The 57,671-nt window shown below is 61.8% G+C and carries 39 protein-coding genes and 3 pseudogenes (1 of these 42 running past the window's edge); 13 read left to right on the forward strand and 29 right to left on the reverse strand.

Features of this window, described 5'->3' with window-relative positions; translation table 11 throughout:
- Window positions 1–383: IS256 family transposase (locus tag F788_RS0104455; RefSeq protein WP_019589373.1), on the forward strand; the 383-nt coding region annotated here is incomplete at its 5' end.
- Between the two features lie 24 nt (window positions 384–407).
- A pseudogene (locus F788_RS14260) lies at window positions 408–602 on the forward strand (IS3 family transposase); the annotation flags it as partial.
- 46 nt (window positions 603–648) lie between these two features.
- Here F788_RS14260 and F788_RS0104460 read toward each other — a convergent pair.
- On the reverse strand, window positions 649–1,200 hold the full coding sequence (locus F788_RS0104460) for a sugar transferase (protein ID WP_026332703.1): 552 nt from the start codon (window positions 1,198–1,200) through the stop codon (window positions 649–651).
- Window positions 1,201–1,408: 208 nt separating this feature from the next.
- Window positions 1,409–1,651 (reverse strand): annotated as a pseudogene (locus F788_RS0104465) (integrase core domain-containing protein); the annotation flags it as partial.
- A 48-nt stretch (window positions 1,652–1,699) separates the two neighbouring features.
- On the opposite strand from F788_RS0104465, the gene F788_RS0104475 reads away from it, so the two are divergent.
- Window positions 1,700–3,258 (forward strand): IS3 family transposase gene (locus tag F788_RS0104475; RefSeq protein WP_369772467.1). Its coding sequence is split into 2 segments (ribosomal slippage): window positions 1,700–2,192 and window positions 2,192–3,258, totalling 1,560 coding nucleotides; the frame shifts between segments, so codons are not numbered across the junction.
- A gap of 71 nt (window positions 3,259–3,329) precedes the next feature.
- Here the strand turns inward: F788_RS0104475 and F788_RS14265 are convergent.
- Both F788_RS14265 and F788_RS13580 read right to left on the reverse strand, forming a co-directional pair.
- Complete coding sequence (locus F788_RS14265) at window positions 3,330–4,136, reverse strand: methyltransferase domain-containing protein (RefSeq protein WP_081622819.1); 807 nt, start codon at window positions 4,134–4,136, stop codon at window positions 3,330–3,332.
- A 76-nt stretch (window positions 4,137–4,212) separates the two neighbouring features.
- Window positions 4,213–5,118 (reverse strand): glycosyltransferase family 2 protein, encoded by a 906-nt coding sequence (locus tag F788_RS13580; protein ID WP_231372031.1) that lies wholly within the window; start codon window positions 5,116–5,118, stop codon window positions 4,213–4,215.
- 1,057 nt (window positions 5,119–6,175) lie between these two features.
- Here F788_RS13580 and F788_RS0104485 point away from each other — a divergent pair.
- From F788_RS0104485 to F788_RS0104495, 4 genes and pseudogenes are all read left to right on the forward strand, one after another.
- The gene (locus tag F788_RS0104485) at window positions 6,176–8,551 is read left to right on the forward strand and encodes a hypothetical protein (protein WP_231372017.1); all 2,376 of its coding nucleotides are present in this window, start codon (window positions 6,176–6,178) and stop codon (window positions 8,549–8,551) included.
- Window positions 8,548–11,757 (forward strand): site-specific integrase, encoded by a 3,210-nt coding sequence (locus tag F788_RS0104490; protein WP_019589383.1) that lies wholly within the window; start codon window positions 8,548–8,550, stop codon window positions 11,755–11,757. Before F788_RS0104485 ends, F788_RS0104490 begins: the two co-directional genes overlap by 4 nt.
- A 1,043-nt stretch (window positions 11,758–12,800) precedes the next feature.
- Window positions 12,801–13,991, forward strand: coding sequence for a hypothetical protein (locus tag F788_RS13895; RefSeq protein ID WP_155984427.1), 1,191 nt, complete (start codon window positions 12,801–12,803; stop codon window positions 13,989–13,991).
- Between the two features lie 301 nt (window positions 13,992–14,292).
- A pseudogene (locus tag F788_RS0104495) lies at window positions 14,293–14,710 on the forward strand (transposase); the annotation flags it as partial.
- 92 nt (window positions 14,711–14,802) lie between these two features.
- Here the strand turns inward: F788_RS0104495 and F788_RS0104500 are convergent.
- The 21 genes from F788_RS0104500 to F788_RS0104600 all read right to left on the reverse strand — a co-directional run bounded on the left by F788_RS0104500 (window position 14,803) and on the right by F788_RS0104600 (window position 47,190).
- On the reverse strand, window positions 14,803–20,274 hold the full coding sequence (locus F788_RS0104500) for a DUF4011 domain-containing protein (RefSeq protein WP_231372018.1): 5,472 nt from the start codon (window positions 20,272–20,274) through the stop codon (window positions 14,803–14,805).
- Window positions 20,275–20,604: 330 nt separating this feature from the next.
- A complete protein-coding gene (locus F788_RS13335) occupies window positions 20,605–21,012 on the reverse strand; it encodes an integrase core domain-containing protein (RefSeq protein WP_051080612.1) in 408 nt (135 codons plus the stop codon).
- Between the two features lie 171 nt (window positions 21,013–21,183).
- A complete protein-coding gene (locus F788_RS0104510) occupies window positions 21,184–21,528 on the reverse strand; it encodes a helix-turn-helix domain-containing protein (protein WP_019589386.1) in 345 nt (114 codons plus the stop codon).
- Window positions 21,529–21,998: 470 nt separating this feature from the next.
- Window positions 21,999–25,139, reverse strand: a complete 3,141-nt coding sequence (locus F788_RS0104515; RefSeq protein WP_019589388.1) for a helicase-related protein — start codon at window positions 25,137–25,139, stop codon at window positions 21,999–22,001.
- Complete coding sequence (locus tag F788_RS0104520) at window positions 25,132–26,925, reverse strand: phospholipase D family protein (RefSeq protein WP_019589389.1); 1,794 nt, start codon at window positions 26,923–26,925, stop codon at window positions 25,132–25,134. Before F788_RS0104520 ends, F788_RS0104515 begins: the two co-directional genes overlap by 8 nt.
- On the reverse strand, window positions 26,925–28,157 hold the full coding sequence (locus tag F788_RS0104525) for a DUF6361 family protein (RefSeq protein ID WP_019589390.1): 1,233 nt from the start codon (window positions 28,155–28,157) through the stop codon (window positions 26,925–26,927). The genes F788_RS0104520 and F788_RS0104525 overlap by 1 nt, the downstream gene beginning before the upstream one ends.
- A 101-nt stretch (window positions 28,158–28,258) precedes the next feature.
- Complete coding sequence (locus F788_RS13585; protein WP_081622820.1) at window positions 28,259–29,806, reverse strand: DUF726 domain-containing protein; 1,548 nt, start codon at window positions 29,804–29,806, stop codon at window positions 28,259–28,261.
- Between the two features lie 1,720 nt (window positions 29,807–31,526).
- A complete protein-coding gene (locus tag F788_RS0104530) occupies window positions 31,527–32,324 on the reverse strand; it encodes an HTH domain-containing protein (RefSeq protein WP_019589391.1) in 798 nt (265 codons plus the stop codon).
- Between the two features lie 108 nt (window positions 32,325–32,432).
- Window positions 32,433–33,161 carry a M48 family metallopeptidase gene (locus F788_RS0104535; protein WP_019589392.1) on the reverse strand — a complete coding sequence of 243 codons (729 nt, stop codon included), beginning with the start codon at window positions 33,159–33,161 and terminating at the stop codon, window positions 32,433–32,435.
- Window positions 33,151–36,231, reverse strand: a complete 3,081-nt coding sequence (locus tag F788_RS0104540; RefSeq protein ID WP_019589393.1) for a type I restriction endonuclease subunit R — start codon at window positions 36,229–36,231, stop codon at window positions 33,151–33,153. Before F788_RS0104540 ends, F788_RS0104535 begins: the two co-directional genes overlap by 11 nt.
- Window positions 36,228–36,461, reverse strand: coding sequence for a hypothetical protein (locus tag F788_RS0104545; RefSeq protein ID WP_019589394.1), 234 nt, complete (start codon window positions 36,459–36,461; stop codon window positions 36,228–36,230). The genes F788_RS0104540 and F788_RS0104545 overlap by 4 nt, the downstream gene beginning before the upstream one ends.
- Entirely contained in the window at window positions 36,458–37,048 is a 591-nt protein-coding gene (locus tag F788_RS0104550) for an AAA family ATPase (protein WP_019589395.1), read from the reverse strand. Before F788_RS0104550 ends, F788_RS0104545 begins: the two co-directional genes overlap by 4 nt.
- Window positions 37,045–37,923, reverse strand: a complete 879-nt coding sequence (locus F788_RS0104555; protein ID WP_019589396.1) for a GIY-YIG nuclease family protein — start codon at window positions 37,921–37,923, stop codon at window positions 37,045–37,047. The genes F788_RS0104550 and F788_RS0104555 overlap by 4 nt, the downstream gene beginning before the upstream one ends.
- Window positions 37,920–39,266 (reverse strand): restriction endonuclease subunit S, encoded by a 1,347-nt coding sequence (locus tag F788_RS13590; RefSeq protein WP_081622821.1) that lies wholly within the window; start codon window positions 39,264–39,266, stop codon window positions 37,920–37,922. Before F788_RS13590 ends, F788_RS0104555 begins: the two co-directional genes overlap by 4 nt.
- Entirely contained in the window at window positions 39,259–41,706 is a 2,448-nt protein-coding gene (locus F788_RS0104565) for a type I restriction-modification system subunit M (protein WP_019589398.1), read from the reverse strand. Before F788_RS0104565 ends, F788_RS13590 begins: the two co-directional genes overlap by 8 nt.
- An 86-nt stretch (window positions 41,707–41,792) precedes the next feature.
- On the reverse strand, window positions 41,793–42,719 hold the full coding sequence (locus F788_RS0104570; RefSeq protein ID WP_019589399.1) for an HNH endonuclease: 927 nt from the start codon (window positions 42,717–42,719) through the stop codon (window positions 41,793–41,795).
- Between the two features lie 72 nt (window positions 42,720–42,791).
- Window positions 42,792–43,478 carry a YajG family lipoprotein gene (locus F788_RS0104575; RefSeq protein WP_019589400.1) on the reverse strand — a complete coding sequence of 229 codons (687 nt, stop codon included), beginning with the start codon at window positions 43,476–43,478 and terminating at the stop codon, window positions 42,792–42,794.
- A gap of 16 nt (window positions 43,479–43,494) precedes the next feature.
- Window positions 43,495–44,535 (reverse strand): YafY family protein, encoded by a 1,041-nt coding sequence (locus F788_RS0104580; protein WP_026332706.1) that lies wholly within the window; start codon window positions 44,533–44,535, stop codon window positions 43,495–43,497.
- 111 nt (window positions 44,536–44,646) lie between these two features.
- Window positions 44,647–44,934, reverse strand: a complete 288-nt coding sequence (locus tag F788_RS0104585) for a hypothetical protein (protein ID WP_019589402.1) — start codon at window positions 44,932–44,934, stop codon at window positions 44,647–44,649.
- A 240-nt stretch (window positions 44,935–45,174) separates the two neighbouring features.
- Window positions 45,175–46,404 (reverse strand): hypothetical protein, encoded by a 1,230-nt coding sequence (locus F788_RS0104595; RefSeq protein WP_019589404.1) that lies wholly within the window; start codon window positions 46,402–46,404, stop codon window positions 45,175–45,177.
- A 3-nt stretch (window positions 46,405–46,407) separates the two neighbouring features.
- Window positions 46,408–47,190 carry a hypothetical protein gene (locus F788_RS0104600; RefSeq protein WP_019589405.1) on the reverse strand — a complete coding sequence of 261 codons (783 nt, stop codon included), beginning with the start codon at window positions 47,188–47,190 and terminating at the stop codon, window positions 46,408–46,410.
- Window positions 47,191–47,385: 195 nt separating this feature from the next.
- On the opposite strand from F788_RS0104600, the gene F788_RS0104605 reads away from it, so the two are divergent.
- The 4 genes from F788_RS0104605 (at window position 47,386) to F788_RS0104620 (ending at window position 52,171) form a co-directional block, all read left to right on the forward strand.
- The gene (locus F788_RS0104605) at window positions 47,386–49,536 is read left to right on the forward strand and encodes an ATP-binding protein (RefSeq protein ID WP_019589406.1); all 2,151 of its coding nucleotides are present in this window, start codon (window positions 47,386–47,388) and stop codon (window positions 49,534–49,536) included.
- 57 nt (window positions 49,537–49,593) lie between these two features.
- Entirely contained in the window at window positions 49,594–50,598 is a 1,005-nt protein-coding gene (locus F788_RS0104610) for a sensor domain-containing diguanylate cyclase (protein ID WP_019589407.1), read from the forward strand.
- 10 nt (window positions 50,599–50,608) lie between these two features.
- On the forward strand, window positions 50,609–50,815 hold the full coding sequence (locus F788_RS0104615; protein WP_019589408.1) for a hypothetical protein: 207 nt from the start codon (window positions 50,609–50,611) through the stop codon (window positions 50,813–50,815).
- A 594-nt stretch (window positions 50,816–51,409) separates the two neighbouring features.
- The gene (locus F788_RS0104620; protein ID WP_019589409.1) at window positions 51,410–52,171 is read left to right on the forward strand and encodes a SprT-like domain-containing protein; all 762 of its coding nucleotides are present in this window, start codon (window positions 51,410–51,412) and stop codon (window positions 52,169–52,171) included.
- Between the two features lie 80 nt (window positions 52,172–52,251).
- On the opposite strand, the gene F788_RS0104625 is transcribed toward F788_RS0104620, so the two are convergent.
- Window positions 52,252–52,848 (reverse strand): cyclin-dependent kinase inhibitor 3 family protein, encoded by a 597-nt coding sequence (locus F788_RS0104625; RefSeq protein ID WP_019589410.1) that lies wholly within the window; start codon window positions 52,846–52,848, stop codon window positions 52,252–52,254.
- A 373-nt stretch (window positions 52,849–53,221) separates the two neighbouring features.
- On the opposite strand from F788_RS0104625, the gene F788_RS14030 reads away from it, so the two are divergent.
- Both F788_RS14030 and F788_RS0104635 read left to right on the forward strand, forming a co-directional pair.
- Window positions 53,222–53,401, forward strand: a complete 180-nt coding sequence (locus F788_RS14030) for a hypothetical protein (RefSeq protein ID WP_196800559.1) — start codon at window positions 53,222–53,224, stop codon at window positions 53,399–53,401.
- 35 nt (window positions 53,402–53,436) lie between these two features.
- Entirely contained in the window at window positions 53,437–54,417 is a 981-nt protein-coding gene (locus tag F788_RS0104635; protein ID WP_019589411.1) for a sensor domain-containing diguanylate cyclase, read from the forward strand.
- Between the two features lie 201 nt (window positions 54,418–54,618).
- Here F788_RS0104635 and F788_RS0104640 read toward each other — a convergent pair whose 3' ends face one another.
- The 3 genes from F788_RS0104640 to F788_RS13900 form a co-directional block, all read right to left on the reverse strand.
- On the reverse strand, window positions 54,619–55,653 hold the full coding sequence (locus F788_RS0104640; protein ID WP_019592854.1) for an ADP-ribosylglycohydrolase family protein: 1,035 nt from the start codon (window positions 55,651–55,653) through the stop codon (window positions 54,619–54,621).
- Between the two features lie 214 nt (window positions 55,654–55,867).
- Window positions 55,868–56,509 carry a HEPN domain-containing protein gene (locus tag F788_RS0104645; RefSeq protein WP_019592855.1) on the reverse strand — a complete coding sequence of 214 codons (642 nt, stop codon included), beginning with the start codon at window positions 56,507–56,509 and terminating at the stop codon, window positions 55,868–55,870.
- Between the two features lie 116 nt (window positions 56,510–56,625).
- Window positions 56,626–57,671, reverse strand: partial view of a DEAD/DEAH box helicase gene (locus F788_RS13900; RefSeq protein ID WP_155984428.1) — the final stretch only. 1,780 nt of this gene lie beyond the right edge of the window; the window shows 1,046 of its 2,826 coding nt (coding positions 1,781–2,826); its start codon lies beyond the right edge, outside the window; the stop codon is at window positions 56,626–56,628.

A 57,671-nucleotide genomic window follows, 5' to 3' on the forward strand; every position in this document is an offset into this window, starting at 1 on the left:
AGGCCTTCGACGCCTTCCTGACCGCCTACGGCGACAAGTACCCGAAAGCCGCCGAGACGCTGCGCAAGGATCGGGAGGACCTGCTGGCGTTCTACGACTTCCCGGCCCCGCACTGGCAGTCGATCCGGACCACCAATCCGATCGAATCGACCTTCGCCACCGTGCGGCTGCGCACCGCCAAGACCCGGGGCTGCGTGACCCGCAATACCGTCCTGAGCCTGACGTTCAAGCTCGGCCAGAGCGCGCAGAAGCGCTGGCGCCGACTCCGGGGTTACGAATGGCTCGACAAGCTCGAACGCGGGATCACGTTCATCGACGGCATCGAGCAGACCGATCCGACCAACGACGAGGCATCATCCATCACCGACCGGAGCGCCGCCTGAACCAGCAACTGCTCATACACCAGACTTGACCATAACTCGGAACGCGTCTGGCAACACCGTTACGCGAACCATAGCGAAGCGCGACGGGATATTGCCGACTACATCGTTGGGTTCTATAACTCCGTCCGCATCCACTCGACGCTGGGCTATCTGCCTCCCAGCGGCTACGAGCAATCAACGGCAGTCAATTCACCCAACGCGGTGTCCGAAATTACTTGACCACCACACCCGCCAAAGCCCGAAAACCACCAAAGCGCCACTGAACTTAACCCCGTACCCGATCCCCGGAACCCTTCCCCGTCAACGTCAGCACCAGATACCGGAAATAACCCCCAAGCGTCAGCGACCCAATCATCTTCGCATCCACCTCGGCCAGCCTCTCGGGGTCCGACATATCAATTCCGTTCACCTGCGCCAGCCCGGTAATGCCCGGGCGCACCGCAAACACCCCTCGAGCCTCGCGCGCCGCGATCAACTCCACCTGACTCACCAGGCAGGGCCGCGGCCCCACCAGGCTCATCTCCCCCTTCAACACGTTCCACAGCTGCGGCAGCTCATCCAGCTTGGTCTTGCGCAGAAAGCCCCCCAGCCGCGTCACCGAGGAAGACTCCGCCAGATGCGTCGCCACCGACGCCGTATCAGGCCGCATCGTCCGAAACTTCACCAGCACAAACGGCCGATGATACCGCCCCACCCGCTCCTGCCGGAACAGCGGCGAACGCGACTCCATCCAGCCCAGCATCCACAACACCGCCATCACCGGCGCCGCCACCACCAGCCCCACCACCGCCAGCACCACATCCAAAATCCGAATCAAAACGCCTCCCCTCTCTCCTCTACGACAACCCACCGAGAGCTCGGTGAATACGCCCCGCTGCACGGCACGCTCGAGGCGTTACACCCCCCTTAACCCCAGCTGCCAGGCCTCTCTCCACCCGGTAGGAGCGGCCTGGGCCACGACGCTCCTGCCGAATGAACCAAACAGTCGGCCCTTGGGGGAAGCGACAAAGCCATCGCTAATAGGCCTAACTGTCAGGTCTCGCCTCGTCATATACACGTTTTCGAAACAAATCGGGGCGTTCATGCTGCCAGGCCTTGAGGGTTTCCACCGGGGTCCGATGCCCCAGCGCCTTCTGGCCGATGTGATGGTTGTACAGCCGCTGGTAGTGCCGCAGCGCCTCATTGAGGTGTTGGCCGGAGTCGAAATGGCGGGTGTGCAGCAGGTCGGCGATGCGCCCGTTGAAGCGTTCGACCATGCCGTTGGTCTGGGCCCCCACTGTCAGGCTAGTTGGAACCTCACCCGATGTTAGGGTGTTATCAACGACCGGGGGCGAAGAGAGGTTCCTGTGAAGTACTCGGATGAACGCAAGGAGGCGGTGCTGAAGAAGCTGCTGCCGCCGCATAACCGGACCGTGGCTCAGCTGGCCGATGAAGAAGGGATCTCGGCCGCCACGCTGTATAACTGGCGCCGGAAGGCCCGCGAGCAGGGTCGGCTGTTGCCGGACAGCAGCCCGGAGCCCGAGGGCTGGAGCTCCCGGGACAAGTTCAATGCCGTGCTGGAGACGGCGCCCTTGTCCGAGGCCGAGGTGGCGGAGTACTGCCGCCGACGGGGTCTGTATCCCGAACAGCTCCAGCGCTGGCGCGCGAGCTGTGAGCAGGCCAACGATGCCGTCGACGCATCGGCGCGGCAGGAGCGGGAGCAGGTTCGCACTGAGCGCCAACGGTCGAAAGAACTCGAGAAGGAGCTGAAGCGCAAGGAGTCGGCACTGGCCGAGACCGCCGCTCTGCTGACCTTGCGAAAAAAAGCGAACGCGATCTGGGGGGACGAGGACGCATGACCAGCGCCCCGGATCGCGAACAGGGCATCAAGCTGGTCGACGAGGCGCGGGCCGAGGGGGCGCGCCTCGCCCCGGCCTGTGTCGAGCTCGGCATTGGGTTGAACACCTATCGCCGCTGGAAAACCGGTGGCGTCGATGGCCGCCGGCACGCGGTGCGGCCACCGCCGTCCAACGCGCTCACCGAAGCCGAGCGGGACGAGGTCCTGGCCGTCTGCCATCGGCCGGCATGGGCCAGTCTGCCACCGGGGCAAATCGTGCCACGCCTGTTGGACGAGGAGGACCGCTACCTCGCTTCGGAATCCACCTTCTACCGCCTTCTGCGAGCCGCCGGCGAGCAGCAGCGCCGGGGGCGGGCCGCGGCGCCCCACAACCCCGGCCCGCCACGACGGCACACCGCCACTGGCCCCAATCAACTCTGGAGTTGGGATGTGACCTATCTGCCTACCCGGATCCGGGGGCAGTTCTTCTACCTCTATCTCATCATCGACCTGTTCAGCCGGAAGGTGACCGGCTTCGAGGTCTTCGGGACCGAGAGTGCGGCCAACAGCCGCACCGTCATCGAACGCGCCGTGTTGCGCGAGGGCGTGGCCCACCGGCCTCTGGTGCTGCATGCGGACAATGGCAGCGCCATGAAGGGCGCCACGCTGTGCGCCCGTCTGGAGGAACTGGGGGTCACGCGCTCCCACAGCCGGCCCCGGATCTCCAACGACAACGCCTACTCCGAAGCGCTGTTCCGGACGGCGAAGTACCGGCCAAGCTATCCGCCGGACGGCTTTGACGACCTGGAAGCGGCCCGCCAGTGGGTCCTGGACTTCGTCCACTGGTACAACCACGAGCACCGGCACAGCGCCATCCAGTATGTCACGCCGGCCGAGCGCCATCGGGGCCGGGACCGCCATCTCCTGGCACGCCGCAAGCATCGCTACGAAGAGGCCAGGGCTGCCAAACCGGGACGCTGGGGTGGCCGACCGGTCCGTGACTGGACGCCCGTCGAGGCGGTCCACCTCAACCCGGAGCCGGCATTAGAGGCCGCATGACCCAATGTGCCAACTTCCTTGACAGCCACCGCTCCCCCGCAGGCGCCACCTTACCGGACCTCACCGCCCAATCATCCCCTCCCGCCCGTGGCACAGACCGACGCTAATTCCCTGTCTATCTTCTCTAGCAATTGCTTGCGCGAAAGGCCCGGCCCATCGCCATGTCTGCCCAACGATACGAAGAACTCGCAACCCTCCGATGGGAACCAACGAACCTCCTTCAATCCAACCAACTTCAAATCCCATAAGTCTTGCAAAATAAGCCGAAACGACGAAGGCACAAAACACCACCCATGACCGTCAATATAAGCATCCAGATCTGGACGCGCACGCAGAAGCTCTCGAGCTGACTCCGCATCATTACATAGGCTCGCCCGACCACTACTCGCCGAGCCCCACGCCCCATTCCCATCTAATTCGCTGTAATAGAGATGCGACTCGACTAGGGTTCCTATGCTGTGGCGACTTCGCTCTGCGAAAAACCGATCCAACACCTCACCCAATCCGGATATCGATCTATACCGATCAAAGCAATACCTCTTGTCCGGAACCGCGAGAACAAGGACCCCGCGATCGTTCAATATCTGCTCGCAATCCCGGAGGAATGCGACCAGGTCCGGGACATGCTCCACGACGTGTGAGGCAATAATCCAGTCGAACCCCCCATATGAAAGGTCTACCAAATCCGCGTAGCGTTCCCCCCTCCATACATAATCTATTTCTTCTACACGCGACGGATCCAGCCCACACCTCATGCACTCGCGGATCAACTCGCCCTTATCGAGCCAATCAAGCGTTTCAACATTATATCCTGCGGCTTTCGCCGCTAGAGGCCGGTGATTTGTACCGATCTCCAGCCCTCGCCCATAACCGTTTATACACGAAGGATTTTCTCCGACCGGTTAACCATCACTCGATTAACCTCAACGCAATACAATCAAGAACAAGCACACGCTAGCTCCCCAAAACCGTGTTCCTCGGCCGCCGAGGGGGCCATGAAAGGGAAAAGGACGCACCATCCAATGACAAATTTGGGTTATACATTGGGTCCAGCTGAATCCACTCCTTCCAACGACTCTCCATGTAGCCGACCTCCTGCACAAACCGCTTACTCGATTCACCTTGATCGTCCCTGGGCCTGCTCGCGGATTCATGATGGTAAAGTTCAGCGGTGGGCACCAAAACGTTCCTGTACCCACGCTCTGCTAGCCTTAGACACAAGTCAACGTCATTGAATGCCACCGCCAAACGTTCCTCGTTCATGCCCCCGATCTCTTGATAGACCTCCCGCCGTATCACAAGACACGCAGCTGTCACAGCTGAATACTGACCTGAGAGGCCCGCTCGCCCCATATACCCAAAGCTGTATTCCGAGAGGCCTTGGTGAGCGTTAGCGGCGACACCGCCGACGCCTATGGTGATCCCAGCATGCTGAGTAGTACCGTCTGGATAGAGGAGCCGGGCACCTACAGCACCTACGTCAGGCTGTAACGCATACCCAACCATGTCGGTCAGCCAGTTAGGGTGCCGTACTTCTGTGTCGTTGTTGATCAACCCGACTATTGGTGACTCGATATGCTCGATCGCACGATTATTAATTGCCGAAAAGTTAAACGGCCCATCATCCCGGACAACCCGGACGCGACTACTCTCTACCTCGCTCAGATAATCCAAGGTTGCAGGATCATCCGAACCGTTATCGACGATCAGGATCTGGTAGTTTGGGTAATCAGTCCTTGCGAGGATGCTTTCTACGCAACGACGCAGCAGATCGACCCTGTTTCGGGTCGGGATCACCAACGTGGCGGCCGGCGGCTCTTTAGGCAGCGCGAAGCGCACATGGTACCCATGGGGCAGCATTTTCACCTCTGAGCCAGGCGCCCTGCTAGTTGCACCACCTTGACATGGTCCGCGGAAGCCCCTGACCCCCCCGCCCCACAAGCCCCAAAAAGCCCGCCATAATCGACTTTCTTGGAATTTAGGGTCATCCTGGGTCACACAGGAATCCACAATTCTGTTTTCGAAAAGGCTCTAGAGCCATCGCATTGCTAGCCGAATCCTGACCTGACAGACTGAGCACCACCTGATCGCTACGAGGGCGCTATGCCAAGCTCCCTGCCACGATGGATCCGAGTGCCTGTAGGCGAGCTGCTGGACGACCCGGTGACGATGCGCCCTCCCATACCGGTTGCGCCCAGCCTCACGGCCGACGCGGTGAAGGAACTCCTCATTCAGCGCCCCATCATCGCCGTGCCGGACACCGCCCACGGGAAGAGTGTCTACCGTCCGGTCGCCGGCATACCAAGCTTCAGCGTCGCGAAAGCGTGCCTGTCGGCGGACGAACAAATCCCTGTCCTGAGTGCTCCGGACTCCGATAGCGATCTGAGGCATGCGGTCGACGATCTACTCGTCCCAACCGTCGAACATTCAGGTAGCGCGGAGCTACCGAAACGGTGGCAGACCGCACATACGGATGGAGTACTCCCGATCATGTTGGGTAGGCAGCCGACCCAACCCGAGATCGCGCGCTTCCTCGGTGTATCGCTGTCCACCTACAAAAGCCACTGCAGAGATCGGTACGGCCATGGCGGGAAGTGAAAAGGTCCTTCTCTCCGACTCCCAGGTGGAGAACCTCTACGGGGCGCTGCGACGTATCAACCACCCCGCCCCGGAGAACCTGGTCGAACGAGTCCGCCCCCTTCTACAAATGCCCGATTCATTGGCCGGAGTGTGTCCAATCGCGCAGAACCTCGGTCACCTTCTTCCCCGGGTCCAGAAGCTCCTTCCAGGGGAAGAAGGGGGCGGCGCGGTGGACGTCTTACGCGAATGGCATGACGCCCTAAGCGCCATTCCGCGCGGGGACCCCCTGTGGTCGGGGGCTACGCACCTGTATCGGGAAGATAAGCCTGGAGAACGAGTGCAGCACCCTTTCACAGGGATACTGACGACCCATCCGGTCTGGTGCGCCCTTTGGTACGTCCATGACGATGCAGAAGGTCCTGAGCCCGACATCTATAAATGGCTACAGGCCCATCTGCTGACTGCCCATATCCTGCTGTACCTGAGAGGCTTGCGCCCTCGTCATGATCAGCACCCATACAATGCAAGCATGGTGGTCCGTTGGGCCCATGAGCCGAAGTTCCGCTGGCTGATCCTCAAGGTCGGTCCCGTGCGGAAGGACCCCAGAAGGCTTGCGGAAACGCTCCTCGAGATCAAGGAACAGGCGTCGCCATCCGACAGCCAACCGGCCGCCGACAAGCGCCAAACTCTCATAACGCAGTACGGCGGGTACCTGGCCGAGATCATGGCTTTGGCGCACGACCTGCCCTTCCGAGGCATCTCGGAAAGGACCCGGACCGGCAGATCTGGGGGCCAAAGAACCGGCTCGCCACGCGGTCGGGACGTCGACGCCATGGAGCCGGACCATCATGGATTCCAGCACCACCAAGACAATCGGTTGCTCCAGGCGAGCTGGGGCACCGACGAATACCGGGCAAACCGCCACGTTCCAAGCGAGGATCATCAGAACGAGCTGCTCGCCAGCGGACTCGCGCCGGAAGAGTATGAGGTTGATGAAGGCGCCGAGATCACGTTCGAGGCCATACTCCGCCATGAACCGGGTGAGGATCAGGCACCGCTCGATCTGAAGGATCTGCCGCCTCTGGGATCGATCTATGCCCGGGCGCGGAGCATAGGTCGGCGCATCGCGATGGAAAGCCAGCGCTTTCGTGTTGAGCTCCGACGGATCCGGCTTACCCAGCTCCACCGCATTCTGCAAACCCTCGAAGCAGTTTTTTCCGAGGCCTCCGTTGATGGGCCGCATGACGAGCCGGCAAGCCGACGCGAAGAGCGGAACAAACGTCGCGAAACGGTGTTGCTCGCGGCGATCGCCCTAGTCACCGGGTCCCCGCCCGATACCGTCAGGAGAACCCAGTGCGTCGACGGCATAAGCCAACTGCCGGCGGAGTTCAAGCTGGCGTACAACCCCGGTTACCGGATGTGGATGCGGCCCTACAACCCTCCGCCCCGACATCCACTTGCTCAGGAAGAGCGAAAGCAGGCGATCGAACACTGGCCCCGCGTTGTCTTCGAGGACATCCTCGGGGTGGGCCAGCACCTCAACCGCATGCCCTACGATCGAAAGACCCAGCACTTCACCCACAACGAAAGCACGTACGAAAAACTGTGGGACAGTCACATCGTCCCGCGTCTGGAACAGGCCGGGGTGGAACGACGATGGTGTCAGTTCAAAAATCTGGCCACCATCATGCCAAGCTGGTTCGCCTGGGCCGAGGAAGGTCAGCATCTTGCGCCGGCCCTGCTATTCGGGACCGATGACCCGCTCGCCCGGACCCACCATTTCTACACGGCGTGGGAACGTGGGGAGCTGGCGCGTATCTACCATGAGCATCTGGAAACGGCGCTCGCGGGTAGCGGACTGGATGAAGAACGCGACCACTCGTACGAAAGACTCTGGAACTACCGCGCGCCACGCACCGCCATCCCGGAGAGCTGGACAGGGAATGATCGGTTACCTCGGGCCGAATCCATTTCGGATCTGATTGCTGAACTCAGCGACAGACTCCACAGCCAAAGCCCGCCCCACCGTCGCGATGTGGCGGGTTGGTTGAACGCTCACAACCTGATGACGGCGTACACCGCCCTCGGGCTGACCCTGGCGGTGGGCGGTCGCGCCATCCGGACGCCGGTCCCGGACCTTTCGGCCCGGCACCACGCCACCGGGACCATCGCCCTGCAGGAGAAAGACCGGTCGGATGGGTCCCATGCCCGACTAGTGGTGCTACCGCCCGAGGTGATCCAGCAGATCGAGGCCTACATGGAGCACCTGGTCGTCCTTTTCACCACGTTTCCGGGGCTGCCCACGAGCCTCACCTGCCCCGCCACCAAGCACCGGGATCGGAGCGCATATCAGAGCGATCAGTATGAACTGGCGCTTCGCTCCACCTGTTTTTTCCTGGACGCCGGGGATCCCGGTGATCCGACGACCTGGGTCCCCGTGGAACTGACGGGCAGACGTCTGCGTGAGGAATGCAATCGCGTGCTCCCCGCCGCCTGGCCACTCGACAACGCCGGCCGTCACCTTTTGCGCAGCTATCTCACCGCTCAGGGCTGTCCCGCCACGATCATCAACACGCATCTCGGCCACTGGAGCTACGGCGAGGAGCCCTGGGGTGCTCCCTCCGCGTTCGATCCGGTCCGTTACCGAAAGGCGATCCGTCCGTATCTGGACAGACTCATGCAGGACATCGGCTACAGGGTTGTGGCGCCATGAGCGATACGTCTGGCGAACCGGGCGACGGCGGGCTCGACGACGACCCTCGCGCGATCTGGGCCGGCTGGACGCACCTCTGGAACCCGATCGGGGAACGCCAGCCCGACCCCACCGAAGCGACCCGGGAGGAACCACAGGATGGTGACGAGTTCCTGTCCGTCTGGCGCATCCTCAAAGAGCAATACCCGAGGCTCACCTCGGTCGAGCCGCCCGAAGACCTCAAGTGGACGAAAAGCGACACGCGCACACTGATGTTACAGGTCCGCGCCGAGGCGCCTGCGGGCCGCAGCTTCGTCGCCCAGCGACGCGTCGCCGAAATCCTCGATACCGGCAACCGCGTCGGTCGGTGGCGGATCGTCATTCCGGACCTGCCCGTCCCTTTACCGCCGGCGCCTTCCTCGCCGTTCCAGCACCATGACTTTCTCGACATGGTCCGCCATCAGGACCTGGTGGACACCTTCCGGAACCAGCTCGCCTCACCGATCGACCCGGAACGGATTCAGGCCCGGTGGGGCCGGATTTTCCTGAGCGCCCTGCTCTTCGGCGGCCTTCTGCGCCCGCGGTGGCTCTGGGCTCTCGGCCACTCTCTCCATCAGGCTCCCGCACACCACCACTGGATCGAGCTGTATCACCAGCTCAAGGACGAAACGATGCCACTGCACCTGCGCTGGTATCCGGACCCGATCACGCGCCATCTGCTCGTCCGCGATGGAAACAAAGGCCTGCCTCCCGGCCTTCCGGGGACGCGGGCGGACGGGCCGCTCCTCTACCGCTGGATCAGGGAATGTGCCGAGACGCTGGGCTTCTCCGACCAGCTCCCGCGCAACTGGAGTCAACTGCAGAAGGTCGCCCGCCTTCATCTGGCGCTTTACGTCCCGCCGTATCTCCTCGCCCACGCCGCGGGTGAGCGGGTGGCCACGTCACTTCCGGTCAGCGTGCATGAACGACTGATCTTTCCACCGGACCGGATCCGGACTTCATTGCCTCCACGGGCCACGGAGCCGGGCCATCGGTCCGAAATCTCGGAGCACGGCTCTGCTCCTGCAGAAGGCGCCACGACGGAGGGAGACGCCGACCCGCACGGCCATGAAGCCTGGCCCGCGCAACTGCTCGATCTCACCCGTCTGATCCGGAAAAACGATCCCCCGGATCCACAGCCCATTCGCGACTGGATCGAGGCGCATCCGACCGCCAACCCGACAGGGGGCCGGACTCCCCTACCCTTGCTCCCGAGTGTCCGGCGACTCGCCGACTGGGTCGCAAACCGGCTGTGCACACCCGCACGAGCGGGCCGAAAGCCGCGGCGCCGCACCGTCTATGAACTCTACAACGCCGTAGCCGGCCGCATCGCCGGTCAGCTTGGCGATACGGATCCGGCAGACCTCACGGCGGACGACCTGATCGAACTTTACACCAGCGCCCTTGAGGACACGCCGAACGCGCGCAGCCGCAAACGCGTGGCCCGAGGCATTCGCAGCTTCCATCAATTCCTGATGGAAGCGCACTCCCGGTCGCCACTACCGCTGGAGACCCTGGAGTCCCCGCAGCATGTTGCGACGCACGGCCCGCCCGACGCCAACTACTTGGACGAGGCCCTGTTTCAGCGCACCCTCGACTGGGTGGACGAGCTGTACCGTGACAACCCCGCGGTCGGCACCGTGCTCACCCTGATCATGGCTTTGGGATTTTACGGCGGTCTACGTCGCAGTGAGGCCGCGGGCATCCTGATTGGCGACCTCGAAGGCCCACCGGAATACTCGCTGCTGGTGCGGCCGAACGGCCTGCGTCTGCTCAAGAGCGGCAACGCACAGCGCGTCCTACCCCTTCACGCCATGTTGCCGGAGGCGTTACTGGAACGGCTGACGAGATGGCAGGAGCATCGACGGGCCGAGCCGGATGGGTCCGAAGCTGCGCCACTGTTCGCGCTGCCGGACCGTGGGCCGATACGCCCCAACGATCAGCTTCTGGATGCGGCCACCCGGGCCATGACCCAGGTGACGGGCGATCCCGATATCCGCTTTCACCATCTGCGCCATTCGTTCGCATCCCGAACGCTGCTGCACTTCTGGGAACTGGAAGGCGAAGGCGAGGAACCGCTTCCTCCCTGGTCACAGGCCCGTTCGATGGCGGCCCCAACCGATCCCCGAAAGCTTCGCCGCGAACTCATTGGCGACCACAGCCCCACGCAGCGTCGGACACTGCGTCTGGTCTCGCGGCTTATGGGCCATTCCGACACCCAGATCACCATCGAGCATTACGTCCACACTCTGGACGATCTCCTGGGGCGCGCCGTCCGGCGCGTGATCGACGGACTCGACACCCGACAGATCGCGGCGATCACCGGGCGCAGCGCGCCGCGGATCCGTGAAGTTCGTCGGGAGACGCACTTCGGCACCCCGGGGGAGATCATCGACCGCATCACCGATGGTCTACCGCCCTCGGGCTCGTCCCTGACGAAACTGCGGGAGCGGACGGCGGCCGGCACCCAATGCGGCACTCCCGTACCGATCGAGGAACCCGCGGACCCACTGGACCGGGCATGCCTTCTGATCCGGGCCATCAACGAGACCGAGTGTTCCACCGGGTCCCCGACCGGCCAATTCGCATTTCCGTGGGACAGGCCTACCCTCGAGCGCTACGCGGCCTTGCTTCGGACCCTTCCCCAGGAGCTCCGCCTGCGCCGCAGCCGCCCGGATGACCCCGACTGCCTGCTCGCACCGCCGCATGTCAACGAGCGTCCAACCTTCCAGACGACCTGGTCCTACCTGTATGGAAACGAACAGACGCCCGCGCTGACGCCACGCGACCGAAAAAAACTGCTGGACACTTTCACCCACGCCATGGTCCCCACAGCCCCACTACTGACGCTCCAGCTCACAAGCGTACCCGACCTCAAACGCTGGGTACGTCTGCTGGACCATCTGGAGCTCCGGGAGCTGTTCATCGGGTATCACACCGCCAAACCCGGCTCCCGGGCCGCGAATCCGTCGGAGCAATTGCAGCATTGGCGTCATAAGGCTGGCCACCTTCTATCCATCGAGCACGGCCCGATGGGCCACCCATCCCGGGAAGCCACCGCCGCCCGAGGTGAAGTCATCGTCACCTTCCATCCCGACGCACAGAAAGCTGTATCCCTCAGCCCGTACGCAGTGCAGCTCGCAATTTTCCTCGCCTGGGCCCAAGAACACCATGAGAACAGGACGTGATCATCGCCCCCTGAATTCAACCAATAAGTGCAATGCCATGTCATACGGCGCGTTGCCGCTGTAAGTGGTTCCTAAGAAACTCGATCCGGCCCAGTAACAGAGCCGCTAGCGAGGGCGGAGATTCTGCTTGTCTTCCATCTCCCGGATTCGTCCTTCACTGATCTCAACGAAGTTGGTGCCAGTCGGGAAATAACCAGAATCCATCCATTGGTCTTCTCGTCCGAGCCGAGTTCCCCACTCTGAAATGGCCGGGCGGAGTACACGGCGCAGGTGAAGGCCGCGCTTACCTGCTGATGGGCCATGAACCATCTTCCACTTCCAACCGGCATGAACTTCACCGACCCGCGCCAGTGGCCGAGGGCGTGGACCATCGCCATCCGGGTTGCTTCGGCCTTCGCCGGTCGATATTGGGGATGAGAGCCGTGCCGCTCTTGCGCGGCGTCCCCGCTGCCCAGCACCGCGTCGCATTTCAATCAGCAAACCGGCGGCGTCCATCCACGATCCCCGAACGTTGTTCGATCCCCGCCCGTTTGACGAACCGGGCCCAGCGAACGCCCCTCCCCCGTGGAGATTACGGTACCGCCGCCGTCCGGCTGATCCGGCCCACATGCCGGTAGGCCCACTCGTGGCTCACCACAGATGAACCTCTACACACGTGCTCCCCTCCCGGCTGCTCATCCTCCATTCTGCGTGAGGACTCTAATAAGCACTGGTGCTCGTGGAGGGGGAGCATACGAAAACTCCAGACCGCGCGCGCCTGTGCGCATGTCTACAGCAAGATTCTCCCAAAACACAACCGAACCAATAGAGATTAAGAATGAAACAAGAAGCGCCGATTGAAAAAAATCATGACCCACCGGGATGCCACCCCAGAACGACAAATTTCAGGAACACCAACCCCTACTCTCAAACATTTAAGCACGCTATATACTGACAGTAAATTTTTCGGCCATCACAAAAAGCAAAACTATAGCAGAACACGCTTGATGCTTAACCAACAATCATCAACACTAGAACTACCAGATACGCGTACAGGATCTCCCATGCCACGAGCCAGCTTGACCACAACCCAAAAAGAACGCGCACTCGCGACCCTAGCGGCGAAAGCTGCTATCTACCAGAGCCGCGCGCTCATCGAACAAAGCGACCAAACGATCTCCAACGAAACGTTCGAAAGCCTCACCTTCGCAGTTAACTCCGTCCAGGCCATACGTGTGCGCAAAGAAAAACGCCCGCAAATGAAAAAGCTGATGCAAACGATCTACGAAGTTTACCGGCGAGGTTACCCGCTGGAAGTGATAGCCAAGAAAATTGGCGTCTCTAGTGGAGCGATGTCAACAAATCTGCGCAAACTTGGATTTGAATTGCGGTCGCCTGCGCACCGAACCCAACACGCCAACCCCCCGTATCGACAGTACACGATCGACCACCACGCGTTCGATGAGATCGAGCAGCAGAATCCGGCGTACCTCCTTGGATTGCTCCAAGCGGACGGCAATATCACGATCAACAAAGGCCGACCTGATGGAATACGATTCCGAATTCAAGCTCGGGACGCCGCCATCCTTGATAATGTAAAGCTAATACTAGGATCCAACGCCCCGATAGAAGTCCTACAAGTTCAGAACCAAGACGGAAAATGGTATTGGCAGGCTCACCTTTGTGTTTACAGCGTCGCACTCGCGAGACGGCTGATCGACCTGGGCCTGAGACGTGACAAGGCCTCACACCACCAATTTGCACCGCCGGTCTACTCTGCAGAGGCTAGAAGACATTTCTGGCGCGGAATGGTCGACGGAGACGGATCGATCGACCGGGAAAACGTCGATCGAGTAAAATATCCTCTGTCTGGCTGGCGGATACAATTCTGCGGAGACTACGGAATAGTAACGGCGTTTTGCCACTACGTCGAAGAAATTACCGGAAGAAAAATTACGCCATATTTGAACGGAAATAGCAAAATCAATTGGTCGTGCACCGTGCCGGTTGCAGAATCGATATCGATCGCCCGCCACCTTTACACCGGTGCGACTATCGCACTCTACAGGAAAAAGCGGATTGCAGACGCGCTTACGGCAGCCTGGTCGACCGCAAAGCTAAATGGAGTAACAACGACGACACAGCCTAATGGCCGACGCGTGTTCACTAACAAAGGCGAAGCGGACGACGAGGTGCACAAGATCCTCAGAAACGTGATTAGTGCGGAGGGACGCAATAATTATGATAACGATTGATGTACGCCGGGATCTCTCGGGGTATTAATGAATGCAGGAGCGCCATCAATTTCGGCATGTTTGCCAGCTCGTATCATCGAGGTCATTCCATGCGAATGGGGACCATAGCGCGCGCCCTACTCGCGCCCTAATGGATGTACGGACCACGGGGGGCTGTGCAGGCACCAGAGACAATTGGGCTCTCCGTACCGGACTCTTTGAAGCATCACCTAAGGAGACGCTGATTTAATACGCGGCGGCTCCCGGCCAGCGGACGGGTCCGGGATAATGGCAGCCGGTTTCCGCCCCGAGGCAAGGATCGATGTCGCAGCGCAGTTTTTCCGATATCGAATATTCCGGCAAGCGCAAGCAGACGCGACGCGACCGATTTCGGGGCGGACGCCATCACGCCCTGGGCGGCGCTGGTGGAGGCGATCGAGCCGCACTACCCGAAGGGGAAGCGCGGCCGCCCGCCGATCGGTCTGGAGCGGATGCTGCGGATGTACGTGGCGCAGCAGTGCTTCAACCTGTCGGATGAAGGGATCGAGGACGCGGTGTACGACAGCCAGGCGATCCGGCGCTTTGTGGGGATCGACCTGAGCCGCGAAGACGCCCCGGATGCCACCACCCTGCTGCAGTTCCGTCGGTTGCTGGAGCGCCACGACCTGACCCGGGTGATCTTCGAACGGATCAACGCCCATCTGCAGGAACGGGGCCAGCTGCTGCGTGGGGGAACGGTCTCAGGGCACCAAAGAGGCCGCCCCGGCATTGTCCTTCCTACACTGCATTGGCGGACAATGGAGCCGGATGCAGGGGCATTAATCAGCGCTTCCTAGCCGGCGGAATCTTCACAAAGGCTCAGAACGGTACCGAGATAATTCCTGGCCTGATCCCGATCAATGGACGAACGCAGCTGTAAGGGAACAGCCTTCGCGAACGCCTCCCGCGTGACCGGCTGATGCTCCACCAGCAAACGGATGATGTCTTCACGCAGCAATTTGCGGTCCTCGGGAACGTCCGGAAAATCGTCGTCGATGGTCTTTCGCAAGCGACGCAAGCTGTCTTCGAGCTCACCGGCCTCGGCCTGTTCAATCGCAGCACCCTTTTCCCGGAGCGCATCATGAGTTGGTGCTGGTTCTTGGACCTGCGCGTCTTCGCCAGGCCCTTTCACACCAATATCAATAGTACGCGACGGCACCTGTTCGCGCTTCTCAAGCGCCTCGGCCGCTTTGGCGTAGCTGCTATTAACGGCATCGACAAGCCGGCGTATCTCACGATCGCGCCGGTTATACCAGTCCGCGGACCAGATGCGATGTATGCGCCAACCGAGGCCTTCCAGAATCTCCTGTCTGAGGTGGTCCCGATCCCTGGCTGACTTCGCGGAGTGATAGGTAGCCCCATCACACTCCACTCCAAGGATAAACTCCTCACCGAACTCTGGATGACGTACGCCAATGTCGATGTAGAATCCAGCCACACCAACCTGCGGAACTGCGACGTAACCATGCCGATTCAGGGCTTCCGCCACTTCAACCTCGAACGGGCTATCCGGTTCGCGACCGGAGTCGGCCACAGGTTCCGAGAGCACTCCGCCCTTTTCGCAATACTCCAGGAAGTCGCGTAAGGCAGTGGCACCAACGTTTCCAGAGTTTGGAGTGACCTCCGTCGAGCGCATCGATGAATAGACGGCCATATTCTGTTTGGCGCGAGTGAAGAGAACGTTGAGCCGCCGCCAGCCGTTGCGCTGGTTGATCGGGCCAAACCGCTGGAACACGTGACCGTTTCGATCCTTTCCATAGGTCAAAGAGATGAATATCACATCCCGCTCATCGCCCTGCACGTTCTCGAGATTCTTGATAAAAAAGGGCTCATTCCGCTCCGCCCACGCGTCGATCAGCGCCTCCTGCTCGGGGTGCTCTCGAATCAGGCGTGCCCATTCATCGCTCAACAGCTCCGCCTGCTGCGAGTTCATTGCCACAACGCCGACCGTGCGCCTGCCGCGAGAGCCTCGGATCTCTCGCAGCACTCCGCGCAACACTTCCTGCGCTTCCGGAAGATTCGTCTGTTTCGAATACTCACCTTCTTCGACGTACTGGTAGGTGATACCGAGCGATCCGGAGGCGGCATCCTGTTTGGGCGACGGGAATACCCAAAGCCGGTCGTCGTAAAATTTGTAATTGGAAAAGGCGATCAGCGACTCGTGCTGCGACCGATAATGCCAGTTGAGTTGGCGCACGCGGCCGAGCGCCGGCATCAACAATTCGAGAATGCTCTCCTTCCCCTCAACAACAGTCTCTTCGTCCTCGTCCTCGAACTCCTCAGCCTCCAGACGATCAAAGAAGCTCGTCGGCGGCAACTGTTTGGGGTCACCTACGACGACCACTTGCTTGGCGCGTGCGATCGCACCCAATGCGTCCTCCGGACGCATCTGGGATGCCTCATCCATGATGAGGAGATCGAACTCCAGCTCTCCAGGCGTGAGGTACTGAGCTACGCTCAACGGACTCATCATGAAGCACGGTTTGAGCGCCGTTAGCGCGCCCCCCGCCCTCGTCGTAAGCCGCCTAATCGGCACATGACCACGCTTCTTGCCAATCTCATGGCGCAGCAGGTGCATTTCCGTGTACTCCCGCACCTTGCCAACCCCATTGCCCGCAGGTGGCCGCCGCTGTGCCGCCGCAGCCGCGATCTCCTCGCGATGGAGCTCCCGCAGACGCTCGTCCACGTCTTTCAGGTTCCGCCTCAAATCCTCGTGCTCCAAGCTCTCGAAATCCCGGAGGACCTCGTGATCCTGGAGAAAACGGTTCGCCACACTCGATAGTAGACCAAGCTTCAGAGTGGCCTTGGCCTGCTCATCCGGAAGCTCACCGACCATCAAGCCATTACCCAGTTGCGGCCAAGGCACGGCAGGGTCCCCACGAGGATGCAAAGAAAGAACGAAGTCCCTCCACGCACCGAAGCTGGCCTCTCCCTGAAGTGCTTTCTCCACGCGCTTGATCACCGTTGTGAAAGGTGCATCAGCCAGCGGCTGCCTACAGAACCACTCCGTGACACCAAGTGATTTAATGACTGGCCCGCACTCACTGGCGTAGTTCTCCAGCAGAGAGTCTGTTTCCTTGAGCGCATACAGAAGTGGCGCAACGGCATGACCGTCTTTCCGTTGCTGAAGAATCAGTCGTGCTTCATCCGGCGTACGGGTATCCCACAAGGCACCGCTAAACGTCGCGGCCGCCGATAACGCTTCCAGGATCTTTTCATCCAAAGGCCTTAGAGGCGGTGTAACCGCAAGGTAAAGCCTGCGACGCTCTTGGTGTTCTACGCTGCCAAGGATCCTCAAATAGGGTTTCGCTGCTTCAAACGCATCCGCGGGCTTCACCTCCTCTCCGCGCAGTGCGTTACGGATATCCGGAAGGTTTCCGTGCAGATTCGCGCTAAGGCGGTCCGCAACTGACGCACCCTGCTCCCAGGAACCGAACCAGTCCTCGGAGAGGTATTCGCCCGCTGCATGCTGCATCTGCTCCAGGTACCAGATCGCCTGCTGAATGACCTTACGAAGGCCAGCGTCCTCCAGTTCGCGCAGCTCCCTTGCGGCGTCTACCTCAATCCGCATGACGGACTGGATCACGGTAGGCGCATGTTGAAACCAGCGTCCTGCCCATGCCCGCACCTTCCCGTACCATTCGACCAGACGCACATAGTGGTCTACCGGCGTGTCCAACCCGTTGAAGGCTTTCCCAAGCAGTCCCGTGTAGTCGGGGTTTCTTTCAAAGGATGTGAGCCGTTCACTCAGTGATTCCAGTTCCCGGAGATCAGCAGCCCGTTTCTTAGACGAGCGTAGCAACGGCTTTCCACGACTCAGAGATTTGTACAACCTATTGGCTGCTCGCCACTCACTGTCGAAGATCCCCAGAACGAGCGCTTTCTGACCGATCAGCTCTGCGGCCGCGGCGAGCGAAGGGGTCTTCCGCGCTTCCTCGACAAGAAACCGTAAATCAAGGGATGCGACATCACGGTTGAGCGCCTTTTGCTCCTGCGCAAGCCGTTGCATCGGCTCCACATCGTGAATGCTCTCCAGAGGTTTCGACCGCTGGTCCAATGCATCGCTGGGCATTTCCGCTAGGAGGTCAAAGAACTCATCAGCAGCCCTCAGCCCAACGACACCTCTTGGAACCGTGACATCCAGGATTTGCTGCATGCGCGTAAAATCTTCGCTGTTCTCGGCGAATATCTCGGCAACGCCCCGGGCTGAGTCTGCAACGAGCTGTAAACCCTCTAGGCTAAGAGCCGATGCCTCGAAAATCCCTTCCCCAAGGGCACGAATGGACTCGCACCGTCTCGCGAGAGTCCTCGGTTCGTCTAGAACATCATTCTTCCATATGGCACTGGCGGTATTTCGTGCCTCGGAGAGACGCCGTTCATCTTCGAGATAGGAAAGAAAATCATCGGCTGCACGCTGACCATCGACCAACGTTCCCAACTGGACCGACGCCTCTGTTTTTTCGGGGTTGGCCAACGCCCGGGAGAGAATCGTCGCGGCCCCTAATTCCTCGACAGTGTCCGGTATTTCTGCGTCCGAGCGCGCCGATAGCCGCCGAACGGCATCGCGTAGAGATTCCATATGACGCAGTATGGTTCGTAGCCTTTCGGCATGGGGCTCCCAAATCGACTCAGCCTCAGGATTCAACGCCAGTCCCTGGAGCGGGTGCTCCTTCAACTCCGGGAACTCTTCCTGCACGATACGACGGCGCGCCAGTATCGCGTTGAGTCGTTCAACCGCATCGTCCAGTTGCCTCTGGGTCAAACGCTCCGCGCTTTCAGGCACATCGTCCGTTATTCCTGCATCAGCGTCACCGCCGTTCCTTAGACGGCTTACCGACCACAGCAAGTCATGCACGGAGAAATCGAACCCCGGAACGTCCTGGTTGATCAGACGAGCGTAGCCGTTCAGGCGGTCTCGTAGCCTCTCGTAACGATCAACCTCTCGCTCTAGACCCTTGGGCTCGGCAAATGCGTTACCTCGCTGGATACGGCTCTCGATATCCTTGAGGAGCTTCGAGCGTTGTGTCCGGTGGGAGTGAAGCTCCAAACAGAAATCACCGAGACCGATCGCGTCCATTCGGGTCCGCACGACATCCAACGCCGCCATCTTCTCGGATACGAACAACACCGACTGCCCCTTCTTGAGAGCAACCCCGATGATATTCGTGATAGTTTGTGATTTGCCTGTGCCGGGCGGTCCCTCAACCACCAGGTCACTGCCTCTCGCCGCATCCACCACCACGCTGTGTTGAGAGCTATCCGCGCTATGGACAAGCCGGAATTCAGGAGCGGCCGACTCGATCTGATCTGGGCTGTATTGTGCGGAGTACTCGAAATCGCTTTCCCCACTCCCACCACCGAGAACCTTCGAAACCACCCGATGCTGGTCCAAGCGGCTTGATGAGGGCCACCTCTCTGGGTCGAGATCGAGATAGAGCAAAAGCTTGCCAAACTGGAAGAATCCCAACGACACGAAATGCTTGATGGTCCAATCGGGTTTCGCCTTAAGCAAGTCGCTGCACTTCCGGAGATAGGACTGTACGTTGTCGTCATCCTCTAGCTCCGGAAGGTTGAGGCCAAAATCCCTGTCCAGCTTCTGCTTTAGCGAAAGATTCGTCTGAATATCCTCACCGGTGTACTGAATCGAGTAGATTTTCCGGCGGGTCTCGTCGTCGTAACCACCTCTTTTTAGCTGAACCGGGACCAACAGCAAAGGAGCAAAGTACGTGCTGGATCCGGCTTGGTCTTGCCAACCGAGAAAGCCGAACGCAACGTACAGGATATTCGCACCGGAGTCCTCTATGGCCGTGCGCGCAAGCTGCGCTATCCGGCTCACCTGACGCTCCAGATCTTCCGGATACATGAGGGTTTGTACGGGGGCGCCACGCCGGCCGCGCCCCCCACCACGACTGGTTTTATACAGCTCACTCAGTTCGTAGTCGGTCCGATAGCCCTTGAACTTCGCCCACTCGTGCGCTTTCGGCTTTACATCGCGGCCATTGTTAGCCACCCAGTCGGGCCATTCTCGCTCCAGTGCCTGTCCACGGGGCGGCGCAGGAACGTGTTGGACGCGAACTGAATTTCCAGATAGCAGACGATCGTATAACCACACGGGGTCTGTCTCGATGAACCGAAGCGAACGTCCCCTCGGATGTGGGTAATTCAACAAGCGGTTACGAGCAGAGAGGTCCAGGAGACGACTACGGAGCTTGTTTAGCTCTACCTGGTAATCGGGGCGATGCGTATCCTCAGATTTACTGTTCATCTCGCGTCTCCTGGCGCCGTGCTCTCAGGTAACGCAGTCGGTGGCTTTCGGTTGACCTGGCAAAAGCTTATGCGAAGGGCCAATCTAACGTATCTCTGAAGGCATGGAAGGCTTACCTGCACGACAAACGAACTCTATGACTAGCTGTGCGGTCAGTCCGTAGGTTGGCATCTCTTGTTGCAGACTCGGCTGTTTTGTTCTTCAGAGGCCCCATCCGCCCATACAGATTGCCTAACCGAACAGTAATCTACAACGAGTTAGGAACAACTTGTACCGCACCCGGATTCCTGGACATCCCGTAAGCATGGTCATGCCGCCATCGGCATGGTTTCAAGGTAGTCGGCACGGACCTGCGCAGGCGACAGGAAACCATGGGGCCCCCGCAGCCAGCCGCCCCTGGTTGTACCGCTCGCGCCAGCGCTGCAGGGCCTCGTTGAGCTCCGCCAAGGTGCGGGCCCCTTGGCACCATAGCAGCTGCTCCTTGAGGGTGCGGAGGAACCGCTCGATCACGCCGTCGCCCTCCGGGGCGTAGACCAACGCCGGCGAGGACTCGAGGCCGAGGAAGCCGAGGTCCCGCTGGAGAGCCTCGCTCACATACTTGCCGCCATGGTCGTGGCGCAGGGCAACGCCGACGGCGTTGCCCTCGCGGAAGCCGGCGACGACCCCTCGCAGCGCCTCGAAGCGGGTCCCGGTTCGAGCCGCGTAGATCCCGAGGCACTCGGCGTTGTAGGGGGCCACGACGGCGAACGATCGTTACCTGTCCGCACTCCGGCAGGAACGTCGCGGTGGCGTCGGTCGCCCACATCTTATTCGGCACATCCGTGACGAACGTCGAGCGGGGGATGCCCCACTCCTGGCAGATACGGGCGACACTGAAGGGCCGGCGCTGGGAGACCGAACACGCCCGGCTCATGAGCTCGAGCTCCCCGGGGCCAAAGGGCGCCCCTCCTTGAGGCGGCAAACCGCCTCGCGGGAGGCCTCCAGGTCCATGGTCAGCTCCCCGACCTTGGCCTGGAGCTGGCGGATCCACTCATCGCGCGGATCGTGCGTGCTGCCGCCCTTGAGCCCGACCTCGCCGGCGGCGAGGAAGTCCTCCCGCCATTGGCTGATCCGGGCCGCGGTGACCCCGTACTCCCGGCTCATGGCCTCGAGGTTCTCCCCGCGCAGCAGGCGCAGGACCACCTCTGTCTTGCGCTTGGAGGAGAACCGGCCCTTATCCTGCTTGCCGTTGCTCTTGGCCATGTTGCTGCTCATCTGACACCTCCGTCTTGCTTCAGGCGGGGGCAGCCAAGGGCTCAGGGTGCCCCGACTAGCCCCCCCCTAGGGAGGTGTCCAGGCCAAACGGGGTGCGGGGGAACACACGCTTCCATGGCGATGACAGTCTGGCCATCAATGCGGTTACAGAGCTCGTCAACCCCGGCATCTCGCTTGCGCGAAAAGCGGAAGGCCATCTCACCGCGCCGATCCACGGCGTGGATGTGGAAGACGTTCTTGGTAAGGTCAACACCAGCAATGGCTACGGACATCAGTTCACTCCTCGTGGTGGGCCCCATGTCTTCGATCTACATGAGAGGGTGAGTGGGGTCCACCATTGCTTACGTTCGCAGCTTGGCGAGGGGCAGCTCACCTTTCGGCGAGAGGCCATATCCGGCCACTCCGTATGTGCAGCGTAGTCTGCAAAATAAAGCCAGGACCTGTTAACGCCACATGGCGCTCACGCCCACCTAGTGTTCGCTCGTAGGAGGCAAGAGCGAGATCTGCCAATCCTCCGGCGCGTCGTCTGGCAGTGCCTGATCGAGATAGGCGATTAGGTCTTCCTGGCGAGGCTGCCCGAACACCATTCGGTAGAGGGCGAGCTGGCGTTTCATCTGCTGGAGTCGTCCGACATCGCGGCTGAGCGGGAGAAGCAACACTCGCCGGAGGATTCGGGCATCTCCCGCTTCGTAGATCCACCAAGGCGCCAAATCGGACTGTTGGCCGAAGTCGGTGGTTTCGGCGCACTCGAACAGCCGCTCCCACGGATCTCCCTCGCCCTGCCAACCGGACAGCCCGTCCAGTCCAATGTCCTGAGCGACGTTTCGGCGAACCGCGTGCCCCTTGTAGCGGTGCACGCGCCCCTCGCGTTGCTCCATGTCGACCGGGTTCGACGGCAGGTTCCAGTGCACCACGGAATGGCACCAGGTGTGGAAGTCCAGACCTTCCTGGCCGGCCGACGTACTGGACAGCACAAACGGCCGGAAGGGTGAGTTGAACGCCGCGCGCACAGCATCGGCGCGCGCGATGGGGCCACTGCTGTCATCGCGCATATCCCCGAAGCGCAGCGCGAAGCGACAACGGATGGAGAAGTCATCCACCGCGACCTGGCGCCCCCTCATCTGGACCTCATCCACCTTGAGCTGCGCCGAACGCATCGACAGCGATTCCGCGATCGCCCACGCCACGCCGTCGATGCGCTCGGCCGGGGCCGCGTCCACCAGCCCGAGCTGTTCCGGCAACACATGCACATGCTCGTCCAGCACCGCCTGCAGGTTGCCTTCGACCGCATAGTCCAGCGCCTGGCGCCAGTACGGCAGATTGTCCCGATTCTGGATCAGAACCACGCTCTCGGGGAGGTTGAACAGGGTACGGAAGCCATTCGCGACCTGCGCGGCGCCTGAAAGCAACGCCGGGTCGTTCCAGTCCACATCCGGTGCTACCCGCCGTAGAGCACGCACCCCGCAGGCCCCCGGTCCGCCCAATGCGAACCGGGCCACCACCTCGGCCAGATCCGGCGGTCGCCGCCCCAGGTCGACGCCGCCCTGCATCGCCTCGATCATGTGATCGACGTGGGCATGAAACTGGTCGCCGCTTTCGCGTTCGGGAATGGCCTCGGACCAGCCGCTCGCCGACCGCATCCACTCCACAAGGTGATCGTCGTGTTCCAGCATGGCGATGGTGGCCCAGTACCAACGCTCATCCACTCTTCCATGAGCTTCGCCCTCGGGAAGCTCAGCGAGCAGTTCGCGACATCGCCTGGCAGCGGCTGCAAGAAGCGTGTCCAGACTCGGCGGATCGCCATTCGAGAGATCCATGGACAAGCGAAGCGGATCCAGCTCGCGCGCCAGACGAGGGGCCGGCATGATCCGCGCCAGTGCCGGCATCCCGGTCAGTCGACCGTCCGCATCCGTATGAAACCGCAGGAGGGGCCGAACGCGCTCATAGGTATTGCTGTAGGTGAGGTCTTCGCCGTCCTGACCAAACGCCCGGGCCTGGGCCTCGTACGAGCAAAGGGTTGCGATCGCATCCGGCACCGCGTTCCAGGCCGAAAACACGAGTTGTTTGGTGACCTGCCCGGCGCGTGCCCAGGGCCCCGCGAGCTGCGTGTACGGCAATGAAGGCGGAAGCCACAAGAGCTCCCAGAGACCGGAATCCACGGTTTCGTTGACGAACGCGCGCATCCGCGCGTGAGGGATTTCCAGCGACTGATAGTTCTCCACACGCTGGCGGTCGATCGTGCTTAGCCCATTCCCATCCCTGATTGCGCGCTTCAGCTCAGCCGGCGGCGCCTCGCCGATCGCGTCCAGCTCCCGGCGCAACTGGTAGTCGCGCATATAACTGAGCATGTACGGAATCGACTTCCAGTACTCGATCACATCGGGCAGACCGGCCGCACGCGCCGTCGCGTCGATGTTCCGCGCGTACTCGAGATCCGAAGGCGACAAAGTGACCACCCGCTCATCCCCGTCCAGCATGGCATCCCGCCGCCGCGTCAGGCCCACCCGCTCGGTCCGGCACATCACCTTCATCAAATGGGATTGCAGGCGTTCGCGCGCCTCATGGAGCCCCTCGTGATGTCCCTCCGCGAGTTGTCGGCAGCCGCGTCGATACGCCTCGAGATGCTCTCCCAGGCGATCGCTTTCATCCGGGTCGCCGTACAGGAACCCCACCGTGTTCCGAAACTCCTCGTGGTGATCCTCGTCCGACTCGCCGTGCATGCTCAGCATCCGGTACGGGGTCGCCGACAACAGGAGCAGTCGCACCCCGTCCAGCGAGAAAAGGTCGTTGGCCAGTACCGCCTCTTCCGTCTCCCCGTTCAACAGGTCGGAAAAGCGCTGAAACTCGTCCAGGATCACCAACGAGGGACGCAGGGCCGCGAGGCAGACCCGGGCAAGCTGGCGGCGTAGCTCACCCACCACGGCATTGCGCTCGGCGTTCGCCTCCGGGCCACGCTCGGCTTCAGGGGCTTCGTAGACCTCGCAGATACGCTCAAGCCGTTCGCGCAGATGCACCTGCTGGCGCAGGTGCTCGACGAACGCCTCCGCCAGGTCCGGATCGATCGCCTCCGGGCGTTTCTCCAGCCACTGGGGCCAGGTTTCGCCAACGCTGCACTGGAGAGCCTTGCTCAGCCCCACCGAACTCAGCCCCTCCAGCCCGTCGAGCAAATGGAACAACAACACCCGCTCCTGCACCTTGCCCGTGCTGGAGCGCAGATTGAACGTCGTCCCGGGTGTCAGGCTGATGAAATTGACCGGGTTGCGGTTGAGATGATGCACCGTCTGCGGCAGCAGCGTCAGTCGACTGGCAAGGGCGAACCCGCCCTCTTCCATCACATTCATCCGACGCACGTTCTGCTCGGCAATCGCCGCATTCGAGCACACGTAGATGATGTCGATGCGCTCCCCTCGTCCGCTTAACGCCTCCAGGGTGCGTGCGATGACGCCACGAGCGACCAGGGTCTTGCCGAGCCCCACCTCGTCGGCCACCAGGAAACGCCCGCTGCCCGCCGGGTCGAACAGCCGCTGGAAGGCGTAATCCACGGTGCGTCGCTGAAACGGCTTGAGCCCGTCCAGCACCGGCCCGGCATCGAAGCCTTCGATCTCATCCATCGCGGCGCTCCATCGCTTCCTGGTACGTACGCCAAAGAGCCTCGAACTCCGGCGGCACCAACTCGGAGCTACCGACGCGTCTTTGCAAGCGTTCGATCATCTCCGCAATATCCTGCAGGCGTTCCGGTTCGCGGCTGTAACAGCGGGTCATCTCCTCCAGCAGCGGCAGCTCATCCAGCGCGGCCTTGTGCCAGTGTCCATGGCCGCTTCCCGCGATCGGCATGAAGGCCGCCGCGGAGGCATCATCGCCGGCCAACAGCAGCATCAGATAGCGCAGGAACCCGTCGCGGTTCTCCACCACGGCACGCAGAATCGCCGCCTCGCGGTCCTCCGCGGGCAAACCCTCGATCGGCAGGTTCAGTGCAAAACGCAGCGGCTCCGCGGCCGGATCCGTCAGCTCGAAGGCAATCACACCGGTCAGGTACGCGGGTCCACCATGGGCCAGCTCCGTCCGATGTTCTTCCGGACCCGCCTCAAGCGTCACCGCCTCATTCGGCCGCCGGCTCACCGGCCACGCGCGGCAGGCCACCGATTCCGGCACCTCGACGCCCCCGGCCAGCCACAAACGCCACATACCCTCGGCACTGCCGGGCTCGCACACGACCTTCAACCCGCCACGGGCCAGCGCCGTCCGGGCCTGCTCCAGCCGCTCGCGCGCCCGCACCTTTTCCACGTCCTCGTCGGGCACATCCTCCCCGGGCGCCCAGTGCTGGAGCACACTCCCGAGCCCCTTTTCGCCCAGCAGGTCGTCGATGCCGCCCAGCTTGCGTCGCGGCCCGGTCAAAGTCGCCATCACCTCGAGGTTGTGCTGCGCCAGCAATGCGGCATCCGTCACGTTCGCCGAGCCCAGGGTGATCGACGTGCGCGTCCCCTGCTCACGGATCCACGCCTTGGCGTGCAGGCCGTGAGTGTCGTGGTCGATCTCACCCTCGTTGTCTTCTGTCTCCGCCGCTTCATGCAGCACATAACAAGCATCGAACGCACCGCAGACTTCCGGCGATACCTGCTCCAGCTCCTCCGGCCGCGAAATCAACGCCACCGGTTTGGAACTGGCGTCGGCAAGCCGACGCAGCGCCGCATCCTTCAGAAACGGCGAGATCACCGCCAGGCGCTCGCCCGGCTCGGGTTCCCAGCGCGTACCCGGCAGTCCCGGAACCGCAAACTCCAGGGTCTCGGCGCCATCGGGCAACGCGAAGTCGCAAGTCATCAGATCGCGGGCCAGATCCCGGGCCTGCGCGTGCCGATCCGCATCCAATTCCCGCGTCGCCAGCCCCGGCAGACTCTCCACCAACCGCGCCAGGGGCCGGTTCGACTCAATGCTTTCCTCGCCCAGCACGCCATCAAGCTGCAGCGAGAGATCCCAGGAGCGATCATCGGTGACATTGCGCGACAGGATCGCCACCCGCAGCAGCGGCGGTTCCTGTACCCCCGGGTCCGGCAGGAAGCGCAGCACCCAGACCTTGGGATGAAACACCCCGCCGCCGGGCGGCTCCACCTCCACCATGCACGGCTCCAGCAGCCCGAAAAGATGGTTGCCGTCTTTCGGCGCGCGCATCTGGCCGCGCTGGAGATAGAGCGTCACCCGATCCATCGTGCGCCGGACCGATTCGTACACCGCGATTCCGTCATCGCTCCGCCCGGCTCCGAGCAACGACAGATGGACCGGGATGGTCAGCAGCGTGGGAATGTCGAGCGAGAAAGTGGTGCCCAGCGCCTGGTCCAGCGAGTAACCGGGCGGTGGCGTAAGCAGGCTGGTGTACAGGTTGCGCCCGTTGGGGTCCAGCATTACCCCTCCTCGCCGTACAACGCCGTGTGCAGATCCCGGTGGAAACGCATCACCGTCGGCCACCGATAGTTGTAGCGATGGGCACCCGACTGCCCGCTCCACTGCGTCAGCGCCTGTGGGTTGGTAAAGCGCGAGCGCGCCTTTTTCAGCAGTGTTTCGCGCCGCCGTACCAGATCACGCGCCACCTCATCGGCCCGCAACCGCGCCCCGTCGCTGCCGCAAGCCACGACGCGTTCACGCCAGTCCCGCAAAAAGCGCCTTGCCCCCTCGGGCACCCGCAGCGCCCCCGCCTCGGTCAGCGCGAAGAGTTCGTCGAGGTTCCATTCCGCTAATGGCAATGCCTGGGCCGACTCGGTCCAGTCGTTCAGCCACTGCTGGTAATACTCCACCCACTCCTCGCGTTCGCGACGTTCCGACAATGCCAGGTTGTAGAGCAGGAACGCCCCCTGGGCGAGCACCGCAAGTTTCTCCGCCTGATCCAGCAGTGCCTGCTGCCGCTCACTGAAACTCGCCCGATCGGGATGCTCCCAGGGAAAAGTCACGTCTGCCGGGGCACAACGTTCAAACAGGTGAGCCAGCAGACTGGTCGGATGGCTCTCGCGCACCCGGTCCAGCAGAAACTCCGCTTCCTCAACCTCGAGCGCCAGGGACACCCCGCCCGGGAAGCCGTCGGGTGCCTTCGGCAAGCCCGGGTGCCAGGTACGGTATTCCGAATCCCCCGAACCGGCGCCACTCTGCCCCTCCAGGCGACCATACTCCCGGCGCTGCTCCACCAGGCCAGCCACACTCCGGTGGTAACGCTCCTGCGACAGCGGCACCTCCCGGATACCCCACGACGCCAGCCCCGCCCAATACACCGAACTGGGTAATCGCTGCAGTGTACGGCCGGATCCGATGCCGAACACTCCCGCACGGTCGTCCGACTCGCGCAGCGCATCCACAATGCGAAACTCCAGATCCGCCGCCCGCGCCGGCACCTTCTCAGCCGCAAGCGCCCCGTGCGCCAACTCCGCCTCTACCTGCTGATACACCCACGCCACCAGCAGCATGTAGCGCAAGCGCGTCTGGATCGTACTCGTGCCCGGAAACAGCAGATCCGCCAGGTTATCCCGAATCGCACCAAGACCCAGCTCATCACGAGTATCACGCTCCCCGAACATCGCCAGCACGCGCATACTGCGCTCGCGCGCATCCGCATCGTGATCAAGCCAAGCGAGTTTCGACTGGAGCATTCGCTTTCACTCTCTCCGCCGACCGTCTTTCCACTTATCCGAAAGCTGCCATAATCAAATTTACCTCTAAAACATAAAACTGCTCTAAAACGCGAACATCGTCACGACACTTCTCCAGGCTCCAAAAACTCCCTTAAGTTTTTAATATATGCAGAGTGCCCATCTACCTCGGACGTAACATCAACATTCTCTATCTCCGGATGAACAATCGGAGTCCGACCCACCGGACTACCACGGAAGAGCTCACCCACCGTGTATGCGTACTTCAAAACATCATCATTCATCGAATAATAGTTTCTGATTTTTCCATCAACCGCGGATGCCGCGATAGCCCAATCCACAACCTCATCCGCTTCTTGCGCCTCCGCCAACGAGCCATGTTCGTTGTCGGACGCGAAACTATCTATAGCGCCACCTAACAAGTGCGCTTCAGCAACTTGCCTGCCTTGTTTCTCGGCCAGAGCACGCAAGCAAAAATAAATCACACGGGCCCCCAGCGAGTGCCCTACCAAGATGTATCTCTGGTCGGTCCTAGCCATCAAGTCCGCGAGCAATGCACCCGTCTGAGCCGCCTTGACGCGTGCTATAGACCAAGGGTTGGAGGCAACACCAAGCGCCGACAACGCCGCACCAACAGGGCTCGCTTTCTTGGCCGCCATCTTGAGCCCTCTCTTCCCCAACGTCGACATCGCATGCCAGCCCGCCGCCCTACTCGTCAACCCGCCTACAGATTCGGCGAGTTCCCGAAGACGCTTCGACTCCCACTTGACATGCATGATGGGGTTTTCGGGGTAACGCCTAATGACCCCTTTCAACCATTCTGCACCGGTTTTGTCATCCCCTTCAGTGAGAAAACCGTTAATGCACAAAATCGCCGGCCCCTCGCCGTCGGTCATCGCCTCAATCTCAAAGCCATCAATATCGCCGTAATAGCCATTCGCAATGATCGCGCCACTCCTACCGCCAAGAGCGGAACCAGTAGCCGTAACGACCGCCACTCCACCGGCCATACCGAAACCCCCGCTCGCGAGTGATCCACCACCAAGGACCGCCAGACCCTTGCTGGTAGCTGCTGCGCCACTAAGACCATAAGCGCTGGCGCCGATCGCGGCACCCGCTGCAGGCGCCGCGAAGAATGCGAGCGGAGCGACAATTGCTGCGCCCCCTGTAACACCAGCCGCCGTAGCACCAATCCTCTTGAAATTCCTTCCGCTGCGTTCGAATAAACGCTGATAGTCCGTGATCACATCAAGCTTGTCATTCAAATGTTCAAAATTGGCGATACTTCCGGAATGGACCGAGCAGAATTGATTCTCCCACCCCCAAGACGAGCCATTTACTTCCGCCTCCGGCTCGTCGCTTTGGGAATCCTCGGCCTCTAGCTTCTTCTCCCGGTACTTTGCAAAATTGTCACAGACCCGACACTTAACGATAAAGTTTCCACACCCATCACATGAGTAGACATTCCTGGAGAGATTCGACGACTCAACGGGCGTACAGGTATGACGCTCAAAGCAAAACGAACAATATTGTGGCCCTCGATCCTCCAGATTTGAATCGGTAATTTCTCCTATGGTATCCGCAGCTCTTTCGGCGAAAGAGCTTGCTTGTCCAGCAATCCGACTGGCGAACTCGTTAAACTTTTTCATACCCCCCCCTCCAATTCCATCTTAATCGTTATTAATGAGTGGACACCTATTCTTTTTTGAACACGTTTATTATCGACCTGGATTCCTTCGGCTCCTGGTCTCGGCGATGCGGCGGTTGAGGCCCTCGACCAAGCCGTTGGTCGCGGTATCGCCAAAATCAGAAGATGCTAAACGTCTCTTAGGCGCTCTCCCCAATCAAACGGAGGCGGCCGCTATAGTCGAGTTCAAACTCTCCGAAAAGCGGACCGTGCACTCCCTACAGTTGTATGTGGGAACGTGCGTGAAGTGGATCGCCCCCAACTTACCTACACCGCTGAGTTTTTGGTCAACAACTCGTACAGCACGATCAGCACGTAGTCCAGCTACACAGGACCATTTCACGAACCTGCCAACAGTATCCACTTTAGCGCCCTCACCGTCATGTGCATCGACTACGGACCACGTGTCCAGTCATCTACCTGCGTGCGCCGAAGGCGCAATTTACGCGACGTCATGCAACTCATGCCGTAGCGCCGGGCGCGCCCCGGACGGCTGCCGCCGGCCGACACCTACTACGGCGCGCCTACATACACCGATAACGCTGTACCAACATAGGAAGCGCGACAGCAACCCAGAATTCCCCACTAATATACCCTCCCGACATTCCACCATGATAGAAGCGCTCTACATAGAAATCATTCTTATCCTTCAACGTATGTCCTGTAATACTCGCGAACTCCCGCTCAATTGACGACACCAAGTCTGCCTCTGAGGCGGGCAATGCCACCAGGGACAACCGCTCACGCATTTCTTGCCAAAGATAGGGATCGCCCCGCAAACCCCAAAAACCCGGCTCATCCGCAAAGAGCGCCCCAATTGTCGGATCCGACACTTCCCTTCCTCCCATACCAGTCGAGCCTGACAGCGTTAATTTCGACGGAAACATACGGGGTGATGCTCCCACCACACCCTTTCCTGTTCAACACCTTCCATAACCTGCTAAAGGCCGCCATAGGACCATACGTCGTTTTACCACATTATCCTTCGCCACACCGTTCCGACAACCCGATAAAACGCCGACTCGAACATTCCGGAACCAGACCTCCAATAAAGCCCCAATTAACCACATGAACGCCACCCGCAGAAACCTTTGGTCCTTTGATGTGCTCACAATTAAGTGCAGGCATATTGGCCGCTATCAATAGCGATTCGACCGCCTCGATTAACTGGAAATCCGCCACTACGTCGTTTCGCTCACTGGCAACCCCCAAATGCACTACCAACTCGGTATGATACCAAAGTGGTCCATCCAAATGCGTTCGAATTCGATTATTAATTCCTCCGCCTTCCGAAGAAGGGAGAGTTCTCCCTATATACAAAAGCGACTGCGCACCATAAACGGGGTGCCTTCCATAAAATGAATATAGTTGGGCGTTTCCTTCAACCTCTGACGGAATTCCGGATAATCTGTATTGATCCTTTTCTCGATCATACTCAACCACGAATGGACCTTCCCATTCAACGTCTACCTGACGCATACCCCCCCGACGATATTAGAAAATGTCGGCACACCGCCAAAAAGATTGCCTTCACCGAATACACGCGAAATAAGAAAACTTTTCAACAATCCTTAAGACACCATTCGAGACGAACAGATAACCACCTAAGGAGCCCCCTGATAATCACCCTATAGCCATTCAACTCTAAGCCGAACAGCACGCAGGGGTCTTCGATGTTCACGCTACTTAAAGTTGCTCGCCAGCTTGTCGAGCACCTGCTGCGCCTTCCGCTTCTCCACCTCAGGGTCTTCTTGCTGCAGATACTCGACAGCGGATAGGTCATCGCCTCGCTTGCGATTCTGCCGAGGCTCCAAGGCTTCAATTAGGATCGCTTCAAGAGCGGGAATGATCTTGGCCCCGCCATACGTGGCTGGTTGGGGTTGGAGGTCGCCTTTGTCTGAAACCGGCAGAACGCCGAACCACGAGAAGCGGTTCCAGCGGGTAGCTAGACGATCCAGGGTATGCTCGTACAGTCGCCGGCCCAGAGGCCGCTCGACGGAGCGCCCCACGTAAACAACCTCGCGTCCGTCGTAGAGCAGGTAGATGCCGAGCTGCCGGCAGAAATCCACTGGTTCCGATCCAATCTGCTGAATGCCGAGGATCTTGGGATTCCCATTCCAGACAATAAAGTCGCGCCGCCAGAACATCCCGAAGGAGGAGACAACGTCATACTGTTCTTCGCTCTCCCCCTCTGGCTCTTCGGCCATGGGTACAGCGCTCGCCTTCGTTTTCTGCGGTTTTTTGGGCTCCTCGCCCTTCAGCATGTAGACACCGCGGCCCACCTTGCGAAACGGCGACTTCTCGCCGTCTTTGCTGATAGAAGTCGAGATGTTTGCGTTGACAGTTGCCGGAGGCGTGGCGCCCACGTTTTTCCGAAGCCCATCTGCCACGATCTGCTCGGCGATGTCCGTATAGTGCATCGCGCCACCCGCGTCACTCAGCACCCGTTCGATAGCCTTGCGCCACGTCAAATCTGTCATCGGTCACTTCAAAGTTGGATCCCGCCGAGACGGGAGAAACGTTCGCGATGGTCTCGCCTAGGACATTGTGACCGATCGGTTGGCCATCGATTTTGGATTTTGACCCCCTCAGTAATCCCAATCCTGGTGGGCGAGCGGCGACTGGTTGAGCTGATCTCTGCGTAACCGCCAGTCCGGCAGAAATCTGTCCATGAGACTCCGGAAGCGGTCGTTATGCTGTCGCTCCAGCAGGTGCACCAACTCGTGTACCAAGATGTATTCCAGGCAAGGGTCCGGCTTGCGAATGAGATCCAGGTTCAGCCAGACACGCCGCGCCTCGATGTTGCAGCTACCCCATTTCGTCTTCATCTTCTTGATGCGACATTCGGCCACCGCTTGACCAACGACTCTTTGCCACTTGGGCAGAAGTTCGTCGATCCGCTGCCGGAGCTCTGCTCGGTACCAGCGCTCGAGGACGCGCTGTCGGGCCTCGATATCGCTTCCTGGAGCGGCGGTCAGTTCCATCGTGTGATTCCCCACGAGACGAACGCCAGTTGCCCCCCTTCCTTCAATAACGTTCAGCCGATAACGCTGACCGCGGAAGTAGTGGCTCTCGCCCGTCACCATCTCGCGGCCCGACTCCCGCGGCTGGGCCTGAAACATTCGCTGCTGACGGCGGATCCAGGCCAGTCGCGACACCACTGCCAACCGGATGGCCTCTTCGTCCATGTGCGCCGGCGCAGCCACCCGCACCCGGCCTTCCGGAGGGTATACCCCGACGTGAAGGTTGCGGATCGACTTGCGGTGGACCTCTACGGCCAATCCGCCCACGTCGATTTGCAGTAGCTCAGTACTCACTCTGGGCCTTCACCAACTTCATAACTTCATCGAGATCGTACGCACCGATCTCACGGACCTGCTCCTCCAATACGGCCCGAACGGCCCGCTGGACTTCCCGCTCCCGGAACGTATTGCCCCGCCAATCCGCTTTCTTCACGTTGCGAATCCGTTCGTCCAGCCGAAGTGCCAGAGTCTCATCCTGTCCAAGGTTGTCGTACAGCGCCCTTTGGGCCGGTGTCTCGAGACCGGGGGGGTAGGTGGGTCCTCCTTTGCCCTCAGCCGTCTGACGGGTGAGCTGGACGACCCTCTCAAGGTATTCGCGGTATTCGAGAGCCTCTTTCCGCCGTTGCTCGATGAGCGCATCGAGGAGCTCGGACATCCGCTCGTAGTACTTCGGGTTGACCGCCATCTCATCGATAATCAGGCGCCGGACATTGTTCTCGATCGTTTCGGCCATGGCCTCGGAGTCGCTCTTGATTGATTCCGGCAAGGCATCAATCGCTTCCTCTCCCCGGTCGATAATCAGTTCCACGAGGGTCATGTCATCGAACTCGGAAAGCTTCTCGCTATCCTCCGCCCGGACATAGCTGTCCAGAAGATGCCGCATGGCCGGCTCGTAGAGCTTCATGTCGATGTAGTCGCCACTGGCGAGCTTCACCTCCTCGCGGACCTTCTCGTAGTGCTCCACCTCGGCCTTGATCTCGGCCGCCTCGGCATCGCTGTAGCCCGCCGGCCCCATCTCGTTGGCCAGGTTCGCGTACGCCCGCAGGAAGGCACTGACATGCTTGTACAACGCCACCCTCTTCGGTTCGTTGTCCTTCTGCGTGTCAGGATCGTCACTCGTGCCCACGAAATAGCGGCGATATGCCGCGCTGTCGCGCGGTGGCTCCACGGCTTCGCACAGCGCGTGGATGGCCTCGCGTGTCTCATCGAGGCGCTCACGCGCCTTGGTCAGCCGGTCTTCCAGCAGGCCCTCGACATCCTCCGAATCGAACGAATCAAAGGCTCCACCGGTGTAATCCTGGATCGACTGCTCCAGTGATCTGAACAGGTCCTTGTAGTCGATGATGTAGCCGACTTCCTTGTCCTCCGTATGCAACCGGTTCACCCGGCAGATCGCCTGGAACAGGCCGTGGTCCCGCATGTTCTTGTCGATGTACAGATAGGTCGCGGGCGGCGCATCAAATCCCGTGAGCAGCTTGTCCACCACGATCAGCAGCTTCATCTGCCCCGGCTCGTCGATGAATCGTTTCTTAACCTCCTTCTCGAAGGTCTCCACCTTCCCCATCGCACTCTCTGGCGACTCGTCGAAGTGCGCGGCCAGCATCTGACGGTAGATCTCATACTGATGGAGCTTCTCCGTCTCGCCCTCCCCGGTCGATTCACCCTTGATGTCCGCGGTCGACGGGGCATAGGAGGTCACGATCGCGCACTTGCCCTTCAGCTCGGTGCTCTGAAACATCTCGTAGAGCCGACAGGCCGAGTAGATACTGCCCGCTACCAGCATCGCGTTGCCATGCCCGCTGACCAGCCGGTCGCGTGTCGCCATATCCCACAGAATGTCGGCCACGATCTTCTCCAGCCGATCGCGCGAGCTCAGAACCTTCTGCATGGTGCCCCAGCGCTTTTTGAGCTGGGCACGGGCGTAGTCATTGAGCCCCTTGGTCTTCAGCTCGAACCATTCATCCACCTTCTGCTGGTTCGTAAGCTGCTGGTCGATGTCCCGAGCTTCGTAGCGCAGATCCAGCACCACACCATCACTCACGGCCTGATCGTACTTGTAGGTATGGATATAGGGGCCAAAGATCTCGATGCTCTTGCGCTTGTCCTTCTGCAAGAGCGGGGTTCCGGTGAAGCCGATCAGCGTGGCATCGGGCAGCACCGCCTTCATTGCATCGTGCAGCTTGCCCGACTGGGTGCGATGGCATTCGTCGACGAACACGAAGAGATTGCCCGGCACCCTGAAACCCTTCGGAAGATGCCCCTTCAGGTCGCGGACGAATTCATCGACGTCCCCTTCCTCCGAGCTACCGAACTTGTGCACGAGCGAGCCGATCAGCCACTCCTCGCTGCTTCCGAGAACCCGGATCAGATCCGCGCCGCTGCGGGTCCGATGGATCTGCTCGTCCACCCCCTTGAACACCTTCTCGATCTGCTCATCCAGCTCGGTCCGGTCCGTGATCACCAGCACCCGTGCATCCGTTACGTTCTCCCGAATCCACTTGGCCAGCCAGACCATCGTGAGAGACTTGCCGCTCCCCTGGGTGTGCCAGATGATCCCGCCCTCGCGCCGGCGCACAAACTCCTGCGCCGCGCGAATGCCGAAATACTGATTGTGCCGGCAGGTCTTCTTGGTACCCGCATCGAACACGATGAAGTCGTGGATGATCTCGAGCAGCCGATCCTTGCGGCAGACCTGTTCCAGGCCGCGCAGCAGTAGATCCTCGTTCCCCGAGTCTTCTTTCCACTGCAGCCAGTGCTTCTCCGGCGTCTCGATCACGCCGTATCGCAAGCCCTCGGTCGGGTTACCCGCCATCACCAGTTGCACCGTGGAAAAGAACGGCCGGATAAAATCCTGCTTCTGGTTATCCAGGTTCTGCCGGATACCCTCGGCCACCGCCACGGTGGAGCGCTTAAGCTCCAGCACGCCCAGGGCGATGCCGTTGACGTAGAGCACCACATCCGGGCGCTTGGTATTGGCCCCGGCCACCGTGACCTCCTCGGCCACGGCAAAGTCGTTGTTCTCGGGATTGGCCCAGTCGATAAGCCAGACAGTAACCGTCTGCTCCTGCACCGACGGCTTGACGTGAACGCCGTAACGCAGCTTCTCGTAGACGGCGCGGTTGGCGTCATAGAGGGTCTTGCTGCCGGCAATCGCCGCCGCCTGGTCAAGCTCGCGCAGGGCGCGATTGATCACGCGTTCCTCATGGCCCTGACGCGCCAGCCAGTCGCGCAGTAGATTTTCCTCGATATTGCGGTTGCCGGCCCGGTCCTTCCAGTCGCCCAGGTAGCGATAGCTCAGCTCGTCCTGGAAGACGCGCAGCACCTGCTGCTGGGTGAGGCGTTCACGTTGGCCGACGGTGCTCATTTCGGATCCTCGTCGTCCGGCCCCGGCTCGCGTACAGCGGATGGCGGGGCGGACGCCCCCGATTCATACTCCTCCGCGCTGCCAATCTGCTCCGGGGACAGGCGGACCGTCCGGCCATCGCGCCAGACCACGGCGTACTGTCCCAGCCGACGCTTGCGCTCCAGGGCGTTGGCGACCGCCCGGCGCAGCGCCGCTAGAGCCAACTCATCGTCTTTGGATAACTTGTTCATTTCCGAACCATTCCAAGCAGCCCCGAGAGAACATCTTGCCGATAGACGTCGCGGCGTCCCTCTTCCTGAACGAAGACCAGATCGGGCAGTTCGCCTTCGTTCGAAAAACACCGGGTTCGATCGGTTTCGCCGATATAGACATCGAAAAGATTGCGAAGACCACGATAGAACCGCCGCTGAATATCCGCTTCCGGGATATCATGCCCGCCATGAGCCACGCGCTCCGCTACCCGCTGTCTGGCTGCTTCCGGGTCGGGGAGCGCAAGGTAGATCAGCTCCACCCGCCATCCGTTTTCTCGCAGTCGCCGAATCAAACGCAAATAAGCACGGCCGGCCAGCGTGGTCTCGAAGGCGAAATCCCTGCGAGCGCGGACATGGCGCTCGATCTCGTTCAGAAAGATCCGCCCCGCCGCCACTCGCTCGGTTTCCGGGGCCAGTGGCGCCATGCCCGCCGCAATCAGATCCGCATTGACGAATTGCCGGCAACCGACCGCGTTCGGCAAATATTCCAGCGCAAACGTCGTTTTGCCCGCACCGTTCGGGCCGGCGATGATCCAGCAGGTCGGAACGCGGCTGGCTGCTGTCATTGCGCCTCCCTCGCCCGCTCTTCCTGTAATGCCTTGAGCGTTCGCCCTTGCTCATCCTTCCACGTAATCCGGCCATTCGCGCTGCCGCCGACCAGCACGCCGGCGGCGGTGGACGGCGAGTTGAAACGAAAATCCTGGGTGAAGATCAGGCTGTCACCCTCTTCCCGCAGCACGTCACGTTCCCTGAGCTGCTGCCTGAGATCGCGCATGTACTCGTGGATGGAGGCCACCTCCGTGGACCGGGCCCGCGAGCCCTTGAACACGACGAAGCCATCGCCCACTTCGCGGCCTCTGGCCTTTGCCCCGCGCTCGTTAAGCACCAGAACCTGCTCAAAATCAGCGGTCTCGGACTCTCGCGCCTGGCCGGCTGCCGTCTCGAACGCGTCGACACCCAACAGCGGAAAGATCACCAGCATTTCCTGCAAAAACCATTCGGCATCGGCCCGGTCCGGCTCCGACAACGGCGGCGGGGACGGCGCGGTACTATTGTCGAGACTCCATTGGTTGGCGGCTTTCGCCAACTCCACCAGCCGGGATTCCAGGTAGCGGACATGCGCCTTGTTCAGCCCTTCGTTGGTGCTGGTGAACGCAACAAACCGCGTCCAGAAGTCCTTACCCGCGACATGCTGACGCAAACGCTCGCGCAGCACATCGGCCTCACCAACATACAGGCGTGGCGCGCCTTCTTCCGCCGGGCCTGTTAGCACGTAGACGCCTGGCTGATTCAGCTCGTCCCGGGCCAGCGCCTGGCCAAGTTGGGCACGGCCGGCGACGACGGCCCGACCGGTCCAGTTTGATTTCTCGACGATGCGCAAGCCTTCCGGGACGCCCTCGGCGAGGAAGATGCGAATGGAGGTCGGCCGGGCATCGCTCATGCGGCCACCCCCGGTGTCACCAGCCGCACCCGCCCAGTGAGGAGTTGCTGCATCATGCCCTGCTTGATCTGGCGGGCCTTGTCGCGGCGGCGTTCCAGGGCCTCGATTTCGGTGTCCATGTCGGAGAGGACGGTGGCGATGGCAGTTTGTTCCTCCCTAGAGGGACAAAGAAACTGGATAGATTTCAAATCCGAAGTTGATAGCCCCTTGACGGTACTGCCACTACCAAGGCCCTCAATCAATTCACTATGATTTTCAAACCAAAAATAGAGGTACAGACTACTTAGCTCTTTCCCGCAAAAAAGAGCTTTGAGATCCTGGTTTATAGTGACATCCAAATCGTACATTACGGCTTTACCAAGGGCCATTCGTGTTGACGTTATTACCGTGCCAGCGGGTATCAAGTTAGTTGCACTATTAGACAAACCCTCGTTTGTCACGTACTCCTGAGTAGCACTACTATTGAAGGATGCAAAATCCTTAACGGTTACCCACGGAATATCGCCGTTCCAAAAACTCGGATTACTGCGACTCGGTGTTCCGCCGCCGATTACTCTGTCAAGTAGATCCCCCAACCGCTTCGTCTCCCACTCGCCGGTGAAGCCGGGCAGGCGGGTCTGGCCGGTGAGGAGTTGTTGCATGGCGGCCTGTTTGATGGCGCGCTTTTTGGCAATCAGGCGGTTGAGGGATGCGATCAGCGCGTCCGCGTCCGACAGAGCGGTGGCGATGGCGCGTTGTTCTTGCGTATTTGGGGGAAACGCCAGGGGGAGAGCCTTCAAAGCCTCCTGATTTACATTTGTGTTGGCGCTCACAGTGCTTCCCGCAATCAATCTCCGCCTGAATCCCCGCTCCCAAAAGCAATGCTCTTTGAATCCGATATCAAGCTGGCTATTGCTTCGAAATCGGATCAAGAATCCGCTAAACACAGTATCTGCTAAGTCGAAAGGGACTAGAGTCGTTAGTCCGACACCTTCCGGTTTTACCGATGAGCGAACAAATAGAACATCACCAGCTTTGAGATCATATGCTTCGCGTTCGCTCGGAGACGACTTGACCAAACCCAATTCCGGACTCCGGGAGATCTTCGGCACACCGAAGACATCCATTAGGTTCACAAACGCATAACCGTGGCCAAAATCTTGCTTGCCTTTGTTAATGCCGTTCTTAAACTCTCCTAGATTCCCAAGACGATGAACACACCAATCCTCCGGAATCACCCCCACCTCGGTCCGCTTGTATCCGGGCGGCACGTCATCAGCGGTCGCGATTTCGGGCTCCACCAAATAGACGGCCGACCCATCCCGCACGGCCTGCTCTTCCACTGCCTCGCTCCGCTCAGCCATCGACCCGCACCCCCATCTTTTCCAGGTGGCCGGTGACTTTGGCGGCCAGTGCCTCCACCTCTTGCTCTATGGTCGGCAGGGGTTCGGCGTAGCGTTCTTCCAGTTCGCGCACGCGGCCGGCGAGCCGGTTGGTGATGCGCTCGACTTCCGATTCGATGGCCGCGCGGATGTCGGTCAGCCATTTGTCGTCCACAGCGAGCTGTTTGATCTCGTCCTCGGTGAGCTCGGCGTAGCGGGCCAGTACGGCCTGGTCGAGTTCGGCCTGGGCGTCCTTGACGGCCTTCTTGGCGGCGGCCTCGGTCTCCATGAGCTTCTTGCACTGCTTGAGGGCGGCGATTTCGTCGTCGGCCTCCGGTTCGCCCTTGAGGGCTTTGAGGCGCTTGGGGATCTCGGTCTTGGAGACCTTGCCCTTGTCGTTCTTGACCTCGCTCAAGGGGTCTTCCTCGCCGTCCTGTTCCTCGATGAATTCCTCCAGCTCGCGGCTGGCGGACTCGGCTTCGGCCTGCAGGCTGTCGAGCCGGGCCTGTTCGTCGGCAAAGTAGCGGGCGATGACCAGCTCGGGCGGGATCAGGTCGAGCTTGTACTTCTTCGCCTTTTTGCCGCTGCCGACGGTGAGGTCGGGTTCTTCCTTGATCTTGCGCTCCTTGTTCTCGATCACGCCCCGGGGCCGGGCCGCCTCATTCCAGCCCTCGGCGGCGATGAGGTAGACATCGTCCTGCATGACGTCCGCCCAGTAGTCCATCAGGCGCTGGTAGACGGCGTAGCGGTCCAGCAGGGGCACATCCGTGAAGCGTTGCAGCAGGTCCTCGGACAGGCCGTGGATCACATCGCGCGGCTTGTCGCCCGCTTGCAGGGTGTACAGGTCCGGGCGATGCGCCGCCTGCCAGTCGTCGGTGACGCCGGCCACGCGTCCGGCGAAGGCCGTGAAGGCAGCGTGGCCCAGCACGGTGGCCTTGACCTCGCGGGCGTCGACCCGGGGCTCGAGGTAGCCGGACCGGCCGTTGTCGCGAAACAGCGCCTCGCGCAGGCCGGGCAGCACGGACCAGTAGGGCTCGAGTGCGTCCACGTCGCGCTTAGGCGTGCCGCCGTTCAGGTGGGCGTAGAGGTCGTGCAGGTCCTCCGCCTCGCCGGCGTCGATGTAACGCGGGATGTTGAGGTTGTAGTCGTTGGCTTCATTGGCGATCTCGGCCAGGGGCACGCGGCGGGCATAGCCGGGCAGTTCGCGCTGGTAGTTGAACACGTCGACGATCTTGTGGATGTCGCGCGAGCGCAGGCGGTTCTTGTTGCCGTCCTTCATGAACTCGCGGCTGGCATCGATCATGAAGATGTGCTCGCGGTTGGCGGCGTGTTCCTTGTCGATGACCAGGATGCAAGCGGGGATGCCGGTGCCGTAGAACAGGTTGGCCGGCAGGCCGATGATGCCCTTGATCAGCCCGCGCCGGATCAGGTTGCGGCGGATATCGGCCTCCTTGTGGCCGCGGAAAAGCACGCCGTGCGGCAGGATAATGGCGCCCTTGCCGGTGGACTTGAGCGACTTGATGAGATGCAACAGAAAGGCGTAGTCGCCGTTCTTGGCCGGCGGGATGCCGTACTCGAAGCGGCCGAACTCGTCGTTGGCCGGGTCCAGGCCGTTGGTCCAGGACTTGGCGGAGAATGGCGGATTGGCGACGGCGTAGTCGAAGGTCTTGAGGCTACCGTCCGCGTTCTTGAAATAGGGGCGCGAGAGGGTGTTGTCCCGCCACAGCTCGGCGGTGGGGTAGTCGTGCAGGATCATGTTCATCTTCGCCAGCGCCCAGGTGGCGTTGTCGTTTTCCTGGCCGTAGATGCTCAGCCCCTGCGGGGCCTCATAGGCGGCGCGCAGCAGCAGTGACCCCGAACCACAGGTTGGGTCATACAGGGTCTCGTCCTGACGGGTGTCCGGGCCGATGCCCACCACCTGGGCGATCACCCGCGAAACCTCGCCCGGGGTGTAGAACTGGCCCTTGCTCTTGCCGGACTCGGTGGCGAAGTGGCGCATCAGGTATTCGTAGGCGTCACCCAGCAGGTCGTCGCCGTCAGCACGGTTGGCGCCCAGATCGAGCTCCTCGAAGATGGCCACCAGCTTCGACAGACGGTCCTGCATGTCCTTGCCGGAACCGAGCTTGGTCTCGTCGTTGAAGTCCGCCTGGTCGATGACGCCCTTGAGGTCGTTGGCCTCGGCCAGTCGGCCGATGATCTTGTTGATCTTGTCGCCGATCTCCTTGTCGCCCTTGAGCGCCACCATATCCTGGAAGCTGCCACCCTCCGGGACCTCGATCAGCGAGTCCTTCTTGTCGCTGACGTACTTCATGAACAGCAGCGTCAGCACGTAATCCTTGTACTGCGAGGCATCCATGCCGCCGCGCAGTTCGTCGCAGGACTGCCACAGGGACGAATAGAGCTGGGATTTCTTCAGGGCCATGGTCGGATTCTGTTTCCTTCGACGGTCAGTCGTGGGTGTTCATTGAGTTGGAGCTTTGCGCGTGTACACGGACCAGGGCCGCGCCCTCAGCCGCGGTACACCTGTTCGTTGTGCCAACGGATAAACTCCGGGTCCGGACGCTGCCAGACCGTTTCTGGCACGCATGCCAGGCGCTCGCCGTGATGTCGGTAATACTCCCGCCCGTTCTCGTATTCCTCGCGAATGCGTGGGCTCACCTCAATGTGGTGATCGGGCGTCACGGTTACATAGCCATCATCAAACAGTCGATGCCAGTCGGAGCGCAGAAGCAGACCGTTCGACACCTGGTGCGGGCCATGCTCGGCATAGGGCCTGATATGTGCCGCCTCGAGCGTGGGCAGCGTGCGCTCGCCCGTGACGGCACAACGCCGGTCGTAGGCATCAGTCACCAACACCCGGAATGCCCCCTGCCCAAGACGGGCACGAGCCAGAAACGCGTTCCCCCATCGGTCATCGCCACCCTCCTGCACATGTCCACCCGGGGGCAACAACTCCTGATTGCTCAACCGCATGGCAACCTGCTGGTAGAGCTCGGCCCCCTCGCCCTCAGTGCCGTCGTACGTCTTCGCCGTAACGATGTTCTTGCTCCAGCTTTTGGGTTGCGGAATCCAGTCGTACTCCTCGAAGAAAAACGGGTGCGCCAGGATGTTGCAGCCAATCTCTGTGGTCCCGACCGTTTTTCTTCGTCGATAGTGGGCGATCCTCTTCCGGAACTCTGATAAGGAATCCACGCCGTTCATCGGTCCGAATGCCTCCCAAGCGAGTCGGACCGGTAACGAAGTGCTGCGTACGAAGAAGCCGCCGCCAGCAATAGCGTTGTGAGGGCTGTGCAGCTTGAACAGAAACAGATCGCCCGGGTGAAGTCTGCGGATCCGCCGCCCCCCGCCTGGCTGCCAGAAGTTCACCTCCTCCGGTTGCCGCGACCGGAGCGTCTGCAACCAATCCATGTCCGTGACAGCCACCCAGATGTTCATTCGAACACTCTCCGAGTCACCAAACCGCACGCATCAAGTTGCCGTAGCGCCGGATGGTCTGTTATCCGCAATTCAGTCCACCAACTGCAGTACGCGCTCGTTGTACTCTTCTTCCGTGATCACGCCGCGGTCTCGAAACCGCCGAAGGGCCTCGATATCCGCTTCCAGCTCGCTCGATGTCTGACTTTCCGAAGGGCCGGCAGCGATGGCCTGATGCAGTCGCTCATCGTCCAGGGCCTCGTCGATGGTCTCCCACAGGGTCCGCGTCAGGATCTCTTCCAGCTTCTCGATGGACGCAAAGACGCCGCCACCCGCACCGCCCTCGACATTGCTCGCACGAACCGAATTCTCGTGGGCGATCTGCCGGGAACCGGGCTCCAACAGTGTGACATTCAGTCGGGAGTGCGCCTCACGCCGCATCACCTGGTTGGAATCCAGGTGTTCGATGTCGACCTCCATGACGAAGTCACCCTCTCCTTCCTCCGCCAGCATGCCGCGCTGTTCCAGCCCCGTAATGAACTGGTCGCGGACCACATCGGATACCGGCTCTTCGGTCTCGAGCGTCTGCAATGGATTGCCGAAACCGCCCCGAATCGCGCCCAACCAGTTCGCCCCGTGCTGCCGGCTATCCGTGACGGGCCCCATCTCCACGTTGGCCTCACCGACCGATTCCGATTCGGGGCTTGAAGCCGGATCCAGCGTGACCGGTGTGGTGGTACATCCAGCCACCATAAAGCCGCCCAACAGGACCACTGCCATTCGCGTGATGCTCACCCTATTCCCTCCCCCCTCTTGTGGTTCCATAAGCCATCCTCGCAGATTCCAGTTCCTGGATCATCGCGTCCCGCAATGGCCTCGGTTCCAGGACCTCGACACTGGCACCCAACCCCAGCAGCCACCACTTCAGGCGGGCGGTGTCCCGGACGGTGGCGGTAACCCGGGAGCACTCGCCGTTCCTTTCGGGCTCGATGGTCTGATCCTCGGACAGGCGCGCTTCGTGCAGGTGGTAAGCGAGCGCCGGATTCACCCGGAGTTCGATGCGAATGGTTTCGCCTTCGGGGTAATCGAATGCGCCCTGCTCGATGAACTGGTCGAGATCAAAGCCGGCGTCCGGATCGCGCGCCGGCACCTCGGTCAGGGCCGCAGCCTCGATCCGGTGCGCCGCGAGATGCAGCACGTCCTGATGCGGTTCGATCGTAGCCAGGAGGTAGGTGACCGGCTCGCGGAACACCAGCGCCAGAGGGTGAATGCGGTGGTCTCGCACCCGCTCCTTCGAGCGCGAGCGGTAGGTGATGTCGAGGCAGCGGCGTTCCAGCAGGCCCTGTTGCACGGTCGCGAAGACGCCTTCCGGGATGGCCGGCGGATCCAGGGGCGGACCGTTGTGGAGGATACGCACCCGCTCGGGCCACAGACTCAGGCCGGACGACTGACCCGTGGCTTCCAGCACCTCCCGCGCACGGGCGACCTGCGGCGCCAGCCGTTCCCGGGCGGACGGAGGCAGCAGGCGCGCTGCGTGAGCATCCAGGATCTGCAGGGTGAGCGCCGTCTCGGGATCCAGGGCAGGCATGTCCTGCAGCGGGGCGTCAGCCAGCCAGTACCAGCCATACGGACGGTCCCGCTCGTCGCGTCCCAACGGCAGAAACGCCGACAGCGCCTCGAGATCCCGCTCAATGGTCCGCAGGGTCGTATCCAGTCCCCGCGCCTGGAGACGCTCGACCAGTTCCGGCGCACTCACCCGGCGGGGCTGTCGAGGCACCATGCCCAGCAGCAGCATCCGCCGCTGCAACGTCGCGCGCATTCCGTTGCCCTGGGTCATCTCCCGTCCATCCCCTGTCCCTGTGCACGCCGGCTCATGGTGGAGACTGCCAGCCGGTGATCGTCCGTGCAAAGACGCGACGCCAGCACTCCGGGGCCCAGGCACGCGCCTTCAGCGCGCGCGATCGATTTCATACCGAATGCGCCCGTCCGTATCGCGAACCCGCGTCGGCGCCGAGCCGGCCCCCTCCTCCACGGTGCCACGGATCCGGCCGTCCGCACCGCGGATGTAGGTGGGCCCCGGCGGCTGCTCGTCGATGTAGCCGGTGATGCGCCCGTCGGCATCACGGATCAGCGGCTGCCCCGGCGAAGGGACGTTACTCCCAAATGTCGGCGCGACGGCACAGCCGGACAATGCGACGCCGAGCAGGACAGCAAGACAGGCGCTCGGATAATCCATCACGCACCCCTGATGAATGTGGTCAGCACATCCTCACCCATTCAGGCGTCCATTCCTGTCGCCTGGATCGTCGACTGCGAAATTCCGAGCTCCCCGTTACCCGGATGCTGCCTGACGACCGTGTGGAACTCCGGGTTGGCACCGCCGTTATCGAGCACCACCCGAAACGCCAATCGATGCTCGATTAGGAGCAAACGCGGGATCAGCCCTGATTCGCCCGCCCGCAGTCCACGAACTCCTTCACGAACCACCAAAGATTCGGAATGAAGCGGTGTCCGTCGAAACCCGCGAATGCTCCCCCACCTGCTCGCTCCATGCATCGAGAACGGCATCCAGATATCCATCCAATGACTCGTTCGCCCGGCATTTCACGACCTCCCGTTCCGCGAGCAGCGCCCATTCCAGTTCCTGAGTGAGTTCCGCGGCCCTCACCTGCTCCTGCCTATAAACTTGCACACCCTCGGCGCCCGTCGCGAGCACAAAGGTTGTGCCACCTACCACGCCCATCATCGGACCGCTCTTGGCAGTGGCAAGAGTGGCAAGGCCCGTTTGTGCGAATACACGCTGTGCAGGTTTCTTCAGGATGTCCACAAACGCCCTGATACCCCCGGCACGCGATGCCTGTACCGTCGAGGAGCGCTTCAGCACGCGCCGGCTCAGGGGCAGGGCACCCGCAGCGGACGTGGCTACTAAGGTTTTACCGGATACCCAAGCACCGCTCTGCGAAAGCCGTTCGAGGTCCTCACTGACCCACTGCTCAAGCTGCGCCGACAGTCCCGACAACTCAACGTCGGCTTCGACCTGTTCATCGACGCGGGTGGCCGACGGTTCCCGATCCAGTACGTCCGCAAGGTGGTGCGTCAGGCGTGCTCCCGATTTCGCGATTTCTGCGGGCAGCACCTGTTCCCGGAGATGCCGGTCCGCCCGATCCAGGTGTTCCTGGATCCGGGATTCTTCCTCCAACAAGGTCTGCGCCTGTTCATCCAGATACTCGTCGAGATCACCAAAGAAAGGCAGCGACATTCGTGTAGCCCAGCCGCCGAACGAGTGGTATTCATCAACGAACGCCGGAACCTGATCGATTGCTGCCTCGAAGGCCCAGTCCACGCCGGTGTGGTACTCATGCTGCAGGACCCGTCGAATCCGGGCCTGCTCGGATTCAAGGCTCGTGCTGGCTTTCGCGCGCACCCGATCGACCGCTTCTTCGCCTTCGATTTCCCAGGCCGCCCCACCGACGACCACCGTCAGGGTCTTCGATTCCAGGGCCTCGTCGATGCCTGGCACCACGAGGGCCAGAAAACCAACAGCGATCACCGCGAAGAAGGCCCCCAGGACAAGACTGATTCTCCGGCTTCGAGCATCGTCCTCCGTCGGCGCCGTCGGTTCCTCGGGGGATTCCGACTCCGTTTCGGCGCCGGCGGAGTCATGCTTCTCCGTCGTGCCGCCTTCTTCCCATTCCCGCTCATCCATCCTCTACCTTCCTTCTGCGAAGTAACACAGTCCCATCAACAGCCGCGACCACGCCCAGGCCGCACCCAGGCTGGCCAGGAAGAGCAGGATCCAGGCCACCAGCACCCATGCCCCTCCTGTCTCGACGCTCCCCACCAGGTTCTGCATGGCCCAGTAGCTCAGTTCCGTAACGTAGACCATGGCCCGCAGGACGGGGTCCAGTAGATGACAGTTCCAACCGGGCGAAGCCGCCACCGTTTCCAGAACGCGTTCGTAGGGCTCGCTGCGGTAGTACGTCTGCTCGGAAATGAGATCCAGAATCACGAGGAAAGGCGTCAGGATCGCGACGTTCAGACGCACAGCCAGCACCCTCGAGAGTGGCTCGAGCCATTGGGGAAGAACCTCCGGCTCCAGCCATCGTCGGGCCCGTACGGCCAGAAACAGGAACACCGGGATATTGAGCGCAAGAAGGACCCATTGAGGGCTCGCCCAGCGATGAAGCTGGACCAGCAACAGAATCGCGAGGAAAAATCCAACCCCGGCACTGACCAGGCGCATCAGCAACCCGGGCCGAACCCACCGGGCGAGGGCTCCATCCTCTCGCAGATACTGCCGCGCCCAGGCCCGCCGACGCGTCTTTCGGAACTCGAACAGCCCGTGCCCGATCACGCCGGCCACCGCGGCCATCGGCAGGATCGCCAGCCAGCATGGCAGGACCGGGAGGAGCTGAACGCTCCCCCCGAGCACGCCTGCAGCCGCCATAATCAGCAGCGCAGATCGCATCGTGTTCGGGCGTACCCCCGTCATCCCGCCGCTCCTGGCACCAGCGCCCTCCTCATGTTGCGGAGTAACCATCGTCCGTTATGCCCGGAACATGGGCAAGGCTTGGCGGCAGTACGGGAGCCGCGCCCGATCACCCGGTGAGCCGCGCGACGAGCACACGTCAAAAACCGTCGCCTGCCTGTGCAAGGCTGGAGCTCCATTCGTCGAGGAGTCCAGGCCATGCCCGTCAGCAAACGCCGCCGCTCACGCAAGTCTTTCCGCTCCGCCCGCCGGGGGGAGCTGCCCGGCAACCTTGGAGGCATCCGGGCCCTCTGGGCTCTGCGTGTCCTGCGCCATGCCCTGCCCATGGACCTGACCGGGACGCTCCTGCGTTCGCTGGATGACGACATGCTTCAGGCGCTGGGCGTGGACCACGACGGAGACATCTGGGACGACACGGAACGGGTGGAGGCGGTCATCGAGCGGGCCGACGCGGTCGAACAGCAGGCAGGCCCATTGCAGCGGGATCACCCAATCGCCCGTAACGTCCGCCTTTTCGGGGAGCCCCTGGGCCTTTCGGAATGCGAACGCGAGGTCCTGCAGATCCTGGCACTGAATGCCTCACATCATCCTTTCGCCTCGTTGCTGTCCAGCGTGCGCGACGCGGTGGACCTGACCGCGGAGGAAATCGTGGCGGTCGCCCTGGGCCGTTCACTGCGTGAGGTCCGGGAAGCCCTGTCGCCTCGGAACACGCTGGTGCGTTCCGGCCTCGTCGAGACCGAGGGCCGCGGCATGCTGATGTCGAACCAGCTCGGTTTCGACCTGCTCGGCGATCTGGCGTCGGAACTGGTCGGGCGGATGGAGTCGGCCGAGCCGGTCTTCAGCGCGTTTTTCCGCCCGATGCCCGAGCCGGAGGGGGATCAGATGGCCCTGGCCCACCTGGAGCAGCCGCTGGCACGGCTGCGGGCCCTGCTCGGCCAGGCCGCTTCGCAGAACGTTCCGGGGGTCAATATCCTGCTCTACGGGCCACCCGGCACCGGAAAGACGCAGCTCGTGCGGCGCCTCGCACAGGAGCTCGGGCTGGAAGGCCGCGAGGTCAATCACGAGACCCCCGATGGCACACCGATGGACGCGCCGCACCGGCAGCGGGCCTATCAGCTCTGCCAGTATCTCCTGAGGCGGGCTCCCCGCTCCCTTGTCGCCTTCGACGAGATCGAAGACGTTTTCGGGCAGGATCCGCTGGCCGCCCTGTTCGGCAACACCCGGCGGGGACCCCGAACCGGCGGGAAGGCCTGGACCAACCAGATGCTTGAGGATAACCCGGTCCCGGCGATCTGGATCACGAACCACCCGGAGCAACTGGATCCGGCCTATCTGCGGCGCTTCGATTTCACCCTGGAGGTCGGTCATCCCCCGCGCTCGGTCCGCCGCGCCCTGATGGCGCGCGCCTGCGAGGGGCTGGAGGTCAGTGACGAATGGCTGGACCACATGGCCGGCATCGAGGGCCTTACCCCGGCCGAGATCCAGCGCTCCGCGCGGGTCGCACGCCTGCTGGATCAGGCCGCCCATGGCGAATCGGCGGAATCCGTCATCTCCGACCATCTGTCCGAGCAGGCCGAACTACAGGGCCGGCCTCCGCTTGCGATGCCCCGGGCGTACGCCGAGCTGGAATACGGTCTCGAGAACCTCAACACGGAGGGGGACGTCGATTCGGTCCTGGAGGATCTGGTCCTCGCGGGCTCCGGCTCCCTGCTGGCCCACGGTCCTCCGGGGACCGGCAAGACCGCGCTGGCCCATCACCTGGCACAACGGGCGGACCGCCCCCTACGCAAGCGGACCGCTTCCGAGTTGATCTCCCCCTACGTGGGCCAGACCGAGAAGAACCTCGCACGGGCCTTTCGCGAAGCGCGACGGGAAGGCGCGGTGTTGCTGCTGGACGAAGCCGACAGTTTCCTGACCGACCGTTCCAGCGCCCGCCACTCCTGGGAGACGACCCGCACCAACGAACTGCTGGTCCAGATCGAGGCATTCAGCGGGATCCTGGTGTGCGCCACGAATTTCCTGGAAGCGCTGGATCCGGCCGCCCTGCGACGGTTCGACCACAAACTGGAACTCCGTCCGCTGACCATGGCGCAGCGGGTACGGCTGTTCGAGCGACTGGTGGAACGGCTGCAGCCGGTCGATGCCAGCGATGGCTGCGCCACGGAATCCGCCCGCGCAACCATCCAAAGGCTCGAGGACCTCACACCCGGCGATTTCGCGACGGTCGTGCGAGCGCATACCCGCCGGCAGGGTACCGGCGACCTGACCCAGGAGGCCCTGGCCGAGGCCCTGGCGGCCGAGCAGCGCATCAAGCCCGGGGCCGGACGCCGCGCGGCGGGCTTCGCCTGAGCCCACACCCCTTCGAACGGACCGGGGCCTGACGGCCCGTGGATATGGAGAGAACACATGGACGACATCTCGCGATCGAACCCGGATCATTTGATCCAGCGCCTGAGGACCGAGCGCGATCAGCTCCTCACCCTGCTCAAGGCCTTGCCCGACATCTCGTTCGTGATCGACGAGGACGGGCTGTACGTTCGGGTCAACGGCGGGGCGAACGAAGCCATGTACGTGAGCGGCAAGGGACTGGAGGGACGCAGCGTCACCGAAGCGCTGCCCCCGGCCGTCGCCGAAGCGTGTCTCGAGGCGATCCGAACCGCCCTGCGGACCGGCGACATGCAGACCCTGGAGTACCAGCTCCGCGTCGACGATGTGGCCGTTCTCACGCCCTCGGCTCGTGAAGCCACGCAGGATGGAATCGAACAGTGTTTTGAAGGCCGTGTCCTGCCCCTGCCCGGTTACGACCACCCCAAGCCCGTGGTCCTGTGGGTCGCGGTCAACATCACACCGCGCAAACAGCTCGAGCAGTACTGGCGCGAGGCGGCAGAGACCGACCCCCTGACCGGGATCGCCAACCGGCGTGCTCTGTTCGAACGCGCCCACTCGGAAGTCGAGCGCGCCCGCCGCTACGGACACCCGCTGTCGCTTCTCATCATGGACATCGACCACTTCAAGAGCATCAACACCCGCTTCGGACATGCGCGGGGGGATGAAGCACTGCGGTGCTTCACGCAGGCCTGCGCAGAGCTGCTGCGCACCAACGACTGTCTGGGGCGGATTGGAGGCGAAGAGTTCGTGATCCTGCTCCCGGACACGGACCTTTCCGGCGCGGCCAGCTTGGGGAAAAGAGTCGTGGAGCAAACCCGGTCCATTACTGTCGCCGACACCCCCATCGCCCCCACCCTGACCGTTTCGGCGGGGACGGCTTCTTTGGACCAGGGCGAGGGGTTCGAGGAGGCTCTTCGCCGCGCCGACGCTGCCCTTTCCAGGGCGAAGGAAAATGGCCGCAACCGTCTTGAGACGGACGACACCTCGGCCGGTCCGGATGAACCGCAGCCGCCCGCGGACTGAGGCACCGCATATGCCCCCGAAGAACACGACGTCCGACACGCAGGACCCCGTAGATGGGCTCACCTTGCACCCCGAGTTCGTCCGCATCGCGGATGGCTCGCGCGTGGTCCTGCTGCGGGAAAGCGAGTTCATGCAGATGCTTGCGGCGCTTAACCAGTACGAAGCCCTGCGCGAATACCTGGGCGGCGATCCGCTGGTGGATACGCAGACTGAATGAGACCGGGGCGAACCCTTTGGCGATCGCTGCAATCAGCGTACAGTCGGCTTCGGTCGGCCGGTTCATACGGCTAGACACCGGATGGGATTGCCGCGCCTTGAGGTTCAGTCGTTGCAGTTACTCTGAGAATTCAGACCCAGAGCTGGAGGAGTTGGTAACGCGGGAGCTAGTGATCGCCCGGGAGATAAAATATGTCTAGCATCGCCTGTTCGATGATGGTGTCGATGGCATGGCCATGGGCGTAGTCGGCATCTGGGGCGGTACGGACGGGCCCAAAATGAGCTGGCCGTGGTGGAAGTGCATGCAAATCGGCTGCTGGTGTTGCAATCCAAGAATCTGCGGCACAACGGTCGCGACGAGGCCCGTGACGCCCAGCAACTCTACCACATGAATGATCAGCGCCCGCGCCCTCCAAGTCCATGCAGATTCGCGCGCGACAGCACGGGAGCCGGCTGATTCGCCTCGACGACCCCCCCGAACCATTCTTGCTCACCCGGCCGGGACGAAGGGCGGGTCCAAGCTTTTGTGACGGGATTTGTGACAAATGAGGCCCTGTACAATCGGCGCCCGAGTCTCAAACCGCGGGTGCACGCCATGACCGACTCCCCCACCCTCTCCATGTACTCGGCCCTTCAGCAGGCGTTCGATCACTTCAACGAACGGCTGTTCGACAACGCGCTGCCGCCCTGCCTGATCACGCTGCGCAGTTCCCGGCGCCAGTGGGGTTACCACCACGCGGAGCGGTTCATCTCCGCAGACGGCACCATCATCCACGAGCTGGGCGTGCATCCGGGGTACTTCACGCTGAACCCGCCGGAGGTCGCGCTCTCCACGCTGGTGCACGAGATGGTTCACCACTGGCAGGAATGCTTCGGCAAGCCGAGCCGCTCAAACCATCACAACCGCGAGTGGGCGCAGAAGATGGAGGCCATCGGACTGGTGCCCAGCGACACCGGACTGCCGGACGGCAAGCAGACCGGGCGCCGGGTCACCCACTACATCCGGCCCGACGGGCCGTTCGCCCTTGCCTGCGCGGATCTGCTCGCCAGCGGATTTGCCCTGCCCTGGTTCGACCGCCACGCGCCGACCTCGCCCGAATCGGTCGCGCAGGTGCAGGACGCGCTGGCCGAACAGGGCCTGGCGGTGGCCAGCACACCCGCCCCGGCCGAAACCCTTGCCCACCCGGAGGATCCCGAAAAACCGGCGGTCTTCGGCCCGCCGCAGCCGCGCCCGGATCCCCGCGTGCGGCTCACCTGCCCGAGCTGCGGCGCCCGCGTCTGGGCGCGCCCCGACACCGCCGTGAACTGCGGGGTGTGCCTGGACCCGATGGAGGATTTGTCCGGAGAAGCGCCGTAACGGGTAGCGCCTTCCGGGGAGATGTGCCTCGGCAACCGCTATGGCCGCCGGTCAGGCCGGCCAGACAAGCCAGGCTGGATTCACTCAACTCCTCCCTGGCGAGAAGCTCTGGCCACTCCATCGGCGTATTGCCCCGGCGGCACCATTCGCAGATAGCGCTCCTGCTCGCTCGACTCGATGGCGCCTCGCCGAGCCTGGCGGACAGCAGCCACCGCCGCATCCGGGGCCATGCCTCGATCGATCAGGAGACGGGCGGCTACCGTACCCGCCCGTCCCAGACCGCCCTTGCAGTGCACGAGCAGGCGCCCGCCTGCATAGAGTGCTCGATGCATCTCCGGGGCCACCGCCTGCCAGCGGTCATCCCACTGACGGTCGGGAGCGGCCATGTCCGGGATGGGCAGGTGGTACCAGGTCACCCCGGTCTCGCTGACGGCCTCCCCGAGCCGGGGCACGCCCAGGTCGTGCAGTTCTTCCAGCGTTGTCAGGGTCACGACGCCGGCCGCGCCCCACGCCCGGATTCGGTCCAGATCCGACTCCAGATCGCGGGCCCAGGCGCCCGTCATCGCATGAGCCTGCTGCTTGCCCGGACAGAGGGTGATACCGATGGTGCCGCCCTCCGGCAACGTGATCTCGGCGATCTCCAGCGGATGACTGGTAGTGGTCCGAACGGCGTTCATTCAGTGCGCTCCGTTGATTCGATGGCGAGGATCCCCGATGGATTGGCGTTCGAGCGCTGGTGAAGCGCATCGCCGCCCCCGAGTCGGGTCATGCTGGCTGAGCTGCGCGAGCCACTCCGTCGAGATTCGCTCCCCCCGGTACCCGTACGCCGTCATGTCCCTGCCACCTCCGTGAGGCCCGCTGGCGGGTCCAGTGGAACCCTACCCACTTTTATTCCGCCAACAAAGCCCGCAACGCCCTTCCGGTTCGCTCGGGCGACTAAACCTGTCGCCCGGTTCGAGACCTGCGCATTTCCGGCGATTGCAACCTGCACCCTCATGGCCGACGATGCAGCGAACGGCTTTGATATCCCCCATACGAAAGGAACTTCACGTGACCGACGCAAGACGCGACGCCGACGAGCGCGAAGAGGAAGAAGAAGAACTCCGCAAGCGACGGGAGAACATGCAAAGGCGCAGCGACAGCCAGGCCGCCGCTGGCTTTGACGTCCTTCATCGGCCGAACGATGAAGAGACTCCTGAGAACGAAGAAGACGGCTCGCAAAGTCGGTGATCGAAAAGGCCACGACCACGTCGCCGAGAAGCCCCATGGACGAGACACCGCGGTCTGACCAGACGACCCTGATCGAGCAGCTGAAGGCCGAACGCGACCAGCTCCTCGGCCTGCTTCGTGCGCTGCCCGACATCTCGTTCGTGATCGATGAAGACGGGCTTTACGTTCGGGTCATCGGCGGGACGAACGAAGCCATGTATGTCAGCGGCAAGCCGCTGGAAGGCTCGACCCTCCAGGACGCTCTCCCCGAAAGCATTGCCAATCATTTTTTGGGGGTGGTCCGGGAGGCCCTTCGGACGGGAGAAATGCAGTTCCTGGAGTACGAACTGGGAGTCGAGGACGTGACGGCCCTACCGCCCGAAATCCGGGAAAAAGCCGCCGATCCGAGTAAACAGTATTTCGAGGGCCGCATCCTCCCGTTGCCCAGTTACGATCACCCCAAGCCCGTCGTACTGTGGGTGGCCGTCAATATCACTCCCCGAAAACAACTCGAGCAGTACTGGCGCCAGGCGGCCGAAACCGATCCGCTGACCGGAATCGCCAACCGACGCGCCCTGTTCCAAAAGGCCCACGAGGAAGTAGAACGCGCCCGTCGCTACGGGCACCCGCTGTCCCTGCTCATTCTGGACATCGACCATTTCAAGAGCATCAACTCCCGCTTCGGGCACGCCCGGGGGGACGAGGCCCTGCGGCGCTTCACACGCACCTGCGCCGAGCTCCTGCGCACCAACGATCGTCTCGGCCGTATCGGAGGGGAAGAGTTCGTGATCCTGCTGCCGGAAACCGATCGGGTGGGGGCGACCCGTCTGGGACACCGGATCGTGGAGGCGATCGCCTCCGTGGAGATCGATGAAACGTCCCCCGTGTTCACCATCACGGTTTCTGTCGGGGCGGCGACGCTGGAACACGGGGAGGGCTTTGAAGCAACCCTGCACCGAGCCGATCAAGCCCTGTCCAGGGCGAAAGCCAACGGCCGCAACCGTCTGGAAACCGACGGCCCGCACCCGACCGAATGAACCACCGCATGGGATCGCCCATCGACCATCGTCCCGGAGACGGGCACGGCAGCCGAAATGGAGGGCCAATGAAAGGCTGGGCCCACACACGCACCCTGGTCTCGAACAACTAAGGGCAGCTCACCCGGTGACCCTCCCGCGTTAGCGAGCCCATGAAGATGATCGCGACACTTCACCGACAAGGGGATCCGTTGGATGATCTCAGCGATCATCCGTCGCTGATGATCGAAACCAACCGTCTTGCGACAGCCCCGGACGATCCACTGCCGACGGATCACCCGTCTCGCAAGGCCCCGAGGGAGTTCCACCAGAAAGGCGCAACAAAGCATCGCCCAGACCGGCCAGCCGGTCGTACTGGCTGAGCCGGGCACGCCACTGCGCCGGGATCCCTGCCTCCCCGTAGTACGCCCCCGCCAATTGCCCGTAGATCGCGGCGGTGGTGTCGGCGTCGTGGCCCAGATTGGCCGCCAGCAGCGTCCCCTCGCGGAAACCCCCACTGCGGTCAAAGGCCCACAGGGCCGCCTCCAGACTCTCGACCACATAACCCGTCCCCCGGATCTGCGGTGGATCCCGATGGCGAAAGGAGCCCTCGGCGATGGCCTGGACGGCCGGTTCCAGCTCATCGCCCGGACCGAAGCCGGGGAGCGCCTGCCAGGGCCGCTCCAGCACCTCGGCTCGTTCCGCCCCTTCCAGAACGGCAAGGATATAAGCCGTCCACAGACGACAGGCATCGAGACATTCCGCAGCCGCGTGCGTGGTCCGGGAACTCACACGGGCGGTTTCATGGGCCCGGGCCGGGGTACGGCGGTAGGCCAGCGGGACCGGAACCAGGCGCATGAGCGAGCCGTTACCCGCCGCTCCGGGATCCTCCGAACCACTCAACGGATTGCCGGAGTCTTCGTACCGCGCAAGCGCTGCGCTCACCGTGTTCCCGATGTCGAAGCACCGCCCCGTACTGCTGGCATAGCCTTCGCGCCACCAGCGGACGTAACGGTCCATCTGATCGTGCGCATCGAAGCCTCGGCACTCGACCAGGCTCTCCGCCAGCGCGATGGCCATCGAGGTGTCGTCGGTCCACTGCCCCGGTTGCAGCCCGAACGGCCCGCCTCCCACCATGTCGGTGATGGGTTCAAAGCTTCCCGGCTCGCGAAACTCCAGTGTGGTGCCCAGCGCATCGCCGCAGGCCAGACCCAGCATCGCGCCCCGATAACGCTCTTCGATTGTCAGCACCCTCATCTCCCCGAGTCCGTGGCGGTGTCGCTTGCCCACCGCGGGAACACTGCATAGATCCGATCCCACCGAATGCGGGCGTTCGGCCACTGGCGCGAGCGTTATCACGAAACATGCGCTGCCCCGACAACATGTTCGGTCGAGCGATCAGTTTGAGGCCAGTCCAGTACTGGTCAGACGCGAACCTATCCTCGGGCAAGGGCGACGATGGACCCCAGGTTCAATGAACGGGATAACAGGCATCCCCCCAATGCTCCTGCGCATTATCCAGCATGATCTCAATGACCGCCGGAACCAGGTCCCCCATGATCCGATTGGCATCCCGGAGCTGCTCGCGGTTCACCGAGCTACCCCAGGTCGCCCCACCATGAACGAGCTGGTTTCTGAGCGTATAAAGACGCTGGAACACGATCGCGAGAACGGTGCCGGTATCCTGTTGCGCGAGTGCCGCGTGCGCGGCTCGCCGAGCTGCGGCGAACCGTTCCTGCCAATCCTCACTTCCTTCCACACGATTCTGGCAATCCCAATAGGTCTGAAACACATATTGGTTGTTCAGCAAGAGACGGATGGATTCGGAATACTGCCGCCAGACCAGGTCGTACAGCCGCCTCCCGCCATCCAGGTCACTCAAACGATGCAGGAATTCCCGCAATAGCCGGCTCTCCCCGACGCGCTGCTCCCCGAAGTCGTTAGCGTACGCGGCATTGAACGCGATCCACAGGAAGATGAAACGTCCGTCCTCGTCATCGCACATCTCCGACCGCTTGAGCCAACTCAGCGCACGGTGAATCCGCAGGGCGATTCCTTCAGCATGCCGATCTCGCTCCGCTCGCTGCCTTTCTTTCAGGTATTCATGCGACACAAGCGATCCTTCCCAAGCACATCGGCTTTTCACTCGAAGTGAACCGCACCTCTCCCGAAATCGGCGACCTACTCTTTAACACCAACCCTCCCCCGCCGGGTAGCCAATCTCCACCCCTACGCGCCATGCGCAGACTCTTTCCAGAGATCCGCGAGATCATCTTGAGTGACTTGCGACGGGGCCATCACTTGATGGCTAAGGCCCCGTTTCCGCTCTAGAAGATGGTGCAAGGTCACATCAAAACTCCGATCACCCAAATCAGGATGCAATGCCATCGGATAGTATATATGCACCTCCCGCTCCTGACCAATCCGGTAAACACGATCCGTACATTGGTCCTCTACCGCCGGATTCCACCAACGCGACAAATGTATGACATGATTAGCGGCCGTAAGGGTCAGTCCGACGCCACCCGCTTTAGGTGAGAGGAGCATCACATCGAACTCCCCTTCAGGGCGACTCTGAAACGCATTCACTGCACGCTGCCTGTCTTTCCCTCCAATCCGGCCATTGATCCGCAGGGGTGGGTCCGGCAAACGATACCGCTCCTCCAGATACGGGATAAGAGCGGACTGCAGGTCAAGAAATTCGACAAAGACCAGCGCTTTTTCTCCTTGCTCGTGAATCGCGTCCAAAGCTCGCATAGTAGCCCGCAGACGCGCGGAACCGTTCACAATATCCTCGGTCAATCCCGTCTCATCTAAATTGTCCGCAAGTAACGAGATCTTCCGGAGCTGCTGGATCGCTTCGAGTACGGCGCCGGGGGTTCCACGCCCCTGCAGTCCCTTATGCAATGCGACTGAGTACGCTTCCGCCTGTCGTGGGGGCATCACTTCACGAAGCTCATACGCGCTTTTTTCAGGCAGCCCAGCAAGGTGATCGTCCTTCGATCGCCTCAAAATCGCTGGAGGGTCGACTTCTTCTTCAAGCAGAGCACGAAGCGCTCTCGCCTGCCCGGTATCCCCTTCCTCTTCAGCCGGCTTCTGATAGCGTTCCCTGAACTCTCTAAGCGACCCCAATAGACCGGCATGCGACGCATCCATCAGAGACCAAAGATCGGAAAGACTGTTTTCTACGGGCGTCCCGGTTATGGTCACCACAAAGTCCGACTGGAGAGATTTCGACATCTCGGTCATCCGAGATTCCGGATTCTTGATTTTTT

This window comes from Thioalkalivibrio sp. ALE10, from assembly GCF_000381385.1.
Classification (GTDB): Bacteria; Pseudomonadota; Gammaproteobacteria; order Ectothiorhodospirales; family Ectothiorhodospiraceae; genus Thioalkalivibrio.

Bases quoted from the DNA above. Each gene is read 5' to 3' on its own strand.
- F788_RS0104610 (WP_019589407.1), top strand. From the start codon at position 49,594: ATGGACGACATCTCGCGATCGAACCCGGATCATTTGATCCAGCGCCTG.
- F788_RS0104600 (WP_019589405.1), bottom strand. From the start codon at position 47,190: ATGACGGGGGTACGCCCGAACACGATGCGATCTGCGCTGCTGATTATG.
- F788_RS0104520 (WP_019589389.1), bottom strand. From the start codon at position 26,925: ATGCTGGACCCCAACGGGCGCAACCTGTACACCAGCCTGCTTACGCCA.
- F788_RS0104615 (WP_019589408.1), top strand. From the start codon at position 50,609: ATGCCCCCGAAGAACACGACGTCCGACACGCAGGACCCCGTAGATGGG.
- F788_RS0104620 (WP_019589409.1), top strand. From the start codon at position 51,410: ATGACCGACTCCCCCACCCTCTCCATGTACTCGGCCCTTCAGCAGGCG.
- F788_RS0104595 (WP_019589404.1), bottom strand. From the start codon at position 46,404: ATGGATGAGCGGGAATGGGAAGAAGGCGGCACGACGGAGAAGCATGAC.
- F788_RS0104640 (WP_019592854.1), bottom strand. From the start codon at position 55,653: ATGAGGGTGCTGACAATCGAAGAGCGTTATCGGGGCGCGATGCTGGGT.
- F788_RS0104515 (WP_019589388.1), bottom strand. From the start codon at position 25,139: ATGGATGAGATCGAAGGCTTCGATGCCGGGCCGGTGCTGGACGGGCTC.
- F788_RS0104570 (WP_019589399.1), bottom strand. From the start codon at position 42,719: ATGAACATCTGGGTGGCTGTCACGGACATGGATTGGTTGCAGACGCTC.
- F788_RS0104625 (WP_019589410.1), bottom strand. From the start codon at position 52,848: ATGAACGCCGTTCGGACCACTACCAGTCATCCGCTGGAGATCGCCGAG.
- F788_RS0104585 (WP_019589402.1), bottom strand. From the start codon at position 44,934: ATGGATTATCCGAGCGCCTGTCTTGCTGTCCTGCTCGGCGTCGCATTG.
- F788_RS0104525 (WP_019589390.1), bottom strand. From the start codon at position 28,157: ATGCTCCAGTCGAAACTCGCTTGGCTTGATCACGATGCGGATGCGCGC.
- F788_RS0104550 (WP_019589395.1), bottom strand. From the start codon at position 37,048: ATGACAGCAGCCAGCCGCGTTCCGACCTGCTGGATCATCGCCGGCCCG.
- F788_RS0104635 (WP_019589411.1), top strand. From the start codon at position 53,437: ATGGACGAGACACCGCGGTCTGACCAGACGACCCTGATCGAGCAGCTG.
- F788_RS0104490 (WP_019589383.1), top strand. From the start codon at position 8,548: ATGAGCGATACGTCTGGCGAACCGGGCGACGGCGGGCTCGACGACGAC.
- F788_RS0104580 (WP_026332706.1), bottom strand. From the start codon at position 44,535: ATGACCCAGGGCAACGGAATGCGCGCGACGTTGCAGCGGCGGATGCTG.
- F788_RS13580 (WP_231372031.1), bottom strand. From the start codon at position 5,118: ATGCTGCCCCATGGGTACCATGTGCGCTTCGCGCTGCCTAAAGAGCCG.
- F788_RS0104555 (WP_019589396.1), bottom strand. From the start codon at position 37,923: ATGAGCGATGCCCGGCCGACCTCCATTCGCATCTTCCTCGCCGAGGGC.
- F788_RS0104565 (WP_019589398.1), bottom strand. From the start codon at position 41,706: ATGGCCCTGAAGAAATCCCAGCTCTATTCGTCCCTGTGGCAGTCCTGC.
- F788_RS13585 (WP_081622820.1), bottom strand. From the start codon at position 29,806: ATGAAAAAGTTTAACGAGTTCGCCAGTCGGATTGCTGGACAAGCAAGC.
- F788_RS0104575 (WP_019589400.1), bottom strand. From the start codon at position 43,478: ATGGCAGTGGTCCTGTTGGGCGGCTTTATGGTGGCTGGATGTACCACC.
- F788_RS0104540 (WP_019589393.1), bottom strand. From the start codon at position 36,231: ATGAGCACCGTCGGCCAACGTGAACGCCTCACCCAGCAGCAGGTGCTG.
- F788_RS13895 (WP_155984427.1), top strand. From the start codon at position 12,801: ATGCCACGAGCCAGCTTGACCACAACCCAAAAAGAACGCGCACTCGCG.
- F788_RS0104500 (WP_231372018.1), bottom strand. From the start codon at position 20,274: ATGAACAGTAAATCTGAGGATACGCATCGCCCCGATTACCAGGTAGAG.
- F788_RS0104510 (WP_019589386.1), bottom strand. From the start codon at position 21,528: ATGAGCAGCAACATGGCCAAGAGCAACGGCAAGCAGGATAAGGGCCGG.
- F788_RS0104530 (WP_019589391.1), bottom strand. From the start codon at position 32,324: ATGACAGATTTGACGTGGCGCAAGGCTATCGAACGGGTGCTGAGTGAC.
- F788_RS13590 (WP_081622821.1), bottom strand. From the start codon at position 39,266: ATGGCTGAGCGGAGCGAGGCAGTGGAAGAGCAGGCCGTGCGGGATGGG.
- F788_RS0104545 (WP_019589394.1), bottom strand. From the start codon at position 36,461: ATGAACAAGTTATCCAAAGACGATGAGTTGGCTCTAGCGGCGCTGCGC.
- F788_RS0104605 (WP_019589406.1), top strand. From the start codon at position 47,386: ATGCCCGTCAGCAAACGCCGCCGCTCACGCAAGTCTTTCCGCTCCGCC.